Origin of the sequence: Ochrobactrum sp. RH2CCR150 (assembly GCA_014138095.1) — a bacterium.
Classification (GTDB): Bacteria; Pseudomonadota; Alphaproteobacteria; order Rhizobiales; family Rhizobiaceae; genus Brucella; species Brucella gambitense.
On the sequence record JACGXE010000001.1, the window covers coordinates 633682 to 691352 of the forward strand.

The following is a 57671-nucleotide window of genomic DNA, read 5'->3' on the forward strand; positions in this document are numbered from 1 at the left end:
CGCTGCGTGTCGAGCCCTTGAACGCCGTGAAGAGGTTATCGCGCGCCTTTTGCGGCAGGCCAGGCCCCGTATCCTCGACGCCGATGATGGCTGTGGTGCCGATTCGACCGGATGAGAGCGTCAGACGCTTCACAGCAGCATCGCCGCCCGTATCATCCCGCTCCATGGCCTGCACGGAATTGCGGCACAGATTGCTCAGCACGCGGAACAGCTGTTCCGAATCGACGTTCAGTTCGAAGTCATCCGGGATGCGATTGTCGAATTCGATACCGCTCTCGGTTTCCAGATTGAGGCTTTCCTGCACATCCGTGACGACGGCGTGCAGATTGACACGGCGCGGCCTCGGCGGCGCTTCCTGCGAGCGCCCATAGGCGATAACGCTCTCCGAATAGCTGATCGCACGGCTGAGCGTGCGGATGAGCTTGGGCGCGAAGCGCTTCACCATCGGGTCCTTGGCGTCAGACAGATGGTCGGACATCAATTGCGCGGAGGCCAGAATGTTGCGCATGTCATGATTGATCTTCGACACGGCAAGCCCAAGATCGGCAAGATGCTTCTGTTCTTTCAACGTGCGCTGCAAATCGCTCTGGATGTGGGAAATCTGCCGCTGGGCGATGCCCAACTCGTCCTTGCGGTTTTCCGGCACCAGAATGAGCGCGGGATTATCCGGCGTCGTTGCAAAGTCGATCATGTTGCGATGCATGATGCGCACCGGGCGCAGCAGCATTTCATGAATGATGAGATAGATCAGGCTGGCGGCAATCACCGAAATAATGAGCGAGATCACGGCGACATTGCGGGCATAGATCAGCATGGCGCGCCGCATGGGCGCATCGGAGGTGACGATTTCAATCACCCGACCGGGCGTCGTTGTCGGCGAAACCGAACCGTAAATACGCAAGGTTCGGTCGCCGCCGTCGAAAAGCGTGCTGAAAGCGTCCCAGATGGACGCCGCTTCGCTGACATTATCAAGATCGATGACCTGATCGATCTTGCCGGGAATTTCCGACATGGCGAGAAGGCGGGAGGCGCCAGCTTCACGTAGCGCGATTGCCTTGGTGCCGGTGACGAGCAGAACCTTGTCCTGAATGGCGCGTGGAACGTCCATATTCGCGCTGGCTGCCAGCACTTCGCTGACCGCACCGACCGTATCAAGGCGCGACGTCAGCCAGCGCAGGCGCATATTGGCGATGGACGGCACGAAAATCAGCACTTCCGCCACGAGGACGGCGAGCACGATCAGCAGAAGCAGTTTGCTGGAAAGGCGGTTCTGCCAGCGCAGACGCGTGAATTGCGCGGGCGATGTGCGATCGTCCGCGTTTGTATTCTGCGCAGCGGTGTCCATCGGAACGTCGCCCGGATCTATGATCTTTTCAACAACCGCCATAACCTGATTCCAAATAGACGGCGTCTGGGGCTGTTGGCCGATGCAGCGCGTCCGATATGCCCCGAAATGCCCAATATGCCTGTGAGTCTCGAGACTGCAATAAATATAGCTTCCTATATATGGTGGCGGGGCAGATTTCCAACAGACATTATTGTATCGATTGAATTGAGCTCGCGACAGATTGCGAGCAAGCATTACGGAAATTTAATTCGACCTTCTCGGGAGGCGATGCAAAAAAGTAGTATGGGGATGTGTTAGCTATTTCTCCATCGAATCTCTGTCATGGGCAGGCGGTAACCCTCGTGTCGATAGGTTGCCGCATATGGTCAGACATTCGACGTGTCGTGCAAAAAAGTATATTTTTTAAAAGACAGGACCTGTCGGGCAGCGATGGGACGGGTTCTGCCGGAGAGCTGAATGAAATCGTGGAAGCAGATTGTCGTCTGCCTGCTTATTGTTCTGGCCGCTGCGGGCGGCTGGTACGCCTATAAACAGAAGAACGCAGCGTCGGAAAACACCGCCGCAGGCGCCGGTGCGTCCCGCGCTCAGCAATCCGCTGCCAAATCCGGAGCGAGGGCGCCGCTGGTCGTCGTCGAACCGGCAAGCGAAGAAACCATCAATAATCGCTTGACCGCTATCGGGTCCGCGCGTGCGCTCAGCACCGTGTCGATCACGCCTTATTCCAGCGGTTATATGAACAAGCTGTTCGTGAAGGCTGGCGACAGCGTCAAGGCGGGCGATGCGATTGCGGAACTTGATTCCGACACCGAGACGATTGCTGTCGCCAAGGCTGAAACGGCCCTGAAAGATGCCGAGACAACCCGCCAGCGTATCGAACGGCTGCGCGCCACCAACACCGCAACGGGCGTTCAGGCTGTTGAGGCCGAACTGGGCGTCGCCAATGCGCAGCTTGCCTTGAAGGATGCGCAGCTTGCCTTGAGCCGCCGCACGGTGCGCTCGCCGATTTCCGGCGTGGTCGGCATTCTGCCTGTCAATGCTGGCAACTATGTCACCGCCCAGACTTCCATTGCGCGGATCGACGACCGCTCCAAGATGCTGGTCGATATCTGGGTTCCCGAACGTTTTGCCCCGCAGATCAAGGTTGGGCAGCCGCTGACGGCGGAAACGACGGCCTTTGCGGGTGAAACCCACAAGGGCGAAATCAATGCCGTCGACAATATGATCGACGAGGCAAGCCGCACGCTGCATGTGCGGGCCGAGGTCGATAATTCGGAAGATCGCTTGCGCGCCGGCATGTCGTTCTACGTCACGGTGCTTTTCCCCGGCAATCGCTTTCCATCTGTCGATCCGCTGGCGATCCAGTGGGGTGCGGACGGATCTTATATCTGGCGTATCGAGGAAGGTCTGGCGAAGAAGATCGCTGTTCGGGTCGTGCAGCGCAATGCCACCAGCATTCTTCTGGATGGTCCAGTCAAGCAGGGCGACATGATCGTCACGCAAGGGGTACAGACAGTTCGCGATGAAGCGCCGGTTCGCGTGATGGATGCGCAGGGCACGGCCCGCGCCGATCCCGCGGCTGCAAAACCTGTAGCCGGTTAAGGGGGCGCTGGTGAGCAGTCATAAACCATCATCCGCCGATCGCGGCGGCTCGATCGCGCTTTTTATTCGTCGCCCGGTCTTTGCTTTCGTCATCAATGTTCTCATTGTCGTGGCTGGCCTTGCCGCTTTCACGGGCGTCGATATTCGCGAATTGCCGGATGTGGATCGCCCGGTTGTCACGATCAGTACGGATTTCAGCGGTGCGTCCGCCGAAACCATCGACCGCCAGCTGACGCAGGTTCTGGAAAACGCCGTTGCGCGTGTGTCCGGCGTCAAGTCGATTTCCTCGACCTCGTCCTTTGAGCGCAGCCGCGTGACGGTTGAGTTCAACGACGGTGTCGATCTCAATGTTGCGGCAGCCGACATGCGCGATGCGATTTCACGCGTCGCCAACACGGTGCCGGAAGAAGCCGATCCGTCCCGCATCATCAAGGCGGATTCGAACGCCGATCCCGTGATGCGACTGGCCGTGACATCGGACACCATGTCCGTCGACGATATGACCGTGCTGATCGAAGACCAGATTCAGGACGTTCTGTCGGCTGTGCCGGGCGTGGCCGATGTGCAGATCAACGGCGACCGCGCCAAGATTTTCCGCATTGATATCAATCAGGCCCGTCTTGCAAGCTATGGGCTGACGCTGGCCGATGTGGCGACCGCGCTCAATTCCATGGGGCTGGACGCACCAGCGGGTTCACTACGCAGTTCCGATCAGGCCATCGTGGTGCGTGCGACGGCCAATCTGGAAAAGCCCGAAGATTTCGAGAATGTCTACATCAAGGGCCGCACGCAGATTCGTGACGTTGCCACCGTCACGCTCGGACCCGATATCGAAAGTTCGGCTGTGCGTTCCAACGGCAAGATGGCAATCGGTCTGGGCATTGTGCGTCAGGCGCAGTCCAACACGCTCGATATTTCGCAAGGTGTCCGCGCCGCCGTTGCCAATCTGCAGACCACCTTGCCGCCAGGTGTCAACATCGCCGTCACCAGCGATGATGCAAGCTTCATCAATGGCGCTATCCATGAAGTCGAGATTGCGCTGATCGCTTCGGTGATCATCGTTGTGGCGATTATCTTCATGTTCCTGTGGGATATTCGCGCCACGCTCATTCCGGCATTGTCCATGCCGGTGGCACTGATCGGCACCGTTGCGGCGATCTATCTCGCGGGCTTTTCCATCAATATTTTGACATTGCTGGCGCTGGTGCTTGCGACCGGCCTTGTGGTCGATGACGCCATCGTAGTGCTGGAAAATGTTGTGCGACGGCGCAATCAGGGCATGGGCCCGCGCGCTGCGGCCGTGCTCGGCACGCAGGAAGTGTTCTTCGCCGTCATCGCGACCACGCTGACACTGGCTGCCGTGTTCGTGCCGATTTCGTTTTTGCCGGGGCAGGCGGGCGGTCTGTTCCGCGAATTCGGCTTCGTGCTGGCCATCGCCGTTCTGCTGTCATCGGTGGTAGCGCTGACGCTTTGCCCGATGCTGGCCTCGCGCTTTCTGAAAGAAGGCAGCGGCGAGGCGGAAGGCGCACATGGCCCGCTGTTCCTGCGCCGTATCGGCGGCGGACTTGCAGGTTTCTACCGCAAGACCCTTCATGTCTGTCTGGCTGCACCGTGGGTGGTTGTGCTGGTTGCGCTGCTTTTCGGCGGCGCATCGGTTGCCATCTTTGGCACGATCCGTCAGGAACTGACACCGTCGGAAGACCGCGCCGTGGCGGTGCTGCGTATCAACGGGCCGCAGGGCATCAGCGTTGACTTCCTGCAATCGCAGCTCAACAAGATCGAGGAAGCGATCCAGCCATTGCGTGACGATGGCGAGATTATCACGACCTATGCCATTGCCGGCTCCGGCGGCTCCTCCAATAATGGTTTCATGGTGCTGACGCTTGCCCCATGGAAGGAGCGTCACCGCAGCCAGCAGGAGATCATGGCGGATATCACCAAGCGGGTGCAGAACATTACCGCCGTGCGCATCTTCTCGACCCAGCCGAACAGTCTCGGTATTCGCGGTGCTGGTAACGGACTGCAATTCGCCATTGTCGGCAGCGATTACGCCAAGCTTCAGCCTGCCGCGCAGGCCGTCGTCGCGGCGCTGGAAAAAGATCCGCGCTTTGAGCAGCCGCGCCTGTCGGTGGAGCCGACACAGCCACAGCTTTCCGTCGAGATCAACCGTGAGCGGGCCTCCGATCTTGGCATCGACATTACCGGCCTCGCCAATGCCGTGCAGTCGGTGCTGGACGGGCGCAAGATCGGCTCGGTCTATGTGGGCGACCGCAGTTTCGACGTGAAATTCGTCGCGACCACCAACCCGATCAACGACCCGACCGATCTGGAAAACATCTTCATGAAAGCGGCGGACGGGCGCTATGTGCCGATGTCGTCCATCGCGACCGTTGTTGAAAAGGCGGTGCCGCCGCAGCTCGATCGCGAAACGCGCCAGCGTTCGGTGGCTATCACCACCGGCCTGCGCGCTGATTTTGCACTCGGCAATGCCTTCACGGCAGCGCAGGAAATCGCCGCGCCGCTTCTGCCGCCTGGCAGCCATATCATTCCGCTCGCCGAAGCCACCACGCTCAGCGAAACCTCCAGCGGTCTTGCCATGGTGTTCGGCTTTGCCATCATCATCATTCTGCTGGTGCTTGCGGCGCAGTTTGAAAGCTTCGTCAGTGCGCTGATCGTCATGGCGACGGTGCCGCTCGGTCTTGGCTGTGCGGTGGTCGCTATGATGCTGACGGGCACGAGCCTCAATGTCTATAGCCAGATCGGCCTTGTGCTTTTGGTGGGCATTATGGCCAAGAACGGTATTCTGATCGTCGAATTTGCCGATCAGTTGCGCGACAAGGGGCTGAGCGTGCGCGAGGCGGTGGAGGAAGCATCCAATATCCGCCTGCGTCCGGTCTGCATGACGATGATCTGCGCCGTGCTCGGCGGCGTACCGCTGATACTGGCAAGCGGAGCCGGGGCGGAAGCCCGCGTGGCGCTCGGCTGGGTGATCGTCGGCGGTCTTGGCCTTGCAACCATCGCGACGCTGTACGTGACGCCGGTCGCCTATCTGCTGCTCGGACGCTTCACCAAGCCGAAGGTCGAGGAAGAAGCGCGTCTGGAACGCGAGCTTGTTCGGGCCGTGGCTCTGGAAGAAAAGTTCAAGTAAAATCTGGATAGACAAACAAAAACCCGGAAGCGTGCTTCCGGGTTTTTCATATTGAGAGTGCGCTGATTACTTCTTCATCGCGTCGGTGACCTTTGCGGTCCATGCGCCTTCCGGCTTCTTGGTGATGACCGGATCGGACCCGCCGCCAAGCAGCGTTTCAACCGTGCGGTCGGCAGCGGCGACATCAAGTGTGCCGTCCGAACCGTCGATCAGCTTGCCGATTTCCTTGACCATGCGCTCCTGAACTTCCTGCTTCTGCGCACCGGAAGAATCATTGTCGAGAATGATTTCGGCGGCTTCATCCGGATGTTCGGACGCATATTGCCAGCCTTTCATCGAAGCGCGGACAAAGCGTGCCAGCTTTTCGACCATGGCTGGATCATCAAGGCTCTTTTCAAGCACATAGAGACCGTCTTCCAGTGTCGCCACGCCCTGTTCTTCATAAGGGAAGACGACGAGCTGGTCGGCAGGAATACCGGCATCGATCACCTGCCAATATTCATTATAGGTCATGGTCGAGATACAGTCGGCCTGCTTCTGGATCAGCGGGTCCACGTTGAAGCCCTGCTTGAGAACGGTGACGCCATCCTTGCCGCCCGTGGTCGGGATTTTCAGATGGTTCATCCAGGACAGGAACGGATATTCGTTGCCGCCGAACCAGACGCCCAGCGTGCGGCCCTTGAAATCTTCCGGCTTGGTGATGCCGGTTTCCTTGCGGCAGGTCAGCATCATGCCCGACTTCTTGAAAGGCTGGGCGATGTTGACCAGCGGAACGCCCTTTTCGCGGGTGGCGAGCGCCGACGGCATCCAGTCGACCACCACATCCGCACCGCCACCGGCGATCACCTGTGGCGGGGCTACGTCCGGACCGCCCGGCTTGATCTCGACGTCGAGCTTTTCGTCGTCATAGAAACCCTTGTCCTTGGCCACGTAATAGCCCGCGAACTGGCCTTGCGTGACCCATTTGAGCTGCAAGGTCAGCTTGTCTGCGGCCATGGCCGTCGTGCTCATGAGTGCGAGAGCAAGTCCGGCTGTCGCGAGGCCTATGGATAGTGCCTTCTTCATGCTTGGTTCTCCTCTGGTTGACGGTCCCGCCTTATGTTGGCGGATACCGGATCTGCTTACATTTACGCACTTCCTGCAAAAGCACTTCGCGCTTTCGCTGGAAAGGCTTACCCCCGCCTGTAAGAAGGGTGCCAGAATGTCACTTTGCGCTCGATCAGAGCGATCAGCCCGTAGGAAAGCGATCCCGCAAGGGCGGCGACGAAAATTTCAGCCCAGACCATGTCCACATTCATGCGACCGATCTCAGCCGAAATGCGGAAGCCCATGCCGACAATCGGCGTGCCGAAGAATTCCGCCACGATAGCGCCAATCAGCGCGAGCGTGGAATTGATCTTCAGCGCGTTGAAGATGAAGGGCATTGCCGCGGACAGGCGCAGCTTCACCAGCGTCTGCCAGTAATTGGAGCCATAGGTCTCCATCAGGTCGCGTTCCATCGATCCGGTGCTGGCAAGGCCTGCCACCGTATTCACCAGCATGGGAAAGAAGGTCATGATGATGACGACGGCAGCCTTCGACTCCCAGCCGAAACCGAACCACATCACCATGATCGGCGCGACGCCGACGATGGGCAGCGCCGCCGCCAGATTGCCGAGCGGCAACAGGCCCTTGCGCAGGAAGGGGATGCGGTCTGCAATGATGGCTGTGATGAAGCCCAGCCCGCAACCGGCGACATAGCCGATGATGACCGCCTTCATGAAGGTCTGGCGGAAATCCGCCCAGAGGATAGGCACGGAATCGACGATCCGCGCCCAGATGGCGGAAGGTGCCGGCAGCAGCACTTGCGGTATGGCAAACAACCGAACGGCTGCTTCCCATAGCACCAGCATGGCGATGCCGAAGAGGGCAGGGACCGCGATGTCGAGCAGTTTCTGGCCTTGCGGGGTGCGGGCCTTGAGGCTGGAAACCCAGCCCACAATCACCCACGACACCGCAATGATGGCGATCAGGGAGAGGATGCCGGTCATCATGCCGCAGCCCTTTCCGGCTTCGCGCCCATGCGGCTGTTGACGATGCGCGCCACCAGCCCGACCAATGCCACCAAGACGCCAGCCATGACGGCGGCGGCGATGAGTGCCGCCCAGATCTGCACCGTCTGCCCGTAATAAGAGCCGGCGAGCAAACGCGCGCCAAGTCCGGCGACAGCGCCGGTCGGCAATTCGCCGACGATGGCGCCAACGAGGCTGATGGCAACGGCAATCTGCATCGATGTGAAGAGAAACGGCATGGCCGCTGGCCAGCGCAGCTTCCAGAACACCTGCGCGCGTGACGCATTATAAGTGCGCATGAGGTCGAGATGCATGACATCCGGCGACCGCAACCCCTTCACCATGCCAACGGCAACGGGGAAGAAGGACAGATAGGTCGATATGAAGGCTTTCGGCAGCAGGCCCGATATGCCGATGGCGTTCAGCACCACGATGATCATCGGCGCGATGGCGAGGATCGGGATCGTCTGCGAGGTGATGATCCATGGCATCAGGCTCCTGTCGAGCGTGCGCGAATGGACGATGCCGACCGCCAGCGCAATGCCGAGAAGCGAACCGAGCGCGAAGCCGAGCAGCGTCGAGGAAAGCGTGACCCAGCCGTGATAGACGAGGCTGCGCTTGGACGTCGGCTTGACGTCGAAGACGGTCTTCCAGATTTCCTGCGCCACCTGATGTGGTGCTGGCAGAACCGGGCGTTCCTGGCTCATCGTATTGGCGACGAGCGTGGAAAACGAAATCTCGGTCCCGGCGCGCTGGGCTTGATCTCGCTCGAAGGGCGCGTTCAGAAACACCGCGAGCCCATACCAGAGCGCGACGAACACGGCGAGAACCGTCGTCACCGGAATGAATTTGTCGTGCAAGAAGGCTTTCATCTCCGGCCTCCTACAACAACGTCTGGGCCGCGAGCTTTACTCATGAATATGCCCCAGCCGCAGGCCTTCGCGCACGCGATGGGCGATTTTCAGGAAAGCTTCCGATTCACGAATATCCAGCGTCCGGTCCGGGCCAAGATCGCAATCGATGATTTCATGGATGCGGCCCGGACGCGGGCTCATCACGACGATCTTGGTGGAAAGAAATACGGCTTCCGGGATCGAATGGGTGACGAAGATCACGGTCTTGCGGGTCGCAGCCCAGAGTTTCAGAAGCTGTTCATTGAGGTGGTCGCGTACGATTTCATCAAGCGCGCCAAAGGGTTCGTCCATCAGCAACATATCGGGGTCAAACGACAGCGCACGTGCAATGGAAGCGCGCTGCTGCATGCCGCCGGAAAGCTGCCATGGGAACTTTTTGCCAAAGCCGGTCAGATTGACGAGCGCGAGATTCTTCTCGATCCGCTCCTGACGCTCCGCCCGGGAGTAGCCCATGATTTCCAGCGGCAGGCTGATATTGTCCTCGATCGTGCGCCATGGAAACAGGGCGGCTGCCTGGAAGACATAGCCATAGGACCGGTCAAGTCGTGCCTTTTCGGGCGTCTTGCCGTTGACCGTGACCGAGCCGGAGGTCGGCTGTTCGAGATCGGCGACCGCACGCATCAGCGTGGTCTTGCCGCAACCCGAAGGACCGATAAAGGAAACGAACTCGCCGCGCTGGATCGCGAGGTTGATATTGGACAGCGCATGGACCGGTCCGTCATTGGTCTCGAAAACCAATGACAGATCCTTGATGTCGATCACCGTCTGCGCATCACTCAAGCCCCGCTCCGGGGCCATGCTGTCATTCACATTCATGCGCGGTTCCCGAAGCTGAGCTAGAGCCATGTGTCAGACTCCTATCGGCATATGTTCTGCGCTGCGTTCCACCTTACGTGGAGCAACGATTTCCTTCCACTGCGACAATGCCTTGTTCACGGCGCCATTCGGCTCGCGTTCGATGAAGCGACCGTCGCCCGGCTCGGCGATAACCTTGCCCTTGTTGAAGGCAACGCGACCGCGAGAGAGCGTCACGACCGGCAGGCCCTTCAGCTCGAAACCTTCGAACACATTGTAATCGATGGAGGAGTGTTGAGTCTTGGCCGAAACTTTCTTGGTGGCTTCCGGGTCCCATATGACCAGATCGGCATCGGCCCCCGGCAGAACTGCGCCCTTCTGCGGATAGATGTTGAGGATCTTTGCAATGTTGGTCGACGTCACCGCAACAAATTCGTTCGGCGTCAGGCGACCGGTGCGAACTCCGCGCGACCACAAGACCGGAAGGCGTTCTTCAAGGCCGCCGGTGCCGTTCGGTATCTTGACGAAATTGTCGATGCCATAGCGCTTCTGCTCGGTCGTGAAGGCGCAATGGTCGGTCGCGACGCATTGCAGGCTGCCAGCCGCAAGGCCCGCCCACAGGCTGTCCTGATTGACCTTGTCGCGGAAGGGCGGCGACATCACGCGGCGCGCCGCATAATCCCAATCCTTGTTATGATATTCGCTTTCGTCCAGCGTCAGGTGCTGGATCAGCGGCTCGCCGAAGACGCGCATGCCCTTCTGCCGGGCGCGGCGGATCGCTTCATGGCTCTGCTCGCAGGAAACATGCACCACGTATAACGGCACGCCTGCCTGATCGGCGATCATGATGGCGCGGTTGGTGGCCTCACCTTCGACTTCCGGCGGGCGCGAATAGGCATGGGCTTCTGGCCCATTATTGCCTTCGGCCATCAGCTTGGCCTGCAAATGGGCGACGACATCACCGTTTTCGGCATGAACGAGCGGCATTGCGCCCAGTTCCGCGCAGCGCTGGAACGAGGCGAACATCTCATCGTCATTCACCATCAGCGCGCCCTTATAGGCCATGAAATGCTTGAAGGTGTTGATGCCGCGCTTCACCACTTCGGCCATCTCGTTGAAGGTGCGCTCGTTCCAGCCGGTGATGGCCATGTGGAACGAATAATCGGTGCGCGCCTTGCCCGCCTTCTGGAACCATTCCTGAAGTGCGTCGAGCAGATTGCCTTCGGAATCCGGCAGCACGAAATCGACCACCATGGTGGTGCCGCCGGCAAGCGCTGCCGCTGTGCCGGTGTCGAAATCGTCCGACGAATAGGTTCCCATGAAGGGCATTTGCAGATGGGTATGCGGATCGATGCCGCCGGGCATAATATAACAGCCGGTCGCGTCGATAATTTCATCGCCGGTCAGATTGTCACCAACGGCAGCAATCTTCTCGCCTTCGATGAGAACGTCGGCTTTAAAGGTGCGGTCGGCAGTGATGACTGTGCCGCCCTTGATCACTTTACTGGCCACTGTTCGTTCCCCTTTTTGGTTTTGTTGCGAAACAGAAGCCGTATTGGATGGCAGTGAAATCAGCTTACAATTTCAGCAGTCTCCAATACGGCATGCAGAAGCACGTCGGTCCCAGCCGACGCCCAGTCCTTCGAAATTTCCTCATCTTCATTGTGGCTCAACCCGTCGACGCAGGGGCACATGACCATTGCCGTCGGTGCAACGCGATTGACCCAGCAGGCATCGTGGCCAGCACCCGAAACAAGATCACGATGGCTGTAGCCAAGCCGTTCGGCGGCATTGCGGATGGCTTCCACGCAGCCCTTGTCGAAGGTCACAGGATCGAAATGGCCAGCCACTTCGATCTCGATGCCGATGCCCAGTTCCTCGGCAATCTTCGGTGCTTCCTTTTCGAAACGCGCCTTCATGCCGTCGAGCACAGCCTGATTGGGCGAGCGGAAATCGACCGTGAACACGACCGTGCCCGGCAGGACATTGCGCGAATTGGGCGAGACGTCGATATGGCCAACGCCGCCAACGGCATCCGGCTGATGCGCCATGGCGATTTCGTTGACGAGTTGCAGCATCTTGCCGAGGCCGAGGCTGGCATTCTTGCGCATCTTCATCGGGGTGGAGCCGGTATGCGCTTCCTTGCCCGTCAGCGTCACTTGCAGCCACCACAGGCCCTGACCGTGGCTGACAACGCCGATATCCTTGTTTTCAGCTTCGAGGATCGGCCCCTGTTCGATATGCAGCTCGAACATGGCGTGAATTTTCCGCTGGCCGACAGGCTCGTCGCCCTTCCAGCCGATGCGCTCCAGCTCATCGATGAACTTCTTGCCCTTGGCGTCGGTGCGCGCATAGGCCCAGTCCTGATCCAGCACGCCTGCAAACACGCCCGAAGCCAGCATGGCAGGCGCGAAGCGGGTGCCTTCCTCATTGGTCCAGTTGGTGACCACGATCGGGCGCTTGGTGCGGATATTCATGTCGTTCAGCGTGCGCATGACTTCGAGGCCGCCCAACACACCCAAAACGCCGTCATATTTGCCGCCGGTCGGCTGCGTGTCGAGATGGCTGCCCATATAGACAGGGTCGGCATCGGCATCTTCGCCGGGGCGAAGGAAAAACATGTTGCCCATGGTGTCGACGGTCATCGACAGTCCGGCCTTTTCACACCATGACTGGAAAAGCTTGCGACCTTCGCCGTCTTCATCGGTCAGCGTCTGGCGATTATTACCGCCGCGCAGGCCCGGGCCAATTTTGGCCATATCCATCAGGCTGTCCCACAGGCGGTCGCCATTGACTCTGAGATTGCTGGTGAGCACCATGCGCTCGACCTCCTCATTGTATGGATGCGTTGGATACCCCGCCAATTCTGGTTCCGGCTCGTATCCACCCGCTTAAAATGTTCCCGCGACCCGGCTCTTTGGCCACAATATTCTTGCCTGAATTGCAAAAACTTGACTAGTTGGTCAAAATGCAGGCTAGAAGAGCGTTCGAAGACGGTCAAGCGCTTTTGAAAAATTCTACACTGCCGAAAGGTGTCAAATGGCCACAGCCCCTTCCGCACCCCCATCTGCCTCAACCCCCACGCATGCCGATCCGGCTGCGCATGAGAAGACGGAAGGCGCGACGCGCATTCAGGCCATCAATCGCCGACTCATTCTTGATGCGGCGCTGGAAGTGTTTTCAAACTACGGATTTCGCGGTTCGACCATCGACCAGATCGCCGAGAAGGCGGGCATGTCGAAGCCCAATCTCCTCTATTATTTTCCGCGCAAGCAGAACATCTATGTGACCGTTCTGGAAGACACGCTTGCCACCTGGCTTGAGCCCTTCGAGAATATCGATCCGGAAGGCGATCCGCTGGATGAATTGCGCCGCTATATCGCGGTGAAGCTGGAAATTTCGGCCAAAAAGCCCGAAGCCTCGCGGCTCTTCGCCAATGAAATTTTGCACGGTGCGCCAGCCATTTCCGATTTTCTGAAGGGGCATCTGAAACAGCTCGTCGATGAAAAGGCGGCTGTCATTCATCGCTGGATCGCAGAAAAGCGCATCGTGCCCGTCGATCCATACCACCTGATTTTCACGATCTGGGCGGTGACGCAGCATTATTCGGATTTCTCGGTGCAGATTTCCGCAATACTGGAAGACCGCACCCAGAAGCCCGGCTTTTACGACGAAACGGCGGCAGCGGTCAGCGCCATCATCCTTGACGGAATTCGCCCGCGGGACGAACCTGCCGCATCATGAAAACGATTCGCATTTCAGCAGCCATCATCCGCGACGAGGCAGGCCGCTTCCTGCTCGTGCGCAAGCGCGGCAGCACCATCTTCTTCCAGCCCGGCGGCAAGATCGATGCGGGTGAACAACCCGAAATCGCGCTGATTCGCGAGATCGAGGAAGAGCTTGGCATCCATATCGACGCGAGCCAGTTGCGCTACGCGGCGAAGATGTCAGCGCCCGCGGCCAATGAGGTGGACTCAACCGTGGAAGCGGAGCTTTTCCATCTCACACTGAAGGATGGTCAGGTGCCGGTGGCTTCCAGCGAGATCGAAGAACTGCTCTGGAACCCGCCCGGCGACCAGACGCGCCCGGTCGCCCTGCTGTCGCAGAGCATTCAGGCGCGTTTCGCCTAGAGCGGTTCCGGTTAAAACAGAATCGTGGAACCGATCTATCTATTTGTTTTTACGCATTTTCCTACGCATCGAAGCGGGATCAGAAATCAGTCCAGTGAACTGATTTTCCCGCGTAGGCGCTACGCACTTTTGCTGGAAATGCTCTAAACTACTGGGTCTTGCGCGCGTCGACGCGATCGCCATCCTTGTCGAACAGATGCAGATGCTGGGCCGGAAAGCTCACATGCACCGTCCCTTCCGCCCGCAACGCATCGCGGTCGAGCGTGAAGACCTTGAACGGCAGGCCGTGCAGGCTGAGATGCAGGATGATGCCGAAGCCCGTCGGCTCCACGAGATCCACATGCGGTGTCAGCGACCCTTCCTTTTCCAGCGCGACATGTTCCGGACGAATGCCGAGTGTCGCCTTGACGCCATCGGCGAGCGCCATCGGCTGCGGCAGGGCGATCAACGTCCCGTCGGCAAGCTTGAGCCGCGGTCCGCCGTCCTTCTCCAGATAGATAACATCGAGGAAATTCATCGCCGGTGAACCGATGAAACCGGCCACGAACAGATTGGCAGGGTGGTCATAGAGTTCGAGCGGGGAGCCTACCTGCTGCACCACGCCGCCATGCATGGCGACGATGCGGTCGGCGAGCGTCATGGCCTCGATCTGGTCATGGGTGACGTAGATCGAGGTTGCCTTCAATTCGCCATGCAGCTTCTTGATTTCGGCGCGCATCTGCTCACGCAGGCGGGCGTCGAGATTGGAAAGCGGTTCATCGAAGAGAAAGGCCTTGGGCTGGCGCACGATGGCGCGGCCCATGGCAACGCGCTGGCGCTGCCCGCCCGAAAGCGCCTTGGGGCGACGTTCCAGCAGGGGATCGAGCCCGAGTTTGCCAGCCGTCGCCTTGATAGCGCTGGCGATCTTTTCCTTGGGCGTTTTGCGCAGGCGCAGGCTGTAGCTCATATTGTCGGCCACGCTCATATGTGGATAGAGCGCATAGGACTGGAACACCATCGCGATGTCGCGATCCTTCGGCGCAAGATCGTTGACGCGTTTGCCGCCAATCTGCACCTGCCCTGACGATATGTCCTCAAGTCCCGCGATCATGCGCAGCAGGGTTGACTTTCCGCAGCCGGACGGACCGACCAGAACGATAAATTCACCGTCCTTGATTTCAAGGTCGACGCCGTGAAGAACGGCCAGATCGCCGTAGCTCTTGCGGACAGACTGAATGTCGATGGAAGCCATGGGAAAGGGTCCTTTCAGCCTTTGACCGCGCCGGCGGTCAAGCCCTGCACGAGATAGCGTTGGATGAGGAAGAAGAAGATACATGCCGGGATGAGCGCGAGAACGCCCGCCGCCATCATCTGTCCGAAATCGGCGGAGAATTTCGACACGAAGGTCAGGAGGCCGACGGGGAAAGTTGCTGCGTCATTGCCGGAAATAAGCATCAGCGCGAAGAGCAGTTCGCTCCATGCGGCGGTGAACACAAAGCCCAGCGTGGCGGCGATGCCCGGCAAGGTCAGGGGCAGGATGATCTGGCGGAACGCCATGAACTGCGTCGCGCCGTCTATCTTTGCCGCTTCTTCGAGGTCTTTCGGAATGCCGTCGAAGAAGGACTGCATCAGGAAGGTCGCGAAGGGCACGTTGAACGCCGAATAGACGATGATCAGTCCGAACAGGCTGTTGGTGAGGCCAAGCGGCGCCATGATCTTGTAGATCGGCGCAATCAGCATCACCAGCGGGAACATCTGGGTCAGAAGCATCAGCGCAACGATCCAGTATTTGCCCTTGAAGGTGAAGCGCGACAGCGCATAACCGGCCAGCGACGCGAGAAGCGTGACGATCACGGCAGTTGCGCCGGAGACGATCAGGCTGTTGCGGAAGAACAGCGGAAAGGCGCTGTGCGACAGCACATGGCTGAAATGCTCGAACGTGGTGTGCGACGGCCATAACCGCACACCTTCGCTATAGAGCAGGTCATTGGGTGTAACCGAGACTTTCAGGAGCCAGAACAGCGGGAACAGCGCGAACAGAATATAGAGGAGGATCGCGCCGCGATGCGCTCCGGTGAGGAGAAGTTTGCGAGCGGTCATGATCTCAGTCCTTGTTCAGCAATGTCTGGCGCAGGAGCACGATCAGCATCGAATAGACCAGCAGCAGAAGAAGCAGCACCAGCGCAATGGCGGAAGCGTAGCCGAAGTCGAGCCGCTTGAAGGCCTGTGTGAAGATATAACTTGCCACGATCTGCGTGCGGTCGGCGGGACCACCGCCGGTCATGACGACGATGAGGTCGGCGCTGTTGGCGATCCACACGGTGCGCAGCAAAATGGTGATGGCCATGGTCGGCGCGAGATAGGGTAGTGTGATCGAAAGAAAGCGCTGGAGCGGGCCCGCGCCGTCTATGGATGCAGCTTCGTAAAGATCGCGCGGGATAGCCTGGAGCGCCGCCAGCATGGTTATGGCGAAGAAGGGAATGCCCCACCAGACGCCTGCGGTGATGATGCCCCACATGGCAAGATTGGGATCGGACAGGATGTTGTTCGGTGCATCCAGAAGGCCCAGCGCATAGAGCCAGTGCGGCAGCGGCCCGATAACCGGATTGAACAGCCAGGCCCAGTTCAGGCCGGAGAGAAAGGTCGGTACGGCCCAGGGCAGGAAGACGAGGGCCTGTGCGATGCCACGTCCGGCAAAGGGCTTGTCCAGCAGCAATGCGAGAATGAGCCCGAAGACGAATTGCAGGAACACCGAGCCGCCGGTCCACCAGAGGGTATTTTTCAAGGCGCGATAGAAGTTCTGGTCGGTTGCAAGCGTGCTGAAATGCTCAAGTCCGACAAAACCGCCCGAAAATGGCTTCAGCAACTGGATATCGCGAAAGGCATAGGAAATGCCGAGCACCAGCGGAACCAGCATGATCGCGCCGATCAGGATCAGCGCAGGCGCGCTGTAGAGATAGGGCTCGGATGCATGGGCAAAACGTTGCAGGAGGCTGCGCCGATCCTGCTGGGGGATAGTGGTGTTCATCACTCGCTTTCCCGATCAATCGTGGGAACCGCATTCATACGGCTGCAATTGCAAATGGAACGGGCGCGGTGCTTCTGGCGATCAGGCAGACCGCGCCCGTAGGGATGTTACTTCTTGTTGGCGAGGAACTTCTGCTGCGCCTTGGTCAGATATTCCGCCCATTGGTCGGCCAGCTGATCCGGCGTAATTTCGCCCAACAGCGCCTGCTGCGAGGTGGTGATGACGAGCGAATCCTTGAAGTAAGCGAATTCTTCCAGATAGGTCGGCATCACGGTCGGAACCACATTCGCGTCGGCAAGCTCATCGAACCAGCCCTTGAACTGCGGTGTCTTGTAGAACGGATCGTCCTGCGCAGATTTCAGCACCGGCAGGGTGCCGACGCGCTTGTTCCATTCAATATTGCCTTCCGGGCCTTCCAGCGTGGAGATCAGCTTCCAGGCAAGATCCTTGTTCTTGCTGGCGCTCATCATCGACCAGCCTGCGAAGCCGATGGTCGGGAAGGTCTTGCCGTCCGGACCTTTTGGCATGATGGTGACGCCGAAATCTTCCGGCTTCATGCGTTCTGCAACGGCGATAAGCGCATCCGGGTCCTGATTGAGAAAGGCGCAGGTGCCGCTATAGAAACCGGCGACGGTTTCGTTGAAGCCCCAATTGACGCTATCCTTCGGTGCGAGGCCGTTCTTGTAGAGATCGACCACCCAGGCAATGCCCTTTTTCCAGCTGTCGCTGTTCATGGTCGAAGTGCCGTCTTCATTGAAGAACTTGTTGGAGCCGGCCATGGATGCGCCAAAGATCACCCAGCTGTTGAGGCCGCCCGCTCCGCCGCGCAGGCAGTAGCCCGATTTGCCGGGCAGGGCGGCAACCTTCTTCGAAGCCTCGACAAATTCGTCCATGGTCTTCGGCGGTTCGGAAACACCGGCTTCCGACAGCAGCTTCTTGTTGTAGAACATGGCGTTCAGATAGAAGCCGTAAGGCAGCATATAGGCCGTGTTCTGGACGCTGCGGCCCAGTTCCAGCGCGCGCTCCGTCAGGTCTGGCGTGGTCTGCCATTCCTTCAGATAAGGCTCCAGACTTTCCAGCATGCCGTTATTGGCATAGAGCGACACCCAGGTATCCGGCATTTCCATCACGTCGGGAATTTCGCCCGACGACACCATGGTCGCGAATTTCTGGAAGGATTCACCCCATGGCAGCGAGATGATCTCCACCTTGGTGCCGGGATTGGCCGCTTCGAACTTGGCGACGATGGATTTCAGCGTTTCCGTGCGTTCCGGGCTGGTGATGACTTCCACCAGCTTCAGGGTCGTATCGGCCATGGCGGTGCCGCTCATCAGCATGGCGGCAAATGCAGTTGCGATCAGTCTTTTCATGTCGTTCCCCTTTGTTTCCTCACGACTGTTGAAAGGTCTTCGTTTTTTTATGCAGTGGCGGCGGCAATCGCCGTTTCGAGGTCTCTCCACAGGGCCCCGGTTCCTTCCAGTCCGACATGCAGGCGGACGGAGAGCGGATCGATGCCGAATGTATGCGCGGAGTTCGGTTGCGCCCTTTGTTGCAGCACCACTTCGCCCGGCACGATCAGGCTTTCATGGCCGCCCCAGCTCACGCCGAGTTTGAACAGCTCCAGCTTGTCGCAGAGCGTGCGGACATTGACGTGTTCGCGAAAGATCACCGAGAACAGGCCGGACGTGCCGTTCAGCCCGGTCGGCAGACGGTTGGCGAGCGCCGGATGGCAGACGGTTTCCACCGCGTCGAGCGCTTGCAGACGCTTGGCGATTTCGAGCGCCGACGCCTCGTGCGCCTTCATGCGGGTTGGCAATGTGCGCATGCCGCGCACCAGTAGCCAGGCATCGAACGGCGACAGCTTGCCGCCGAGATAGGGATAGGTTTCGGCGCGGACCATATCGACCAGCACTTTCGAGCCGGTCACGACACCGGCGACGACATCGCTGTGACCGCCGAGATATTTCGATGCCGAATGCACCACGAGATCGACACCGAGCGACAGCGGACGCTGGAAGATTGGCGTGGCCCAGCTGTTGTCGATGATAGTGATGACGCCAAAGCGCTTGGCGATGGCGGCCAGCGCGCCGACATCATGCGCTTCCATGACCCAGCTTGTCGGGCTTTCCATGTAGAAAAGCTTGGCGCCCGGCATTGCGCGGGCGACGGCTTCCTCGTCACGCCCGTCGACATACTCAACCTCGATGCGCATGCGCTTCAGGATCGTGCCGAACAGGCGGAAAGCATCGGGATAGACATGGCGTACCGCAACGATGCGGTCGCCGGGCTGCACGAATGCCAGCACGCTTGCCGAAATCGCCGCCATGCCGCTTGCAAAGCCCAGCGCGTCTTCACCGCCTTCCAGCTTGGCCAGCATGTCTTCAAAGGCGCGCACGGTCGGGTTGAGGCCGCGCGTATAGATCGGGCGCACTTTCTCGCCGCGATAGGAAGCGACCATGTCGTCATAGCTTGGGAAGGTGAAGAGCGACGTCTGCACGATGGGCGGAACCACGGCGTCAAAAGCGTTGCTTTCATCATGGGCAACCGTCAGCGCGGCGAAATCCAGCGGGTCCATCCCGTCAGTCATTTGGACATTTCCTTGATATCTTCCTCGACGATGTCGAGAATCTTGAGCGTTTCCAGCCGCGCAGTCTCAGGGTCCTGAGCCACGATGGCGTTGAAGAGCGTGCGGTGGAACGGAAAGGTCCGCCGCGCGAAATCGGATCGGTCGAACGGCTCATCCCAGAAGCGGAAGAACGCATCGCGCATCTGTTCGAGCAATTGCCGGAAAATCGGGTTCTGGGTGGCGTCGTAAATGGCAAGGTGGAAGGCAAGGTCTTCCGGCCCGGACGTTCCCTTGGCGAGATGCACGCGTTCCATCTCGTTGAGCTTTTCCTCGATGATGACGAGGTCTTCGGCCGTGCGCTTGCGGGCTGCCACCATGCTGGCTTCCGTTTCGATGCCGCGGCGCACTTCCAGCGTCTGCAACAGGCCGTCGCGAAGTTGCGCGGGATCGAAGGAAAGCGGCATATGGATGGTCGCCGCAGATACTGGTTTCAGAAGATAGGTGCCGCTGCCCTTGCGGGTTTCAATGACGCCCAGCGCCTGAAAATGCCGGATCGCCTCGCGGATCGTCGAGCGTCCTACGGCTAGCGCGGTCATGAGTTCGCGTTCGGCGGGAAGGCGATCACCCGCCTGCACATTCGCCGCCTGAATATAGGTGGCCAACGCTTCAGTGACCTGCCGCGCACGATCTATCGGCGGAAGCGGCGACAGCTGAAACTTGCTGTCCTGCATTACGCGGTTCCCAACCGGATTGTCATTCGGCAGCTCTCCCATTGTTGTGTCCGAGTGCCTGATCCAAAAGTCGCCATGCCGGTCTGCAAATGGCAATTTGAGATTTGCATTCGCATAATCTGATCCGAAAAGTCTGCAACTCTTCGGGATTATGCGAGGCTTCCGGTGCTCACGTACCCAAATGTACGCTCCGCTCCGGTTCTCGAAATCACCATTTTCGTCGCGGCCTGCCGCCTTTTTGCTTCAGACACTAAGAGGCGACCAAAGACCCGCCTCGAAGCACCAATTCCACGTTGACAGCAGAGCATTTGGCGCCCTTGCCGGATCTTGGAAGTGTCGTCAGACCCGTTCCCTTTTGGTTTATAATTGGTCTGACATCTTAGTAATATGAGAGAAAGTTGGAACCTGTCAAGCGCCCTCTATTCGTGTGTGAATGCGTTTTTCGCATGTGCATGTTTCCGATTGCGTTGAGGCGTGCTTCCTCGCTATTTGTTTCACGCGCATTTCGTCGGAGGGGTGTTTCGCCCGGTTCGAGATGTGCACTATCAGTTCTGCGAATGGGAGAACGCCGCCGGTCATGCGCGGTGTGAGGAAGTGAGGATTTCATGGGATTCAAGGCCACCGAACGGCGGGTGCTGGGCCGCACCGGCCTGTCAGTCACGGCGCTTGGTCTGGGGACTGCGCCGCTGGGCGGGCTTTACGAGCCAGTCTCGCGTGCAGATGCGACAGCGCTGTTGCAAGCAGGTTGGGATAGCGGCATCCGCTACTTCGATACCGCGCCGATGTATGGTTACACCCGCAGCGAGCATCTTCTGGGTGACATGCTTCGGGAAACGAGCGAGCCTTTCGTCATTTCCACCAAGGTTGGCCGCCTGATGACCACCGAGCGCGCCGGGCGCAAACTGCCGCCAGCGCCGCCAAAGAACGAATTCGATTCCGGCTGGTGCAACGGGCTGAAGTTTCAGGAAGTCTTCGACTACAGCTATGACGGCATCATGCGCAGTTTCGACGACAGCCAGCAGCGGCTCGGCTATCCCGATATCGATCTTCTCTATGTCCACGATATCGGTCGCGTCACTCATGCCGATCTGCACGAGCACCATTGGGGCGCGCTGACCAAGGGCGGCGGCTTTCGCGCACTGACCGAACTGCGCGATGCGGGCAACATCAAGGGCTTCGGCCTGGGCGTCAATGAATGGCAGGCCATTCGCGATGCGCTGGACGAAGCCGACCTTGATTGCTCGCTTCTGGCCGGACGTTATTCGCTGCTGGATCAGGATGCAGAAAAGGAATTTCTGCCGCTGGTGCAAAAGCGCGGCATGGCGCTGGTCGTGGCCGGTGTGTTCAACTCGGGCATTCTGGCTTCGCCGCGCGGCGGACAGCAGAAGTTCAACTATGCCGATGCGCCTGCCGAAATCATCGCCCGCACCGAACGGCTGCACGATATTTGCGATGGTTTTAACGTGCCTTTGGCCGCTGCCGCCGTCCAGTTCCCGATGATGCATCCGGCGGTTAGCTGCATTCTCGTCGGCGCTCGCACGCCGGACCAGATCCGCGCCAATGTGACATGGTTCGAACAGGCTATTCCGGATGAACTCTGGAAAACCTTGCGCGCCGAAGGGCTGATCGTCTGATCTCTTCACAGGCTAAATGAAAAGCGCCGGGTCTTGCCCGGCGCTTTCTCATTGTAAATGGCTGTTTCTTCCGCATGATCTTGTCCGAAAAGTCGAACAACTTTTCGGGATCATGCTTTACTCCGCCGCTTCCGTCACAGCCATCGGATTGTTGGGATGTGTCGTCCAGTTGGCGTAATCCGGTGCGATCTGCGCCTTGGTGCGTGGATCGACGCCGCCGATCTGCTCCATGGTGATGCAGTCCTCGACCGGGCAGACATTGACGCAGAGATTGCAGCCGACGCATTCCTCATCGATCACCTCGAAATGGCGCGCGCCATTGACGAGATTGGTGATCGCCTGATGCGAAGTGTCCTCGCAGGCAATGTGACAGCGACCGCACTTGATGCAGAGGTCCTGATCAATGCGCGCCTTGGTGACATAGTTCAGGTTCAGATACTGCCAGTCTGAAACCTGCGGCACGGCCATGCCGCGGAAATCGTCGAGCGTTTCATAGCCCTTTGAATCCATCCAGTCCGACAGGCCGTCGATCATTTCTTCCACGACCTTGAACCCGTAGGTCATGGCCGCCGTGCAGACTTGCACCGTGCCGCAACCAAGCGCGATGAACTCTGCCGCATCGCGCCATGTCGTGATGCCGCCAATGCCTGAAATCGGCAGGCCGTGGGTTTCGGGATCGCGGGCGATTTCCGCCACCATGTTGAGCGCGATGGGCTTCACCGCCGGGCCGCAATAGCCGCCATGGCTGCCGCGACCGTCAATCGACGGCACCGGCGACATGCGGTCGAGATCGACCGAGACGATGGAGTTGATCGTGTTGATCAGCGATACGGCATCCGTTCCCGCTGCATGAGCGCCGCGGGCTGGCTTGCGAATGTCGGTGATGTTGGGCGTCAGCTTGGTGATCACCGGCATGCGGCTATATTGCTTGCACCATTTGACGACCATGGCGACATATTCCGGCACCTGACCGACAGCCGCACCCATGCCGCGTTCGCTCATGCCATGCGGGCAGCCGAAGTTCAGCTCGATGCCGTCCGCGCCGGTTTCCTCGACCAGAGGCAGGATCGCCTTCCAGGCTTCCTCCTCGCAAGGCACCATGATCGAGGCGATCAGCGCGCGGTCCGGCCAGCGCATCTTCACCTCTTTCATCTCGCGCAGATTGACCTCCAGCGGGCGGTCGGTGATCAGCTCGATATTGTTGAGGCCGAGAAGCCGCCGGTCTGCACCATGGATCGCGCCATAGCGCGGGCCGTTGACATTGACCACCGGCGGGCCTTCCGACCCCAGTGTCTTCCACACGACGCCGCCCCAGCCCGCCTTGAAGGCGCGCTCGACATTATAGGCCTTGTCGGTCGGCGGGGCCGAAGCCAGCCAGAAAGGATTGGGGGATTTGATGCCGAGAAAATTCGTTGAAAGATCAGCCATGTCTTGAACCTCCTCAGCCTTGCTCGTTGCCAAGCTGGGTCGTTGCCCATTGATCGGACGGGACGCTTCTGTCCCGCGGGGATGCAGCCGTGTGATGCGCGCCGCCGGAAAGCACGGCTTCTGCGAAACCTTCCACTGGCTGCGGACGCCGCGTCAGCGCCGCATGGATCGATTCGGCGGCTACCTTGCCCGCCTCGACCGATGCGACCGTCAGGTCCTGACCGCCTGCAACGCAATCGCCGCCTGCCCAGATACCTTCAACCGAGGTACGGCCTTCCGCATCCGCGCTGATCCGGCCCTTGGCCATGCCGATACCGGAGCCGCGCAGCGGTTCTGGATCGAATGTCTGGCCGATGGCCTTGAACACCTGATCGGCTTCAAGCGTCAGATATTCGCCCATGCCGACCAATTTGCCGTCCTGATTGCCGGTATATTCAAAGGTCACGGCATGGACGGTGCCGTCGCCGCTGCGGTCCAGCGCATGGGGTTGCAGCCAGTGCCGGATCGCGACGCCGTGGATCTGCGCCAGTTCCTGTTCGTAAGCGCTGGCATTCATGCTTTCCTGACCGCGCCGATAGACGACGGTGACATTTTCCGCGCCAAGCTTCTTGGTCTGGATTGCGACATCGATTGCCGTCATGCCGCCGCCGATGACGACCACATTGCGACCGACGGGGAGGGTGGAGAGGTCCTTGGCCTGACGCAGATTGGCGATGTAATCGACCGCGTCGAGAACATTGGGCGCATCTTCGCCGGCAAGGCCAAGATCGTTCACGCCCGGCAGGCCCATGCCGAGGAATACCGCATCATGGCCCGCCTTCAGCGCTTCGATGGTGATATCCTGGCCGAGCGTCTGGTTGTATTCGACGGTGATGCCGCCGATTTCCAGCACGAATTCCAGTTCGCGCTGGGCGAAATTATTGACGGTCTTGTAGGCCGCAATGCCGTATTCGTTGAGGCCGCCGCCCTTGGGGCGCGCTTCGAACACAGTGACCTGATGGCCTTTCATGGCCAGACGGTGCGCAGCGGAAAGACCGGCAGGACCGGCGCCGACCACGGCGATATGCTTGCCGGTTTCCGGTCCGCGCTTGAAGGGCTGCTTGCCTTCGGCCATCAGAACGTCGGTGGCGTAACGCTGCAGATTGCCGATCTTGACCGGCTTGCCCTCAGCCGTTTCGCGCACGCAGACTTCTTCGCACAGCGTTTCGGTGGGGCAGACGCGGGCGCACATGCCGCCGAGAATGTTTTCGCTCAGGATGGTTTTGGCCGCGCCAACCGGATTGCCGGCATTGATCTGCCGGATGAACAGCGGAATGTCGATGCCGGTCGGGCAGGCATTCATGCACGGCGCGTCATAGCAGAAATAGCAGCGGTCGGATTCGACAATGGCTTCGTGCCGCGTCAGCGGCGGATGCAGATCGTCAAACACATGCACATATTCACCGGCGGCGAGACGCCCGCCATGAATGTCAGGCGTGTGGCCCGCTTCTGCATCAATGGATGAACTGCCTGCGGATCCCCTCGTGGAAGGATTCATGGATCGCATCTCCCATTTTTATCTACAGTATTGGCCCAAAAATCGGGATCGATCTTTGGAAATCACGATGCGTAGAAATGCTTCAGAGCGACCTTTGTGCGTCCCTGTGGACGCCTCGGTGCTCTATGCGACATGCGGGTTCCCTTTGCGCAATGCCGCTCATGTCCGGGCTGCAATCTTGCTGTTGCCTGCTCCGGTTAAGGGTAGGATGACAGATTTTTTCGGAAGGTCAAATTTTTTATCATCTGGTCAATTTATGATTCCAGACGTCAAGAAATAGGCGGTGCGAGGCACCGCTTTTCAAGGCCGACAGATGGATTGAAATTATGCGGTTTTTGCCGCTTTTCCGGATGCGGCTTCGGCAATACTGGCGAAGAACCGGTCTGCCACCTTGCGCGCGACCGAGCCGAGCAGCCGGGTGCCGAGCTGGGCAATCTTGCCGCCCGCATCACCGCGTATGGCATAGGACAGGATAGTTTCGTCGCCATCTTCGGTCAGCGTCACGTCGGTCACGCCGTGCGCAAAACCGGCAATCGAACCCTCACCATGGCCGGAAATCGTATAGGAGGCGGGCGGGTTCATGTTGGACAGTTCCAGCATGCCGTGGAACCGGACTTTGACAATGCCAAGATTGACCTTGAGCGCAGCACGGATTTCAGTTGGCGAGAGACGTTCAATGTCTTCGCAGCCGGGGATGCAGTCTCTCAGCGTCTCAATGTCGTTCAGGGCATCCCACACCGCCTGTCTTGGCGCTGCTATGCGTTCTTCACCGGTCAGGTCCATGCTTTCTCCAGACGCATCCTGCTATCAATGTAATTTGATTGATAAGATGTATATGGCAATCTATCCAAATAGGAAGTTCGGTTATTTAATCGCCGTATTCTTTCTGAATATGCCCTAGTATCCGCGATTAAATCGATTTGATTCGGGAGTAGCATCATGGCAAGAGACGCGACGAAGCTTGAAGCAACGGTCGCTAAGCTGAAAAAGCATTGGACGGAGAACGCCCCGCACGACATGCGCGCGGCATTTCAATCCGATCCGGGCCGGTTCGAGCGTTATTCGCTCTCGCTGGATGATCTCTTGTTCGACTGGTCGAAATGCCGGGTCAACGACGAGACCATTGCGCTGCTGAAGGAACTGGCGCAGGCCGCCGATGTGGAAGGCCGCCGCGCCGCCATGTTCGCAGGCGAGCATATCAACAACACCGAAGACCGCGCCGTGCTGCATGTGGCCCTGCGCGACACCTCGTCGAAAGAAGTGCTCGTCGACGGCCACAATGTGCTGCCGGATGTGAAGCAGGTTCTGGATCGCATGGCGGCTTTTGCTGACGGCATCCGTTCGGGCGCGCTGAAGGGCGCGACGGGCAAGAAGATCACCGACATCGTCAATATCGGCATTGGCGGTTCCGATCTTGGTCCGGTCATGGCCACGCTGGCGCTGGCGCCTTATCACGATGGTCCGCGTGCTCATTTCGTTTCCAACATCGATGGCGCGCACATCGCCGACACGCTGGCCCCGCTTGATCCGGCGACGACGCTGATCATCATCGCCTCGAAGACCTTCACGACCGTCGAAACCATGACCAATGCGCAGACGGCGCGCAAATGGATCGCCGATGCGCTGGGCGAAGCTGCCGTGGGGGCGCATTTCGCCGCCGTGTCGACGGCGCTCGACAAGGTTGCGGCCTTCGGCATTGCCGAAGAGCGCGTGTTCGGTTTCTGGGACTGGGTGGGCGGTCGCTATTCGGTATGGTCTGCTATTGGCCTGCCGGTGATGATCGCCGTCGGCCCCGATAATTTCCGCAAGTTCCTAGCCGGTGCCCACGCCATGGACGTGCATTTCCGCGATGCGCCGATGGAGAAGAATCTGCCAATGTGGCTCGGCCTGATCGGCTATTGGCACCGGGCGATCTGCGGCTATGGCAGCCGGGCGATCATCCCTTACGACCAGCGTCTGTCGCGTCTCGCCGCCTATTTCCAGCAGCTTGACATGGAATCGAACGGCAAGAGCGTGACTGTGGACGGCAAGCCGGTTTCCGGCCCGACAGGTCCGGTTGTGTGGGGCGAGCCTGGCACCAACGGCCAGCACGCTTTCTTCCAGCTTCTGCATCAGGGCACAGATACGATTCCGCTGGAATTCATCGTGGCGGCTAAGGGCCATGAACCAGCGCTCGACAATCAGCACGAAATGCTGTTGGCCAACTGCCTTGCGCAGTCGGAAGCGCTGATGAAGGGTCGCACGCTGGACGAAGCCCGCGCCCAGTTGCAGGCGAAGAAAATGCCGGAAGCCGATGTCGAACGCATTGCGCCGCATCGTGTATTCTCCGGCAACCGCCCGTCGCTGACGCTGGTGCACGATATGCTCACCCCATATGCGCTCGGTCGCCTCGTCGCGCTTTATGAACATCGCGTGTTCGTTGAAGCGCAGATTTTCGGCATCAATGCGTTCGACCAGTGGGGCGTGGAACTGGGCAAGGAACTTGCGACCGAATTGCTGCCGGTGGTTTCCGGCAAGGAATCGGCTGGTGGTCGCGACGCGTCGACGCAAGGTCTTGTCGCGCATCTGCACACACGACGCAAAGCTTGACGCCATAATCCTGCGTAATAGAAATGATGTGGAGCCGGGTTCGTACCAGACCCGGCTCCATTCGTATAAAATGAAATGGGATGAGAAATGAAGACTGAGATCATCAAATTTGCGGGCGACGTGCCGGGCAATGCTATCGAACTGCGCGTGCTGCATTTTGCGGGCAAGGACGGCGATGCGCCGACCGCTTATCTGCAATCCTCGCTGCACGGTTCGGAACTGCCGGGTCAGGCTGCGCTTCATTTCCTTATCCCGATGCTCAAAAAGGCTGGCGAAGAAGGCCGCATTCTGGGCAACATCACCGTGGTGCCGCAGGCCAATCCGATTGGCTCGAACCAGTGGCAGACCTATCAGCATCAGGGCCGTTTCGAGATGTTCTCGGCGGTGAACTTCAATCGTGCATTCCCGCTTCTGCCCGATTTCGACACGTCGGAACTGCCCGGTCCTGACGCGCCGGAAGCACTGGCGAAGCGCCTCAAGGCGACGCTTTTGAAGCTCGCTCTGCCGAACGACATCGTGCTTGATCTGCATTGCGACGACGAGAGCGAAAACTATGTCTATATCGCGGATGATTTCGTGGAAGACATGAAGGATCTGGCCGTCGCGCTCAATTCCACGGCAATCCTTGCCTGGGACACCACGGCGGATGCCGCCTTCGAGGAAGCCTGCGCACATCCCGTTCTGCAACTGCCGAAAGACAAGCGCAACATGAAGCGCCGCGCAGTGACCACGGTGGAATTCCGCGGCCTGACCGATGTTTATGCCGATATGGGCAAGGGCGACGGGGAAGGTCTCTATAAGTTCCTCGTGCATCGCGGCGTCATTCGCGACGAGAGCGTCAAGCTCGATCTCGACTATAAGGGCCTCATCTCGCCGCTCTCGAATGTTGAAATGGTCCGTGCGCCGCAAGGCGGCATGGTGTTCTTCCATGTCGAGCCGGGCGATGTGGTGGAAGCAGGCGCAAAACTCGTCACGATCGTCACCGTTCCCGGCGAGCCGGAACACGATATCGTCATGACCGCACCGCAGGCCGGTCGCATCCTGACGCGCCGCTCACTGCGCTATGTGCGCCGGGGTGATGATCTTCTGAAACTGCTCGGCGCGAAGCCGTCTTCTGTCAAGAAGCGTGCAGGCGCACTCGAAGCATGAGTGCGACGCCCTTTGCCGATCGCCTGAAAGACATCCGTGCCGTTCTTTTCGATAAGGACGGCACGCTGATCGATTTCGACCGCACATGGTTTTCGGTGTCGTGGACACTGGCGCAGCGTTCTGCAAAGGGCGATGAACCGCATGCGCGCTCCCTGCTCGATGCCGGCGGCTATGACTGGGCGGCAAAGCGCTTTCGCGCCAATTCGGTGATCGCGGCGGGCACGGTAGAAGACATCGTTTCGCTCTGGCATCCGGAACTGGACAAGGCGGATTTGCGCAGCCTGATCGGTGAATATGACCGTTATGCAGTCGAGGAGGGCGCGCGTTCGGCGGTCGCCATCGAAGGTCTGCGTGAAACGCTGGAAGCACTGCGCGCCATGGGCTATCGGCTCGGCATTGCGACGAATGATTCCGAGGCGGGCGCTCATGCGACCGCCAAGGCGCTCGGCATCGAGGGCTTCTTCGACGTTATCATCGGCTATGACACGGCGGCACGGCCAAAACCCTATCCCGATCCATTGCTGCATTTCGCGGAGAAACTAGGGCTTGAGCCGCGTGAAATAGCGATGGTGGGGGATAATCTGCATGATCTCGAAACCGCCCATGCTGCGGATGCGGGGCTTGCGGTCGGCGTCCTGTCAGGCAACAGCCCGCGTGAAGCGCTGGAACCGCATGCGGATGTGGTGCTGGATTCCATCGCAGGTCTGCCGGAACTGCTGAAAGCCATAACGTAAAGCTTTCCGTTTTCTGATCGTCCGTTCAGAAGAATTCATCGCAGTGACCCTTGCGGAAGTGGGGTCCTGCGGTAGCATGGCCGGGTTAGAACCTCATCCGAGCGTAAGCCCATGATCCTGATCGGCCAGTATGATTCTCCCTTTGTGCGGCGTGTCGCAATCGCCATGCGCCTTTACGGCCTGCCGTTTGAGCATTGGCCGTGGTCCACATTTGGCGACCGCGACCGGCTGGCTGAATATAACCCGCTCAGCCGGGTGCCGACCCTGCTGCTTGATGACGGCGAAGTGCTGATCGAAAGTGCGGCGATACTTGATTATCTCGATGAGATTGCCGAGGCCAGAAAGCCGCTGATTGCCGGTCACGGTTTAGAACGGCGTCAGGCGCTGAAGGTTTGCGCGCTGGCGACCGGGCTTGCCGACAAGGCGGTAAGCCTTCTCTATGAGGGCCTTTTGCGCAGCGAACAGTCGCCGGTCTGGGTGGAGCGGTGCGAAATGCAGATCGGTCGCGTGCTGGATGGTCTGGAAAGTGATCTGGCCTTGCGCGGCTCGCCATTCTGGTTCGGCAACGATATCGGTCATGCGGATATAGCGGTTGCCTGCGCACTGCGGTTTGTTGGTGAGGCCCATGGGCGTCTGTTTGATGCGGCGAAATATCCGGCGCTGGCAGGTCTGGCCGGGCGCTGCGAGGCTCTCGCACCCTTTCAGGAAATCGTGCAGCCGCTTGCCCCGCCATCGGCCTGATCGAAAGAGAAAAGCCGGGGCGAGAACCCCGGCTGTTGATTTTGGCGATCAGTCGCGCAATTCGCGGCGCAGGATTTTACCCACATTGCTCTTTGGCAGGCTTTCGCGGAATTCGATTTCGCGCGGGCGCTTGTAATTGGTCAGCCGCTCGGCGCAGAAGGCCTTGATGTCATCGGCTGTCAGATTGGCATCGCGGCGCACCACATAGAGCTTCACCACTTCGCCGGAATGTTCGTTGGGAACGCCGATGGCGGCCGATTCCACAATGCCCGGATGTTCCGCCGCGACTTCCTCGATCTCGTTCGGATAGACGTTGAAACCGGAGACGAGGATCATATCCTTCTTCCGGTCGACGATCTTCGTATAGCCGCGCTCGTCCATGAAACCCATGTCACCGGTGCGGAAATAGCCGTCCGGCATGATGGCGCGCGATGTTTCGTCGGGCCTGTTCCAGTAGCCTTTCATAACCTGCGGGCCGCGCACACAGATTTCACCGACTTCGCCGAGCGGCAGATCATTGCCGTCATCATCGCGGATGGTGATGTCAGTCGAGGGCATCGGCAGGCCGATCGTGCCGCTGAACTCGGTTGCGTCCAGCGCATTGGCGCTTGCGACCGGCGAGGTCTCCGAAAGGCCATAGCCTTCGGTGATCAGGCAGCCGGTCATTTCCTGCCAGCGTTCGGCCACCGGGCGCTGCACGGCCATGCCGCCGCCGAGCGTCAGGATCAATGGCTTGAAATCCAGCGTTTTGAAATCCGGATTGTTCATCAGGCCGTTGAACAGCGTGTTGAGGCCGGGGAAGATGTGGAACGGATATTTCTTCAGTTCCTTCACAAAGCCCGGAATGTCGCGCGGATTGGGGATCAGGATATTGCGCGCGCCAAGCTTCATGCCCAGCATCGCATTCACCGTGAGCGCGAAGATGTGATAGAGCGGCAGCGCGCAGACATAATTCAGCGCTTTCGGCTTGCCCTTGATGCGGAAGGCCACTTCCGTCCACACGCCCATCTGCTCGACATTGGCAAGGATGTTGCTGTGGGTGAGCATCGCTCCCTTGGAAATGCCGGTCGTGCCGCCAGTATATTGCAGGAAGGCGAGGTCAGATCCTTCGACGGGAACCGGATTGAAGGGCTTCGACTTGCCCTGCGCCAGAGCATCCTTGAAGCTGATATGGCCAGGAAGGTTCCAGGCCGGAACCATTTTCTTGACCTTGCGCACCACCAGATTGACGATGTGGCCCTTGAGGCCCAGCATATCGCCCATGGACGCCACGATGATGGTCGACAGCTTGACCGAGGGCAGGGTCTTTTCAACGGTCGCGGCAAAATTCTCCAGCACGATCAGCGCCTTTGCGCCGGAATCGTTAAGCTGATGTTCCAGTTCGCGCGGCGTATAAAGCGGATTGACATTCACCACGACAAAACCGGCGCGCAGCACGGCGGCAATCGCAATGGGATACTGCAGCACGTTCGGCATCATAATGGCGACGCGGTCGCCCTTGACCAGCCCGCGCGATTGCAGGAAGGCCGCGAGCGCCCACGCATTGTCGTCAAGCGCCTTGTAGGTCAGGTCCTTGCCCATGCAGGTGAAGGCAGGATTGGCGGGAAACTGGCGGCAGGCGGTGCTGATCATGTCGCCGATGGACATCGAGCGGTTGAGATCAATCTCGGCGGGAACACCAGCCGGATAGGATTGCAGCCAATACCGGTTCGGCTGTCCGGGTGCAGGATTAACCTGCTCCGTCGTGACGGCTTCGGTTGCGGATGCGCTTTGCCCTGTCGCTTTTTTTGCCATCTTTTCTCCCCGGATTGCTCCGTCCGTTGCACCTGGCGGAAACGTTTGCGCCAATCTCCCAAGCTTACCCGTCCTCTCGGGCCGCTTCCTCAAGAATAATGTGGTCGAGTTTCCACATCTTCGCAAGGCTTACATTGACGTAAACGTAAAATATTGATGTGTCGAGTCTTCCTGAAACACTTTAGTGCCGGCTGGATTATAATGGACCGTCTGTATCAAAAATGCAGTCGGTCGTGACCAAAACGGCGAGATTGAGAGCCAAAGACGCAGTGTTTTCCGCTCCCAGCCGGTCTCAACCGGTTCTGCGCAACGACTGAATATGCGTCCTGACGGCCTTGCTGCCGCCGGTCACCAGATCGAAATTCTTTTCGCTGCGCAGCCATTCATTCAGCAACCCACTGACAATGGCGAGCAAGATCGGGGCTGCCGTACTGGCAGTCCATTCCGGAGAAAGTTCGCCGCGACGCTCCGCAACATCCAGAAGCCCGGTAAACAGCGACAAGACATTGTCGCGGGCTTCCTTGATGCGCTCCACAACCGGGGCCATTTCGCCCACATATTCGCAGCGCTGGTTGATGATAGTGAAAATGACCTGCTGGCGCTCATTCGTCACGAAGAGTTCCAGCGCGGAAACAATAGACTGTTCGAGCACATGCAGCGGGTTGGGGTGATCAACGCTCGCCGCCTGGAGCATGATCTCTTCTTGTGGAAACCGGGCCTGACCGATGATGGCCTGAAAGATGTCGAGCTTGTCATGAAAGTGGAAATAGATTGCGCCACGGGTCACGCCCGCATGGGATGCTATTTCCATGAGCGATGACTGATTAACTCCGCGTTCCAGAAACATCTGTTCAGCGGCTATCAGTATGGCTTCCCGCGTTTCGGCGGCTTCCGCTTTGGTTCGACGCATATGAGCCCTGATCTATTGAAAAAGACTGGATTTCCTTGCTTTTTTGGCGATGCCGTGGATAAATCATTCGTGATCTACCTTTGAGCTTATTGACTATAGCATCCCAAATCGTGTTTACAAACAGATATGTATGTTTAATTGGCCGCACCTTATGGGCATCACCGGGGCGACAGCAAGGGCAACACCCATCATGACCATCCATCGTTCTATCCGGCTTTTTGCGGCGGGAGCCGCTTTTCTTGTTTTTGCAGGGCAGCCTGTTTTTGCACAGGCACCGGCAGGCGCGCCGCCTGCGCAGGTTGCAGTCGTGATGATCAGGCCGCACGACGTGCCCGTTACCTATGAATATGCAGCGCGCATCAGCGCCTATCGCAATGTGCAGGTCCGCGCCCGTGTTGGCGGCATTCTCCTGCATCGTAATTTCGTCGAAGGCACCGAAGTCAAGGCTGGCGAAGTGCTGTTTGAAATCGACCCGGCCCCCTATCAGGCCGAGCTTGAAAAAGCGCAGGCTCAGGTTGCTCAGGCGCAGGCGCAGTATCAGCAGTCCATCCGCGACGCCGAACGCGCCGAACAGCTGGTCCAGCAGAAGGTGCAGAGCGCCGCAGTCCGCGATTCCGCATTTGCGACCCGCGATCTGAACAAGGCCGCAGTTGCCGCGGCGCAGGCGCAGCTGCGTACCGCTGAACTCAATCTCAGCTATACCAAGGTGACCGCGCCGATCAGCGGCATCACCAGCCAGGAGCAGGTGTCCGAGGGCAGCCTTATCGGCACCGATGCGACGTCCAGCCTTCTGACCTCGATCACGCAGCTTGATCCGGTCTATGTGAACTTCTCGTTCACCGATACGGAAGCCGCCGAAATCCAGAAACTCCGCGCCGAACGCGGTGCAACCGGTGAGGATGCCGACCGTCTCAAGATCAAGATCCTGTTCGGTGACGGTCAGGCCTATGATCATGAAGGCACGATCGACTTCACCTCGTCCTCGCTCGATACCGAAACCGGAACGCTCGGCGCGCGCGCCGTGGTCCAGAACCCGGATCGCCGTCTGATCCCGGGTCAGTTCGTGCGTGCCGTCATCCTCGGCATCCAGGTGAAAAACGCCGTAACAATCCCGAAGGCCGCCTTGATGCAGGGCCCGCAGCTGCAATTCGTCTATGTCGTGAACAAGGACGATGTCGTGGAAGTGCGCCCGGTCACGGTCGCCCGCGAGCTTACCGATGAATGGCTGATCTCCGACGGCCTCAAGGAAGGTGACCGCGTTGTGACGGAAGGCGTCATCAAGGCGCATCCGGGCGCCAAGGTGCAACCTGTCGACGCTGCTGCGGCTGGCAACAAGGAAGCATCGTCGGCTGAAGCTGGCAAGGAACAGGCGGCAGGCAACAAATGAATAAGTTTTTCGTAGACCGCCCCGTTTTTGCGGCGGTCATATCCATTGTGCTTGTGCTTGCGGGGCTTATCTGCATCCGCATTCTGCCGATTGCGCAGTATCCGGAGCTGACGCCGCCGCAGGTGGTGGTCACCGCGACCTATCCGGGTGCAAGCGCGGAAACGGTGACGCAAACCGTCGCCGCTCCGCTTGAGCAGCAGATCAACGGCGTCGAGAACATGCTCTATATGCAGTCCTCGAGCCTTGGCAGCGGCACCATGCAGCTGACCGTGACCTTTGCACTGGGCACCGACCCGGATCAGGCCACGATCAACGTGAACAACCGCGTTCAGCGCGCGACCTCTTCGCTTCCACAGGAAGTGCAGCGTCTCGGCGTGACCGTGGACAAGCGTTCGACAACCATTCTGGGCATGGTCGCCATGTTCGCCGAGAATGGCCGTTATGATCGCACCTATGTCGGTAACTATGCGCTTTTGAACGTCATCGACGATCTGAAGCGTCTGTCGGGCGTGGGCGACGTGCAGCTGCTCGGCAATATCGATTATTCGATGCGTATCTGGCTGCGTCCGGACAAGCTGGCCCAGTATAATCTGACGCCATCTGATGTTCAGACCGCCATTCAGGAACAGAACGCCCAGTTTGCAGCGGGTCGCTTTGGCGATCAGCCCGATCCGCAGGCAGGTCCGTTCACCTATACGGCCACGACGCAAGGCCGTCTGCCGGATACAAAGGCGTTTGAAAACATCATTCTGCGTTCCAGCCCCAATGCGGCGACGCTGCGTCTGAAAGACGTGGCGCGCGTTGAGCTGGGCACGGAAAGCTATCTGGTCGACAGTAATCTCAATGGAACGCCCGCCGTTCCGATTGCGGTCTATCTGCAGCCGGGCGCAAACGCGCTCAACACGATGGAACTCATCCAGAATCGTATGGATGAGCTGAAAACAAGCTTCCCGGCGGGCATCAACTATTCGATCCCGTTCGACACGACCAAGTTCATCAAGGTCTCGGTCGAGGAAGTGATCCACACCTTCATCGAGGCTATCATCCTCGTTGTCCTGGTGGTGTTCATCTTCCTGCAGAACTGGCGCGCAACGCTCATTCCCGTTATCGCGGTGCCGATCTCCATCATCGGTACATTTGCGGGCATGTATGTGCTGGGCTTCTCGATCAACCTTCTGACATTGTTCGGTCTGGTGCTCGCCATCGGTATCGTCGTGGACGACGCCATCGTGGTGTTGGAAAACGTCGAACGTATCATGACGACCGAGAAACTTTCACCGCGCAAGGCCGCGATCAAGGCCATGGGCGAAGTGACGGGGCCGGTTGTCGCGATTGTTCTCGTGCTCTGCGCCGTGTTCATTCCGGTCGCCTTCATGGGCGGTCTCGTCGGCGAAATGTACAAGCAGTTCGCCGTTACCATCGCGATTTCGGTCGTGCTGTCCGGTACGGTGGCGCTGACGCTGACACCAGCACTCTGCGCGCTGATCCTGAAGCCGGGACATCATGAACCGATCCTGCCGTTCCGCATTTTCAACCGGTTTTTCGATCGGGTGACGGAAGGCTATACGGCTGGTGTTCGCTTCTTCCTGAAGCGTGTGGCCATCGGCTTGCTGATCTTTGCCGGCCTTTTGGGCAGCACCTATTTTCTGTTCCAGAAGGTTCCAAGCTCCCTTCTGCCGGATGAAGATCAGGGCTTCCTGTTCAGTGTCGCCATCCTGCCTCCGGCGGCTTCGCTGGAACGCACGACGGCTGTGCTCAATCAGGCGAGCGAGAATATTCGCAAGCATCCGGCCGTGGAAAACGTGTTTGCCGTGTCTGGCTATGACCTCCTGTCGGGCGGTCTGAAGACCAGTGCAGGCACCATGTTCATCATGCTCAAGGACTGGAAGGAACGCACGACGCCGGATCTCGACGCGCGCAACCTGCCGGGCGCCATCATGGGCATGAATGCGGGGATCAAGGACGGCCTTGTGCTGGCCTTCAATCCGCCGCCGATCCTCGGCCTCAGCACGACCGGCGGTTTCGAACTTTATGTTCAGGACCGCACGGGTGGTGGCGTGGAATCGCTGACCAATGCGACGAAGCTGCTCACCGATGCAGCAGCCAAGCGGCCCGAGCTTGCAGGCGTACGCACGACATTCGATCCGAATGTTCCGCAGTACGACATCCAGCTTGACCGCGAAAAGGCCAAGGCGATGGGCGTGCCGATCAACTCGGTGTTCACCGCCATGCAGGCCACCTTCGGCAGTGTCTATGTCAACGACTTCACGCTGTTCGGTCGTAACTATCAGGTCAACCTGCAGTCCGAGGCGGAGTTCCGCCGCGATCCGAGCGATCTGAAACATGTGTTCGTGCGCGCCGATTCCGGCAGCATGATCCCGCTCAGTGCACTTGTAACCGTCAAGCGCATCGTCGGTCCCGACCAGCTTGAGCGTTTCAACGCGTTCAATGCTGCGAAGGTCACCGGCAATCCGGCTCCGGGCTACACGTCAGGCGACGCCATCAAGGCGATGCAGGAAGTGGCTGCGGAAGTGCTGCCGCAGGGTTTCCAGATCGCGTGGACGGGGTCCGCCTATCAGGAAGTCACGACCAGCGGCACCGGCTCGCAGGCCATGATCTTCGGTCTGTTGATGGTGTTCCTCATTCTGGCTGCCCAGTATGAGCGCTGGAGCCTGCCGCTGGCAGTTATCACGGCGGTGCCTTTCGCGATCTTCGGTGCGCTTCTGGCAACCCATCTGCGCGGGCTGACCAATGACGTGTATTTCCAGATCGGTCTGGTGACACTCATCGGTCTTGCGGCGAAGAACGCGATTCTGATCGTGGAATTTGCCGTGCTGGAACGCGAAACGGGCAAATCCGCCTTCGATGCGGCCCTATCTGCGGCACGTCTGCGCTTCCGCCCGATTGTGATGACCTCGCTGGCCTTCATTCTCGGCGTGGTGCCGCTGGCAATCAGCTCGGGCGCAGGCTCGGCCAGCCGTCACTCCATCGGTACCGGCGTTATCGGCGGTATGCTCGTGGCAACCTTCGTTGCAACGCTCTTCATCCCGATGTTCTACAGCATCATCGCGCGTAAAGCGCCGAAGAAGCCGGAGGATGACGAGGATGATGTGCCGAATGGCTCGGGTGGCGGCCTCTGACCGCCACGCTGACAGCCCAAAAAGCAAAAGCCCCGCTTATCCGGCGGGGCTTTTCGTTTGCTGAAAATCTTGTTTCACGAACATCCTCACCGGAATGTTCTCACTGGCTCACAGATCGCACCCTCACAGCAGGTGCCGGTCTCCTCAAACCGGGATTCTTGCCGGATACCAATCAGTGCAGCAGCGAGCCGATGCTTTGGAATAGTGCCCAGCCGAGAAATGCAGCTGGTACGGACAGTGCCGCCAGCATGATCCCCAGAAAGACATACGCCGCTTCATTCGGCGAGCGTTTGGTTTGTTCCGGAGCTTTGTGCCATTGTGCAGGAACGCCATCAAACATCGTATAAATCCTCCTTCTCCCCATACCAGATTAGGGATCGAGGGCTTATTTCTTCAAGTCAAAATAAATCGATGTATTTTAACTTATGTTTGTGGTAAAAGCGGCGCGTAACTGCTTGATATTGGCCGCTTTATCGGCCTGAGTAGCACCACAATCCTCTAAAAGTGCTTGATAGTAAACATTTTTACTTTAATACTGTAAGTATTGTTATATCCGAAGTTTCAAAACTTTCTGAAATTCGAAATCGATTCACGAGCAATCTGCGTCAAAATGGCACGCATGCCCGAGCGCCGGTTTGGCGCTGTCGAGAGTGCGCATAAGCCAGCGGTGGAGCGGCGGGCATTCCGCTTGAGTCGCATCATCCGGATTGAAGCGGATTTCAGTAAAAGCTGGTCGGGAAATAGCGCAGATATAGCTCGGTCAGGACGCCCTTTTGCTGCAAGGCTTGCAGGGCATTGTTGATTGCGCTGGCAATAGCGGCGTCGTCACGGGAGACGGCAATGCTGAGGCCGGGTCCGAGATATTGCGGCGCAAGATAGGGGCCATCGGTCAAGGAGCAGCAATTGCCGCTTTCAGCATCGTTGAGCCAGAAGGACAGCGCCATACCGTCATCGAACACGCTATCAAGCTTGCCGACTTTGAGGTCGGCAAGCATGGCTGCCCGATCGGGATAGGGCTTTGCCTGCGCTTGTGGGAAATAGCTCTTGAGAAGCTGTTCATGCGCCGTGCCGGCAATGACACCAACCGATTTGCCGCGTGTGGCGAACGAAGCAGGTTGCGCAAAGATCTTGCTGTTCTGCGTCGCGAAGCGCGCAGGCAGCCGCATATAGCTGCGCGAAAAGACGAAATCCTTCCGCCGTTCTTCGGTGGGCTGCCAGCCGCCGATAATCGCTTCGGCATCGCCTTTCAGTACACGATCTTCCAGCTCATTCCACGGCGCAGCTTCGATCTGGCAAATATCCTCGATGCCGAGCTGGCGGCAGAGCGCCTTGGCCAGATCGACATTATAGCCGGAGAGCTGCCCCTGATTATTGAGCATGTTGAAGGGCGGAAAATCCACCGTGGTGATGAACCGCAGTCGCGTCAGCTTTTGCAGCGATGGCAAAGGCAGGCGTTCCTTCTGGTTGAAAAAATCCGGGGCGGACGGAGCCGTCTGCGCGAAAGCAGTCGGGCTTGCAGCCAGCAGGCCCGCCAAAATCACCAAGCTTGAAAAACAACGTTTCATTGGCAGGCTTCCTATCATGCGCGGCATAATTTCGCGTTAACGCGCAACTTGCAAGGGTTGCATGTTGCTCGGCCTACAAAATACATGTTGCTTTTTTGTAATACTATTTTACTTTCATTCTTACAATAATAAGTGAATTGAAGCAGAGTAATATGTAAATATATTCTATAATTAGGATATAATAAAACAAAAACTACTGATCTATATTTATCGAGTATCATTTGTCCAGCGTCGGGGGGCGTTATGAACAGCGGATCGAGTGGCTTCGATCTGGAGATATGCGGTGCCATATCTGCCAGATTGCAGCGTCGTGGCATTGCGCGTTGCTTGCTCCTCGGGGCTTATGGCGAAGCGGTGCGCAATGGGACCACATTTTGCACGGAGCTTGTCCAGCAGCCGGGCGTCAGCGAAACCGCTGTTTTCGAAGCGATTGCGGATTTGCTGGGTCTTGATTTTACACAGGAGCTGCTGCCATCGCGCGTGTTCATTTCCGATGAATACGCCTTCCACAATCTCACCGATATCGCGCAGGTCACGACCATCGGGCAGGACGGTACGACATATCTTTATATTGCGCCAACAGAGCATCGGATCAGGAGCCTGCTTAAGCATGTGCGTGCGAATCCATCGCTGCGCAAACGCATCCGCATCTGCACGCCCACGCTTTTGCGGCAGATATTGCGTCGGCGTTATCGCGCGCAGCTGATTGATCGAGCCCGGCAGATGACACCGCAATCCCTTTCAGCTGCACGTGTCCTTCATAGCTGGCAGGCCTTTGGCATCGCGATGGCGCTTTATCTGCTAATCGCCGCCATCATCAACTGGCCTTTGCAGACATTTCTGGCGATGCATGTCCTGATGACATTGTTCTTTTTTGGCTGCGTTTTGATCCGGCTGTTTGCCGTGACGACCGGCGGGCGTCTGCGTTTCGTGGAAATCTCGCCGCTGATGAAACGGGATTTGCCTGTCTATTCCGTGCTTGTGCCGCTCTATCGGGAAAAGGAAGTGATCGGCCAGCTGGTTGCCGCCCTAAACGGGATCAATTGGCCGCCTAGCAAGCTGGAGATCAAGCTCGTCTGCGAGGAAGATGATTTCGAGACACGCGATGCGATTGAACGCCAGCATCTGCCTGCCAATTTCGAGGTCATTCCCGTGCCGCCAGGTGGCCCGCGCACCAAGCCGAATGCGCTGAACTATGCTTTGCAATTTGTGCGCGGCGAGATTGTCGCGGTGTTCGACGCCGAGGATCGCCCGCATCCCGACCAGTTGCGCGAGGCGTGGCAGGCTTTCCTGCGCAATGGCGGACAGCTTGCCTGCGTTCAGGCGCCGCTGATCATCGGCAATTTCCGACACAATCTTCTGACCCGTATGTTTGCCTTCGAATATTCGGCGCTGTTTCGTGGGCTTCTGCCATGGCTGGCCGAGCAGGGGCTGGTCATTCCGCTTGGCGGCACGTCCAATCATTTTCGCCGGTCATGTCTGGAAGAAGTCGGCGGCTGGGATGCTTTCAACGTAACCGAAGATGCCGATCTCGGCATTCGTCTGGCGCGTTATGGATATAGCATCGGCACCATCAGTCGCGGCACAGTCGAGGACGCGCCGGAGGATTACGATGTCTGGCGCAAGCAGCGCACGCGCTGGATCAAGGGCTGGATACAGACTTGGCTGGTGCATGCCCGCGACCCTTATACGGCGCTGCGCCAGCTTGGCGGGTGGCGCTTTGCCATCAACCAGATCTATACGCTCGGCATCATCAGCTCAGCGCTGCTGCATCCGATCATGCTGGTGACGCTGGCCGTTCTGATGGTCAAACTGGTCATGCAGCCGCTGACGCCAAGCAGCCTCTCGCTGCTGCTGCTGGATGTGGTGAATATTCTGCTGGCCTATCTCAGCTTCTATCTGCTCGGCGCAAAAACCATGGAGCCGACAGAGCGCGGCGGTTATGCCTATCTGCCCGGAATACCGGTCTACTGGCTGTTGATTTCGCTCTCGGCCTGGCGGGCTTTGTGGCAGCTGGTGCGCAAGCCACATCTCTGGGAGAAAACCCCGCACAGGCCGAGTATTTTTTATTTGGGTGTGGACGACTGCGTGATGAATGCCGAACCGCGACCGATAATGGACTGATCTTCCGGGCCGATGGCGTCGAGATCACGGCCGTCATAAGGCAAGGTCAGAAGGATGCGTCGGATGGCGGCCAGTCGGGCGCGCCGCTTGTCGTTGGAACGCACGATGGTCCATGGCGCATAGCCGCTGTCGGTACGCTCAAGCATGGTGTGGAGCGCTGCGGAATAATCATCCCAGCGCGAAATACCGGCCACGTCCATCGGCGAGAATTTCCAGCTCTTGAGCGCGCTGTGGCGGCGCTCATGGAAGCGCTTCAGCTGCATTTCCTGGCCGATATCGAGCCAGAACTTGAACAGGTGAATGCCGTCCGTCACGATCATGCGCTCGAAATCCGGCGTTTCCGTCAGGAAGATTTCCAGCTGTGCGGGCGTGCAGAAACCCATCACCGCTTCAACGCCAGCCCGGTTATACCAGGAACGGTCGAAGGTGACGAATTCGCCCGCCGTCGGGAAGTGGGCGACGTAGCGCTGGAAATACCACTGGCCGCTTTCGGTCGGCGTCGGCTTCGGCAGGGCCACATTGCGCGCAGTACGCGGGTTCATGAATTCGCGGATCGTAAAGATCGTACCGCCCTTGCCAGCCGCATCGCGCCCTTCAAAAACGCTGATGACGCGCCCGCCGGTCGATTGCAGCCAGTATTGCAGCTTGACGAGCTCAATCTGCAGGCGTTCGAGGGTCGCCTCATATTCATCGCTCTTCATCCTGGACGAATAGGGATAGCCGCCCGATTGCAGAGCCTGATCGTCGATCCAGTTGGGAAGCTTGGGATCGTTGATATCGAACTTGCGGGTTTCGCCATCGAGCTTCAGCTTGATGGGCTTATCGGCGGCTGGGGTATCGCTTTTTTTGTCGTTCTTTTTGTTAGCTGTCTTCGAACTGTCACCCACGGCAATTCCCTTTCGTTTATATCAATCCATGATATGGGCATATGAGAAGCTACGTAAAGACGCCGACGCTGATTTCGACTGAGGCATAAAGGTTTGTCGTCACGCGTGTTCGGGTCGGGGAAAACGGTTTTCCGGCTTTGGCAACAGGTTCAGCGAAGGCATCAGGGCCTGGAGCAATTCCAGCAAAAGTGCGAAGCAGTTTTGTGTGGGGTAGCGCGTAAAAACAAATAGATAGAGCGGTTCACCGATTCCGTTTTAACCGGAACCGCTCTAGTCCAAGGGATAGACAATGAGTGAAGACAACCGCCGTGCCGATGATGCCGAGACCGCCCCGGAGACGCGCGCTCCGGAAGCGTCGATCTTTGCTCCGCTGGGGCGGGTGAAAGGCGTTCTCGTTGTCAGCATGGTTCTGGCGGTTTGCGTCATGGCTCTGGAACTGCCGTTCTGGTTCCGGGCGGCGCTACTGGCGCTGGTGGTGCTGGGGGCGGTCTGGGTTGCCAATGAAGTCGGCAGTGGTGAGCCCGACGCAGATCCGGTCAAGGATGAAGACCAAAGCGAAATGGCCGGTGTTTCCGGCGAGCGGCTGGCCGATCTCCTCACTGATCCGATGATCGTCTTCGACCATGGCGGCACGGTGCTGTTCGCCAATGCGGCCGCGCTGGAGGCTTTCCAGTCACTCGAAGGCGGAACCGCGCTTTATCTGCGTTTTCGCGCACCGGAAATGCATGCGCTCATTCAAGGCGTTATTGCCGATGGCGAACCGCGCAGCATCGAATATTTCGAGCGCGTGCCGATCGACCGCTGGTACAAGGCCATGGTCAAGGCGCTGCCAGATGCGGAAGGGCGGCCTGAGCTGTTCGTGCTTATCTTCCGCGATCAGAGCGAAACCCGACGTATCGACCGCATGCGGTCCGACTTCATCGCCAATGCCAGCCATGAATTGCGCACGCCGCTTGCCTCGTTGCGCGGTTTCATCGAAACCTTGCAGGGGCCAGCGCGGAACGACGTCGCGGCGCGTGACCGCTTTCTCGAAATCATGCAGAAGCAGGCCGAACGCATGTCACGCCTGATTGACGATTTGCTGTCACTTTCCCGGTTGGAAATGCGGGCGCATCTGGCGGTCAATGAAAGCGTGGACCTGACGTCTATTCTCAACCATGTCGCAGACACGCTGAACCCGCTGGCCGCCAATCTGGATGTGGTGATCGAGCGCAATCTGCCCGATCATCCGCTGCTGGTGACCGGCGCCCGTGACGAGCTGATACAGGTCTTCCAGAACCTTGTCGAAAATGCCTGCAAATACGGGCAGGCGGGCAAGAAGGTCATCGTCAAGCTCGAGGCGGATGAAACCGGCAGTGCGCCCGAAGTCGTGGTTTCCGTACAGGATTTTGGGCCGGGTATCTCGACTGAGCATCTGCCGCGCCTCACCGAGCGGTTCTATCGCATCGATGTGGAAACCAGCCGCGCTCAAAAGGGCACCGGGCTGGGGCTTGCCATCGTGAAGCATATTCTGGCCCGTCATCGCGGACGTCTGGTTGTGCGCTCGCAGCTGGGCGAAGGCTCAACCTTCATGGTGCGCCTGCCAAAGCGTGCGGGCTGAATTCAACGCGACAGGCGGCGCAGAAGCTCCCATTTGAGCGGACGAAGCCGCTTGTAAAGGCGGGTGGTGCGCAGGCCGTCGATGGTCCGCTGATAGGCGAGCGCGAGCTTGCCGCGCGGGGTGTGGGCAACCACATAATCGCGCATCGGGATTTCGATGTTGGCGAAATCGTTCTTCCAGGGCTCGTTGCCGAAGCCGAGGTCAAAGCAATCGTAGTCATCGGCCTTCAAGGCTTCGACCAGGCGCAACATCAGCACTTTGCCGGGCGAATATTTGTTCCAGATGCCGTCTTCGAAGGTAGTGATCATTGCGCAATAATGCCGTTTGCGTGTGACGCTCCACATGGTGGCGACGACCGCGTTATCCATCGTCAGAACGGAAAAGTGCAGGGCATTCACGGCAGCCAGAGGTTCGGTCACCATTTCGAAGAAACGACGCTTTTCGGGATGGGTCTCGAAACCGGGCACTTTGGTGTCTTCAAAACGCTTCTGCTTTTGTTGCAGCATGGTTTCGAGAAAGGTTGCCCGTTCCTGCGCGTCGCGCGTGACCAGAAAGCGATAGCGCCCGGCGCGGCGCAGCGCCTTGCCGCGCTTGGCAATGGTGCTGTAGCCGCGGATCGACTGTTCGATCTCCGGCATGGGGCGGTCAAGCGTGACCCAATGCGTGCCCGCCGAACAATCGCGATTGGACAGGCCCCAGAAAGGATTGGCCCGGCCTTCGACTTCCTGCGGCATCTTTTCAAACGCCACCATGTCGAAGGGCGGCAGGGCTGCAAAAATCTGCTTCAGCAGGGCTTCGGCGCCTGCTACATCCCAATGTGGCGTGTCTTCAAAAAGGATCGGCGCGTTGTAATCGGAAACACCGTCATCCACGAAAGACAGAATGCGTGCACCATAGCGCTGCATGATGCAAAACGGGACGAACAGGACGGGTCGCTGGTTCTGGTCGCGGACTTCAATCAGGCAAAGCTGAGCTTTATGCGCTTCGCCATAGCTTGCTTCCCAGGCGCGTAGAAAGGTTCTGGACTGGAAGACATAAAGCGCGCAACCGCTGCTGTCGTCGGCGTCGGGCCAATCCCTGGATAAGTCGTCGACGCGACCATGCACTTTGATTTGGAAATTGGCACTCGACATCAGCAGCCTTGAAATATCTGTTTGTTTGCCGGTTCATAAGCTGATCGCACAATATGAACTGACGAATCGACATCGTCATAACGGGGTTTAGTTTATTTGAAACTAAACAGAACTATGAAATGCTGGAAATCATCGTGGAAGTTTAACCTCTTCAAGCGATGACTGTCGATAATCAACCGGGAGCGGACAAGACGGTAATGTCAGTTTCGATTATCATCAAGACTTTGAATGAAGAACAGCGCATCGCCGCTGCGATTGAGAGCGCTCTTGCAGCTTTGCCTGACGGTCAGGTCGAAGTCATCGTCTCCGATAGCGGCTCGACGGACCGTACGGTGGAGATTGCCAGCGCCTATCCTGTGCGGGTGGTGCAGATCGAAGCGCCCGCACGGGCAAGCTGCGGTCTTGGCCCGCAACTGGGCTTTCAATATTCCACGCAGCCTTTCATCTGCCTGATCGACGGCGACATGATCATCGAGCCGGATTTTATTCCCGCCGCCCTGCAATATATGGCCGACCACTCGGAAACCGGCGGCGTGACCGGGCATGTGGTGGACCAGATACTGGAAAGCCTCGAATTTCAGCGTCGTGCACGCAGGCAGACACCGGAAAAGCAGGCCGGTAATATCGACCGGATGAATGGCGGCGGTCTCTATCGCCGTGCCGCCATCGAGCAGGCGGGCTATTTCTCCGACCGCAATCTGCATGGTCATGAAGAGTTCGATGCGGGCGTGCGCCTGCGCACCCATGGCTGGAAACTCTATCGTCTAGACCGGCCTTTCGTGCAGCATTTCGGCTATTCGATGAATGCCTACAAGCTTTTGACGCGCCGCTGGAAAAGCAAATATCTGCGCGGCACGGGCGAGGTGCTGCGCGCGGCTGTTGGCCAGCCGCACTGGCAAAATGTTATAAAGGAATTACCGGAACTGCGCCTCTGGGGCGTGGTTTACATTTGGTGGCTGGTGGTGATCGCAGCACTTTTGCTGGGCTTTGTCACGCCTTGGGCAGTTGTCGCAGCGCTTGTCTTCGCGCTGTTGCCTTTCGTGCTGATGTCGCTCCGCGAACGCAGCGTTTCGCTCGGCGTCTATGCGGTTGTGGCATGGATTTTCCATGCGGCTGCCATGCCGCTCGGCTTCTTCCAGCCGCGCCGAAAGCCGCAGGACTGGATCGAAAGCCGGGTCTTGAATGATATCCCGAAAGAGACCCCGAAAGGGGCCTCATGAGAAAGTCGCTCGCCGCTCTTCTCATCTGTGTTGCCGGTCTTGGCGCCTTTGCGTTCTGGCCGGAAACGACTGTTGCGGAAGAGTGGATGCCGGTCAAGGAAACCCGGCTGGAAATGACGCCGGGCAGTCCGCTCGACTTCTCGTCCTTTCTGCCCAATCCTGCGATCGATGAGCAAGGCCGCATCGTGGCCAATGCCGCCGGGCGTCTCGTTCGGGAGACAAAACCGGACCAGCCTGTGAGGCTGTTCTGCGCGTCGCTTTCCTGGCGATTGCCGTCGGCAGGCAAGATCGATCACGCTTTCATCGATCGCTATGTGCAGCAGCTGCGCCTGCATGGCTACAATATTGCACGACTGCATTTTCTCGATACCGATCTGATGTTCTATCGGGATGGAGACTTCAACTTCGACCCCGAAGCTCTGGATCGCATTCGCTATCTGATGGCCGCGTTGAAACGCGAAGGCATTTACTGGACCATCGACGGACTGACGGCGGAAAGCGGTGCGCTTGGCGGCAAGGATATCAACCGCTGGGGACCGGAAGGCAATCTGAAGCGCCGCATCTATGTGGACGACACAGCCTTCGAACACTGGCTGCGGTTTCAAAAAGAAGTCTATGCGACGGTCAATCCCTATACGGGACTGGCCCCGTTGCAGGACCCGGCGCTGGCGCTGATCATTCCGTTCAATGAGAATGGTATCGAATTCACCAGTTTCCTGCATGGCAAGCAACCAGGCGGCCCTTTCTGGCCGGGTTTTGCTCCAGCGTTCAACGCGTTTTTGAAAAACCGTTATACCAACACGGCTGCACTTTCGCGTGCCTGGGGCGGTCTTGCCGCAGAGGAGAACCTCGAAGCGGGAACAGTGCAACTGCCGCAGAGCCGTTCAGGCGGCGGTGCGCGGCTGCATGATTTTCAGGCTTTCGTTGTCGAGCGGGAGCAGGCGCTGGCTGCACGGCTTGAGGCCGCTTATCGAACGCTTGGCTATCAGGGGCTGATCGCACCCTACAACAACTGGTTTACGGTCCAGACCGCGCTGTCGCGTATGCCGCAACAGGCGGTCAGCGCCAATACCTATCATGACTGGACCGGGTCCATGGAACCCGGAACGACGATGAAGCAGAACAGCTCCATCGCCGATGCCGCCTCCTATGTGAGCGAGCTGGCCGCTGGCCGCTGGATCGGTCGCCCTTTCTTCGTTACCGAATACGAACATCTGTTCTGGAACCGCTATCGTTATGAAGCTGGGCTGGTTTTCCCGGCCTATGCTGCCTTGCAGGGCTGGGACGGTATCTGCCGCCACGGGCAGGGGCCGATCACGCTTGCCTTCGATGAGGCGGAGCCGCTTCGCCAGCGCATCGTGCCCTATACATTCGCGGTCGATCCGGTGGCGCGTGCGGGCGAAACGCTGGCCTCGCTTCTGTTCCGGCGCGGCGATGTCAAAACGGCGTCCTTCGCTGTCCCCTTCATGATGCAGGGTGAAGCCAGTCTTGGCGATTCGCTTGAAACACGTGAACCCGAAAGGCTGAAAAATCTGGCGCTGGTCGGCGGTATCGGCCTGTTCGCCTCGGGTCTGCACTGGCCGGAAAACACGGCCAAAGGCATCGAGATCAATTATCGCAATGTTGCGCTCGACAATGTTCTGGGCCGTTTGAAACAGACCGGCCTGCTGCCGGAGGACAATGCGACCGATCCCTATCGCGGCATCTTTGCCAGCGCGACCGGTGAAATCCTGCTGGAACGGGACCACACTCGTATGCGGGTCGTGACGCCCCGGACCGAGGCACTGGCCTTCGCCGATCTGAAGGACAGTTTGACGCTTGGGCAGCTGACCGTCGGTCATGCCGAAGAGCGCGGCCTTGTTTCCGTGTCGGCACTCGACGAACAGCCCCTGGCAAGCAGCGAGAAGATGCTGGTGATTTTCGCGACTGATGCCCGCAATACCGGCATGCGCTTTCGCGACGATGCGCAAAGGGTGATCGAGGATTGGGGGCGTCTGCCGGTGACCTTGCTGCGCAACCGCGTCGATATCCGGCTTGCTGGCGCTGCATCGGGTTGGAAATTGTCCGCCATCGGTCTCGACGGCAAGCTTCATGCGCCGGTCGCCACCGGCGAGGGGCCGGTGGAATTTCGCTTGGACAACGGCGCAGGCGTTGACGGGCCGACGACCTTTTTCCTGCTGGAGCGTCAGTTCAGCCGGTAGCGCACAATCTCACTGGAAGTCGGTCACCAGCCTGCTCCAGCTTTCGCCTGCAAGCCCGCCGATGAAAATGTCATTGTGATCCAGCGCATTCACGACGCCGGGATTTGCTGTCACCACGCAAACATTGGCCTTCAGACGGAAGAACATGACCGATTGCTGCGAAAGTGCGCCGAGAAAACGCGGATCGGCACGGCCCTGCGCCGCGATATGGCCCGCCTCCTGTAAATGCGACAGCATGACTTCGACAACGGCCTGCTCGCGGGTTTTGAGTGCCAGAACGCTGAGCACTTCGGCTATCCCGTTCGCCCGGGCGTAATAGCAGAAGAAACCGACCGGCTCGTCGCCTTTGCCGGAAACTGCGCAGAAGCGAAGCTCGCCGGCCGCACGGTTATCCCTGGCGAGGTTCAGCACCCATTGCAGGTCCTGTTCCGTCCAGGCGGGATAGGCGTCATAGGTGGGCAGCAACTGGCGGATCAGGCCGATAGCTTCGCCTTGATCGATCTCGCGCACCGCCAGTTTGCCATTGGTGGAGTTGCGCAATTTGGGTATCGGAACCAGCGCATCCAAAAGCTTGCCGACTTTTGCGGCGGGCCAGCCACGCAAAGCTGCACGGCGCTCGGCGACGAACTGGGCCACATAGCTCGCGCCGCGGAAAATCCGTGTCCATGCCAGACCATGCGTGTCGAGCGTGATGCCGCCAACCGCGCTGAAATGGCGCGTGCTGACAGGTGCTGCACTATCGCTGAATGAGAAATCGTTAGGACGCGAGCGCAAGGTGAGCGTGAGTTCAGCCGCACCGCGCGGCGAGCCGCCGGGCCGCATCATATAGGCGCAGAGCAGTCTGCCCATGACGATTTTGCCATCGACATGATAGGGGATCGGCAAGACGCAAAGAGTGCTGTCGATCTCGCCCTTGCTGTCCTCATGCACGATGCTGCACAGATCGGCATCGTAATAAGGGTTTTCGAAGAAAACATGCCGAAAATACTGGTCGAAACTCTCGCTGTGGGAGGTCGATTTGGGACGAAAGACCTGGGTAAACAGCGCGCGCACAGCTGGTATGTCATCGACACGCATCGGGCGCACCCGTTGTGTCTTTGTCTCCGCGACAGATATGCTCCCCACTTTAACCTGCCCCTCTGCCCGGACGGACCGGGCTTAGACTTGAACCTCTTTCCTTGCAGCTGCTTCGCGGCTTCTTTTGACGAGGTAGAAGACGCAGCACCACGAAGCCAACACGATACATATTTCAATAAAGTAAATTGCGGTGAAAGTGCCGGTGATTGGCGCATACCATGTGGCCGCAGCCAGCAGCGGCGCACCCAGAATATTGCCGACATTCAGCACCGCAGTACGATAGGTGTGTTGGCTGGCCGCACCGAGCAAATCCACCGCAATCGACCAGAGTGCAACGAAGATCGTGATCCAGCACAGCGTGCGGCAGAAGGCGATCAGCGTCGTGTATTCCTTGCCGAATAAGAGTGGAAGATAGGGCGCAGCGATGAAGACGACCAGTGAGGTCATCGTTCCAATCAACAGAGAGGCTCCCAACAGGCGCAGCGTGATAGGCAAGGCATGATGAATGCCATTGGCGCTGGCTTGCGACAGGCGCGGATAGACGAGGCGGTTCATCGCATCAATGGTCAGCATGCTGCTGTCGACGATACGGCGCGTCACGCCATAGCTGCCGACAATGCTGGGTGCGACGAGCGCACCGAGAATGAGCAGATCGGCATTCTGGCGAACGGCGCGGAAGATAAATTGTGAGGCGAACATGATGCCGAGGCGGATTTCTTCCCGCACGATGCGATATTGCGGCGCGCCGAGCCTGCGCAGAAATAACGCATAGATGACGAGCACCAGCACATGGCAGCCGAACTGCCAGTAGGCCCATTGTACGACCGTTGAGACATCGAACACGAAGCATGCAATCACTGCCGCCAGAGTGCGCGCTACGGCAAAGCCGACCACCGAGAGATTGGCGGCAACGAAGTCGGTATGGGCGATATAAATCTGTTCGACGAGAAGGATGGCGCGGACAAGCACGATATTGGTGACGAGCAGAAAGAACATGCCGAGATAATTGCTGGCGAATTCCGGAACGGATTCAAGCCAGAATGGCAAAACGATCATGCCGAGGATTACCAGCACGATGCCGCTCGTCACAATGAGGATGATATTGTGGCCGAGCATGGCGGGATAGATGTCGGGATTCTGCGCCACGCGCCGCACGAGACATTCAGCGCCGCCAAGCCCGCAAATGTAGTTTGCGATGGCCGTGATCGCCATGACGGTCACGAAAAGCCCGAACTCGTGCGATCCCAGATAGCGTGCCAGAATGGCAAAAGTCAGCAGCTGCGCGACATTGGCGGCAAACAGACTGCCGCTCGATGCGGCATAGGACAACAATGTGGGCCAGTAGCGTTTTAACATTTCATACTGCGAACTTAAGAGAGTAATTTGAACGGCATTATCTGTCTGCGCTAACTTTGCATGTGGGTCCGACCCGGCATGGGTTTACCACAAGGGCCTTTTCCCTCTCCCGACCTACTCTATGTTTTCTGTCAGATGTAGCCTTGAAATATGAACCCTAACTGAACAGGTCATGTATTTTCCAGTCTTATCGCGCATCGCAACCCAATAGTTGTGATTAACCATTTTTTTTAATCTTCTCATATAAAAAGCAAAAAGACGGTTTCTCCCGCGATCAGGGTAACCATAGGCCAAGGCAACCATAGGATTGATCGATGTACACCTTGCGTGACCTTGCTTCAAAGGCTCAGCTACCGCGTGATGAAGGACGCGGCGCAGAGACGCTCGAGCAATGGAACCAGGCTTTGGCGCAGAACCATGCGCCGTCCTATCCGCGGCCTGCATCTGTGTCAGCCCCTGTTTCAGGGCCAATTCCCGATGAGGCAATCACCGACAGGCCGTCTGCTCCGCATCTGGACGAACCCGAAGCGAAATCTTCTGGCGGCGGGCTTATGTTGCCGGAAATCGACCTCTGGGCGGCACTTGAATGGGTTCGCGCGCGCTGGATATGGATTGTCATCCTCGCCGTAGCCGGTGCGCTGACAGGCCTTGCCTATGGCATGACGGCCAAGCCGCGCTATACGGCCTATACGGATATGCTGGTGCCGCCATCCGGCTTGCAGCTGCTGCCCAATGATATTTATGCCCAGAGCCTTCAGGCCGACAGCCAGATTCTCGACATTGAAAGCAAGATGAAAATGCTCGTGTCGGGCAATGTGCTGCGCCGTGTCGTGCAAAACCTCAATTTACAGAACGATGCCGAATTCGTGCCGCCGCCAGCCAGTTTCGATCTGCGCGCGCTGCTGGGTCTGGGCAAGCCGAAGGACCCATCGGATGATACGCTGACGGCGGTGCGCGCATTGTCGCAGCGCATTGTCGTGACCCGTCCCGAACGATCCTATCTCGTGACGATCGGCGTCTGGACCGATAATCCGGAAAAGTCGGTGAAGGTTGCCGACGCGCTGGCGCAATCCTTTCAGGAGGAAGTTGCCGAAGCTGATGCAGACGGCGCAGGCCGTGCTGCCGCCGCGTTGTCGGAACGCCTGACCTCCTTGCAGAAAGCCGCAACGGACGCCGAAGAAAAAGTCGCCGCTTTCCGCCGCGCGCATGGCCTCCAGACAACCGGTGGCGAGCTGGTCAGCGCGCAATCCATGGCGCAGATCAACACCAAACTGCTCGATGCCCGATCGCGCCAGACGGATGCCAGCACCCGCTATAGCGAACTGACCCGCGATACGGGCAGCCCGGTCGGTCCGGCAAGCACGCTGCAATCGCCGACCATGACCAATCTGCGCAGCCAGTATGCGACACTGAAGCAGCGCTATGATGCGCTAACCATGACCTACGGTCCGCGCTATCCTGAACTCATCAACACGCAGCGCCAGATCGCCGGGCTGGAGCAGCAGATCGCCGCCGAACGTTCGCGTATTCTGCAATCGGCAAAGGTCGATCTGGATCAGGCCAATGCGGTCGTCGATGCGCTGAATGCGCAGGCCACGACGGCGCGCTCGGCTGTGGCGCTCGACAATGATGCGCAGGTGCAGCTGTCCGATCTCGAACGCGACATGGCCGCCAAGGTTTCGATCTACAACACATTCCTGACGCGCTCGACCGAAACGCATCAGCGCCAGCAGCTCGATGCCACCAATATCCGCGTGATCTCCACGGCAATCCCGCCCATCAGCCGCAGCTGGCCGCCGCGCACCGTGTTGCTCGGCGCTGGCGGTGGTTTCGTCGGCATGGGTCTCGGTGTGGCGCTCGCGCTTGCTCTGGGTTACCTTGGCGCATGGCGGAGAAATCGGGAGAGCCGTGTCTGATCTCGCTTCACATCGGCGTGTCGCGGCCCGTGCACCAATCAAGGCACAGGCCCATGATCTGACGTCGGTGTCGTCATCTTTCGGCGCTGCTCTCTTTCTCATCATGATCTTGTTTCTGTGGGTCGGGATCAGTCCTTACCCCGGAACCAGTGCCGAGATCGGTGCAAGCGCTTCGGCGGGCCAGTCGAACCTGCTGAACCAGCTGATGACGCTGACGATTTCCGTGGCCTTTCTTGCCTGTGGCCTGAGCAGTCCTTTGCGAAAGACCATCCTTCAGCCGCGCGTGCTGCTGGTAACCCTGTTTATCTGGATGTTTGTGACGGCCATTCTCTCGGCCCATCCCAGCATTGCAAGCCGCAAGGTGGTGCTGTCCATCCTGACCGCGCTCAACGCCAGCATATTCCTGCTGTTGCCACGCTCTGAAAACCAGATGGCGCGCCTGTTGCTGATCGGCTCGTTCATCACGCTCGGCTTTGCCTATTTCGGCGTCATCTTCCTGCCGAGCAGGGCAATCCATCAGGGCACCGACGTGCTGGAACCGATGCTGGCAGGTGCGTGGCGTGGACATTTTCCGCACAAGAACGCGGCAGCGGCAGCACTGGTGCTGCTCAGTTTCTTCGGGCTTTATGGCTGGCAGAAAGGCTATCGCAAGGCTGGCGGGCTGGTCGTGGTGCTGTGTGTTTTCTTCCTGCTGCATACGGGCGGCAAGACATCGACAGCCATGCTTCCCTTCATCGCCATCATGTCTCTCATCTTCATGCATTGGCGCTGGACACGCATTCCCATCGCCATTGGCGGGGTGGCTGCGTTCAATTTTGTGGCCGTGGGTGCTGCGGTTTCCGACCCCATCCGTCAGCTCATCACAAGCCTTGGTATTGACGCGACATTTACCAACCGCGCCGATATTTGGCGCATAGCCTTTTCAGCAGTCGCTAAAAAGCCGATATTTGGTTACGGGCTGGACTCGTTCTGGAAAACACCGGAAATGGTCTATGCCGGAGGAGGCGGGGCGACATGGGCAGTCGCAGCTTTCAACGCGCATAATGCCTATCTGGATATGATGATCAATGCGGGTGTGTTTGGCCTGATCCTTATGCTGATCTGGCTGATGATCCTGCCGCTACGTTATATCAGGGCAGCCGAAGCGACGGGGAACGATCCTGCATTGACGCTTCTGTTCAGCCGTTTGTGGTTATACGGCCTCTATGCATCCTGCATGGAAAGCACGTTTTTCCAGAATGGCAGCTCTGTTTGGTTTTGTTTGATGATTGCCATTTTCGGCATGCGTCTTCAGGCGAAGGCGCGACTTGTGAGTTAAGCTTTTTGGGGCAAAGGCTTGGTAAAAACAATGGAACAGGACAGATTGGGCTGGGCAAGGGCACGTTTGGACCGGCTGAACAACAGATTGCACGACGCGCTGAGCCGTAGCTTTCCGCTGCGGCCTTTTTCGCTTCCGAAGGACCGGCGGATCATCAGCTTCACATTCGACGATGTTCCCGATACCGCCGAAAGCGTAGGCGCGAAGATACTGGAACAATACGGCTTTCACGGCACGTTTTATATTGCCGGTGGTCTGGTTGGTTCCGTTGAGGCGCATCGCCAGCTGATTACGGAAGAGGGCCTCCACCGGCTTGCGCAAGCCGGGCACGACATTGGCTGCCACACTTTCGCGCACTGGAATGTGCCCTCGGTCGGCACGCGAGATCTTGTTGCGGATCTTGATCGCAACCACGCTTATCTGGGCGAGATCGAACCGGATCGGGTCGGACGGCGCAACTTCGCCTATCCCTATTGCGCGTCGTCGGTGCTATCGCGCGGCCTGTTTTCCGACCGTTTCGCGACCTGCCGCAGCGGCGGTGAGCGCATCAATCGCGATGCGGTCGATCTGGCCTTTCTGGAAGCCGTCGAGATACGGCAGCCGGAGCACCATGCGGAACAACTGACCCGTTGGATAGACGATCTCGTTGCAAGTCCGGGCTGGTTGATCTTTTACACGCATGATATCAGCGATAGGCCGACCCCGTTCGGTTGCACGCCGGAAACCTTTGAAAAGCTGGTTTCCCATGCGGCGCAGAGTGGCGTTGAAGTTCTGTCGATACGTGATGCGCTGGCTCATATCGGAGCAGATGGAGGTGCTCCCTGATGAAAGCAGCCGATCCGGATCACCGCTTGCTGGCGATCAATAATTATTTTTACCGGCGCGGCGGGGCTGAGGCGGTTTTCCTCGACCATATCAAGCTCTTTTCCGAGATTGGCTGGGAGACGGCTCCCTTTGCCATGCAGCATCCGGACAATTTCGCCTCCGACTGGTCATCCTATTTCGTGTCGGAAATCGAATATGGGCGCGAGAGCGGCCTGCTCACGAAGGTCGCGCAGGCAGGCAAGATCATCTATTCATGGGAAGCGCGCGACCGCATCAAGGCGCTGATCGAGCGTTTTCGGCCAAGCGTTGCCCATGCCCATAACGTCTATCATCACCTGTCGCCCTCGATCTTTCCGGTGCTGAAGGCGGCGGGCGTTCCGACGGTGATGACCGCGCATGATCTGAAGCTCGCATGTCCGGCCTACAAGATGCTGTCGCATAACCAGATCTGCGAGCGTTGCAAGGGCGGGCGCATCTACAATGTCGCGCTTCACAAATGCATCAAGGATTCGACGGCGCTGAGCGGGCTGGTTTTCGTGGAAACCGCCATCCATCGTACGCTCGGCCTTTATCGCAATACGCTCGACCGCATTGTGGTGCCGAGCCGGTTCTATATTTCGAAGCTGATCGAATGGGGCTGGCCTGAGGAAAAGCTGGTCTATATCCCGAATTTTGCGCAGACCGATAATCTCGAACCCTTTGAGCACGAAGGCGATTATTTCGCCTATGTCGGACGTCTCGCCCCTGAAAAGGGCATCGGCACGCTGATCCGCGCGGCGGCAATTTCCGGGCAGAAGCTGATTGTGGCCGGCACAGGGCCGGAGGAGCAATCCTTGCGCGCGCTGGCGGCTGAAACCGGCGGCGATGTCACTTTTGCGGGCTATGTCTCGGGCGAGCGGCTGCACCGGCTCATCGGCGAGGCCAAGGCGCTGATCCTGCCATCCGAATGGTATGAAAACGCGCCGATCAGCATTCTGGAGGCCTATGCGCTCGGTGTGCCGGTCATCGGTGCGGACATTGGCGGCATTCCCGAAATGATCGTGCCCGGTGAAACCGGCATGGTGGCCAGAACCGGCGATGCCGAAGATCTCGCCCGCGTCATGAGTGAAGCCGCCGGTCTGACGCCACAGGCCCGGCGCAAGATGGGTCGTCTGGGTCGCACCTGGGCAGGTCAGGAATTCTCGCCGGAGGCATACCGGAACCGGACACTGGAACTTTACGCGGAACTGGGAGCGCTTTGATGGGACAAGGGGCTAAAAGGCGACGCGTCATGATGCTCGGCCTGCGCGGTATACCCAATGTGCAGGGCGGCGTGGAGCGGCATGTCGAAGAACTGGCCCGTCTTTACATTGCCAAGGGTTGGGATGTGGAGGTGGTGGGCCGCAGCCCCTATCTCGACCGGAAGCAGCCCTATGTCTGGGAAGGCGTCAAGGTCACGCCGATCTGGGCGCCGACGTCGATGAAGTTCGAAGCCATCGTGCATACGTTCCTCGGTGTGCTGCGTGCCGGTTTCACGCGCCCCGATATCTTGCATATTCACGCCATCGGTCCCGCACTGGTGACGCCGCTTGCGCGCCTGCTCGGTTTGCGGACGGTCGTGACTCATCACGGATTCGACTACAACCGCCAGAAATGGGGGCGGTTAGCGCGCACGACATTGAAGCTTGGCGAAAAATGGGGAATGCGCTTTGCCAGCGCCCGCATCGCCGTCTCCAACGACATCGCGAAAACGGTTGAGCAACGCTATAACGTTCCCGTCACCTTCATCCCGAATGGCGTTACCCTGCGCGAGCCGAGCCGCGATCCGAGCTGGCTGGAAAAGCATGGGCTTGCCCCCAGCCGCTATATTGCGCTGGTCGCCCGCATCGTGCCGGAAAAGCGCCAGCTCGATCTGATCGAGGCTTTCGCCAAGCTCTCCGATCCGTCGCTGAAACTGGCTCTGATCGGCTCGGCTGAATATACCGCCGACTATGCCGGTGAGGTTCGCGCCCGCGCCGAGGCTGTGCCGGGCGTGGTGCTGACCGGCGCATTGCGGGGCGAGGAATTATCCGCGCTTTTCAGTCAGGCGGGGCTTTTCGTGCTGCCATCAAGCCACGAAGGCATGCCCATCGCGCTTCTGGAGGCCATGGGCTACGGCCTCAATGTGCTGGCAAGCGACATCACCGCCAATGTGGAAGTTGGGTTGCCCGACGACGACTATTTCCCGCTCGGCGATATCGAGGCATTGAAAAACGCGCTCCGCCGCAAGACCGACAACCCGCTGACGGCTGAACAGTCACAGCAACTCATCGACTGGATCGCCCGCGACTACAGCTGGGACGGCATCGCGGACCGCACGCTGAAGGTCTATGAGGAGGGGAATAAGTGAGTAGGGGAGTAGGGCAGTAGGGCAGTATGTGATCCGAATAGGATTGCAGGCAAAGAAAAAGGGAGCTGTCGACGATATCGTCAGACATACTCCCTTATTCCCTTACTCACCTATTCCCTTAGATCAGCGTGCCCGGCGTCGTTCTGCCGTCGGCTGGAAAGCCATACGGGAGTGGTACTTGCAATAAGGGCTGGATTCGCAGGATTCACTGCCGCAGAAGTGGAAATCCTCGTTTAGCGGATCGCCAATCGGCCACTTGCAGGTGCGTTCGCTGAGCTGCAACAGGGTGAGGCGGCGCGAAATCGGCACCACCACATCCGAAGCCGGCTTGATGACGGTCTCGGTCACCACTTCAGCAGCATATTCCATCTGCAGCGCCGTTGCGCCGACCGTCTTGGTAACGGTTGCCGTGCGCATCGTCGTCGTATGGGTGGTATGCGTGCTGCCGCCCGTATGCTGCGTCACAGGACGCGGCGCTGCTGCAACCGTATTCACTTTCTTGCTGCGTGGAGCAGCGGTCGTCGTCTTGCCACGACCCGAAAGCTTCAGACGGTGTACCTTGCCGATCACTGCATTGCGGCTGACACCGCCAAGCTGTGCAGCGATCTGGCTTGCGCTCAAGCCTTCGCTCCACAGTTTCTTCAGTAGTTCAACGCGTTCGTCTGTCCAGTTCATCGCCCTGGGCTCCAATCAATTTCGTTATCCGGAATCCACCAGTGTTCCCGGATTGCTCCAGGCGCAAACACCAT

Annotated in this window: 44 protein-coding genes and 1 pseudogene (1 of these 45 running past the window's edge); 20 read left to right on the forward strand and 25 right to left on the reverse strand. The window is 58.7% G+C overall.

Annotation, left to right across the window (positions count from 1 at the left end; all coding sequences use genetic code 11):
* Positions 1–1387, reverse strand: partial view of a HAMP domain-containing sensor histidine kinase gene (locus FHW03_RS02885; RefSeq protein ID WP_182519261.1) — the 5' portion only. Its footprint begins 167 nt before the window's first position; the window shows 1387 of its 1554 coding nt (coding positions 1–1387); the start codon lies at positions 1385–1387; its stop codon lies off the left edge, out of view.
* Between the two features lie 573 nt (positions 1388–1960).
* Between FHW03_RS02885 and FHW03_RS02890 the strand changes: the two are divergent.
* Both FHW03_RS02890 and FHW03_RS02895 read left to right on the forward strand, forming a co-directional pair.
* Positions 1961–2947 (forward strand): annotated as a pseudogene (locus FHW03_RS02890) (efflux RND transporter periplasmic adaptor subunit); the annotation flags it as partial.
* A 10-nt stretch (positions 2948–2957) separates the two neighbouring features.
* Positions 2958–6095, forward strand: a complete 3138-nt coding sequence (locus tag FHW03_RS02895) for an efflux RND transporter permease subunit (protein WP_182519263.1) — start codon at positions 2958–2960, stop codon at positions 6093–6095.
* 66 nt (positions 6096–6161) lie between these two features.
* On the opposite strand, the gene FHW03_RS02900 is transcribed toward FHW03_RS02895, so the two are convergent.
* The 6 genes from FHW03_RS02900 to FHW03_RS02925 all read right to left on the reverse strand — a co-directional run bounded on the left by FHW03_RS02900 (position 6162) and on the right by FHW03_RS02925 (position 12674).
* Entirely contained in the window at positions 6162–7160 is a 999-nt protein-coding gene (locus tag FHW03_RS02900; protein ID WP_182519264.1) for an ABC transporter substrate-binding protein, read from the reverse strand.
* A gap of 107 nt (positions 7161–7267) precedes the next feature.
* Entirely contained in the window at positions 7268–8128 is an 861-nt protein-coding gene (locus FHW03_RS02905) for an ABC transporter permease (protein ID WP_182519265.1), read from the reverse strand.
* On the reverse strand, positions 8125–9018 hold the full coding sequence (locus tag FHW03_RS02910) for an ABC transporter permease (RefSeq protein ID WP_182519266.1): 894 nt from the start codon (positions 9016–9018) through the stop codon (positions 8125–8127). Before FHW03_RS02910 ends, FHW03_RS02905 begins: the two co-directional genes overlap by 4 nt.
* Positions 9019–9054: 36 nt before the next feature.
* Positions 9055–9906, reverse strand: a complete 852-nt coding sequence (locus FHW03_RS02915; protein ID WP_377513958.1) for an ABC transporter ATP-binding protein — start codon at positions 9904–9906, stop codon at positions 9055–9057.
* Positions 9907–9909: 3 nt separating this feature from the next.
* Entirely contained in the window at positions 9910–11367 is a 1458-nt protein-coding gene (gene hydA, locus FHW03_RS02920) for a dihydropyrimidinase (RefSeq protein ID WP_182519267.1), read from the reverse strand.
* Positions 11368–11426: 59 nt separating this feature from the next.
* Positions 11427–12674, reverse strand: coding sequence for a Zn-dependent hydrolase (locus FHW03_RS02925; RefSeq protein WP_182519268.1), 1248 nt, complete (start codon positions 12672–12674; stop codon positions 11427–11429).
* A 220-nt stretch (positions 12675–12894) separates the two neighbouring features.
* On the opposite strand from FHW03_RS02925, the gene FHW03_RS02930 reads away from it, so the two are divergent.
* Together FHW03_RS02930 and FHW03_RS02935 are read left to right on the forward strand one after the other, a co-directional pair.
* The gene (locus FHW03_RS02930) at positions 12895–13599 is read left to right on the forward strand and encodes a TetR family transcriptional regulator C-terminal domain-containing protein (protein WP_182519269.1); all 705 of its coding nucleotides are present in this window, start codon (positions 12895–12897) and stop codon (positions 13597–13599) included.
* Positions 13596–13985 carry an NUDIX domain-containing protein gene (locus FHW03_RS02935; RefSeq protein ID WP_182519270.1) on the forward strand — a complete coding sequence of 130 codons (390 nt, stop codon included), beginning with the start codon at positions 13596–13598 and terminating at the stop codon, positions 13983–13985. The genes FHW03_RS02930 and FHW03_RS02935 overlap by 4 nt, the downstream gene beginning before the upstream one ends.
* 148 nt (positions 13986–14133) lie before the next feature.
* Here the strand turns inward: FHW03_RS02935 and FHW03_RS02940 are convergent, their stop codons facing one another.
* From FHW03_RS02940 to FHW03_RS02965, 6 genes are all read right to left on the reverse strand, one after another.
* Positions 14134–15216, reverse strand: a complete 1083-nt coding sequence (locus FHW03_RS02940) for a sn-glycerol-3-phosphate ABC transporter ATP-binding protein UgpC (RefSeq protein WP_182519271.1) — start codon at positions 15214–15216, stop codon at positions 14134–14136.
* Between the two features lie 14 nt (positions 15217–15230).
* Positions 15231–16064 (reverse strand): carbohydrate ABC transporter permease, encoded by an 834-nt coding sequence (locus tag FHW03_RS02945; RefSeq protein WP_182519272.1) that lies wholly within the window; start codon positions 16062–16064, stop codon positions 15231–15233.
* A gap of 4 nt (positions 16065–16068) precedes the next feature.
* The gene (locus FHW03_RS02950; protein ID WP_182519273.1) at positions 16069–16992 is read right to left on the reverse strand and encodes a carbohydrate ABC transporter permease; all 924 of its coding nucleotides are present in this window, start codon (positions 16990–16992) and stop codon (positions 16069–16071) included.
* Between the two features lie 107 nt (positions 16993–17099).
* Positions 17100–18362 carry a sugar ABC transporter substrate-binding protein gene (locus FHW03_RS02955; RefSeq protein WP_182519274.1) on the reverse strand — a complete coding sequence of 421 codons (1263 nt, stop codon included), beginning with the start codon at positions 18360–18362 and terminating at the stop codon, positions 17100–17102.
* A 47-nt stretch (positions 18363–18409) separates the two neighbouring features.
* Positions 18410–19579, reverse strand: a complete 1170-nt coding sequence (locus FHW03_RS02960; protein ID WP_182519275.1) for a PLP-dependent transferase — start codon at positions 19577–19579, stop codon at positions 18410–18412.
* The gene (locus tag FHW03_RS02965; protein WP_182519276.1) at positions 19576–20289 is read right to left on the reverse strand and encodes a FadR/GntR family transcriptional regulator; all 714 of its coding nucleotides are present in this window, start codon (positions 20287–20289) and stop codon (positions 19576–19578) included. The genes FHW03_RS02960 and FHW03_RS02965 overlap by 4 nt, the downstream gene beginning before the upstream one ends.
* Positions 20290–20894: 605 nt before the next feature.
* On the opposite strand from FHW03_RS02965, the gene FHW03_RS02970 reads away from it, so the two are divergent.
* Positions 20895–21923 carry an aldo/keto reductase gene (locus FHW03_RS02970; RefSeq protein ID WP_182519277.1) on the forward strand — a complete coding sequence of 343 codons (1029 nt, stop codon included), beginning with the start codon at positions 20895–20897 and terminating at the stop codon, positions 21921–21923.
* Positions 21924–22040: 117 nt separating this feature from the next.
* Here the strand turns inward: FHW03_RS02970 and preA are convergent, their stop codons facing one another.
* The 3 genes from preA to FHW03_RS02985 all read right to left on the reverse strand — a co-directional run bounded on the left by preA (position 22041) and on the right by FHW03_RS02985 (position 25671).
* The gene (gene preA / locus FHW03_RS02975; RefSeq protein WP_182519278.1) at positions 22041–23351 is read right to left on the reverse strand and encodes an NAD-dependent dihydropyrimidine dehydrogenase subunit PreA; all 1311 of its coding nucleotides are present in this window, start codon (positions 23349–23351) and stop codon (positions 22041–22043) included.
* A 13-nt stretch (positions 23352–23364) separates the two neighbouring features.
* The gene (locus FHW03_RS02980) at positions 23365–24888 is read right to left on the reverse strand and encodes an NAD(P)-dependent oxidoreductase (RefSeq protein ID WP_377513965.1); all 1524 of its coding nucleotides are present in this window, start codon (positions 24886–24888) and stop codon (positions 23365–23367) included.
* A 324-nt stretch (positions 24889–25212) separates the two neighbouring features.
* Complete coding sequence (locus FHW03_RS02985) at positions 25213–25671, reverse strand: carbon monoxide dehydrogenase subunit G (protein WP_182519280.1); 459 nt, start codon at positions 25669–25671, stop codon at positions 25213–25215.
* Positions 25672–25827: 156 nt separating this feature from the next.
* Here FHW03_RS02985 and pgi point away from each other — a divergent pair, with 156 nt between their 5' ends.
* The 4 genes from pgi (at position 25828) to FHW03_RS03005 (ending at position 30101) form a co-directional block, all read left to right on the forward strand.
* Entirely contained in the window at positions 25828–27477 is a 1650-nt protein-coding gene (gene pgi / locus FHW03_RS02990) for a glucose-6-phosphate isomerase (RefSeq protein ID WP_182519281.1), read from the forward strand.
* Positions 27478–27564: 87 nt separating this feature from the next.
* Complete coding sequence (locus tag FHW03_RS02995) at positions 27565–28626, forward strand: succinylglutamate desuccinylase/aspartoacylase family protein (protein ID WP_182519282.1); 1062 nt, start codon at positions 27565–27567, stop codon at positions 28624–28626.
* Positions 28623–29360 (forward strand): HAD family hydrolase, encoded by a 738-nt coding sequence (locus FHW03_RS03000; protein ID WP_182519283.1) that lies wholly within the window; start codon positions 28623–28625, stop codon positions 29358–29360. Before FHW03_RS02995 ends, FHW03_RS03000 begins: the two co-directional genes overlap by 4 nt.
* A gap of 111 nt (positions 29361–29471) precedes the next feature.
* Positions 29472–30101 carry a glutathione S-transferase family protein gene (locus FHW03_RS03005; protein WP_182519284.1) on the forward strand — a complete coding sequence of 210 codons (630 nt, stop codon included), beginning with the start codon at positions 29472–29474 and terminating at the stop codon, positions 30099–30101.
* Positions 30102–30149: 48 nt separating this feature from the next.
* Here the strand turns inward: FHW03_RS03005 and FHW03_RS03010 are convergent, their stop codons facing one another.
* Positions 30150–31895: a long-chain fatty acid--CoA ligase gene (locus FHW03_RS03010; protein ID WP_182519285.1), complete on the reverse strand. Its 1746-nt coding sequence runs from the start codon at positions 31893–31895 to the stop codon at positions 30150–30152.
* Positions 31896–32187: 292 nt separating this feature from the next.
* Entirely contained in the window at positions 32188–32805 is a 618-nt protein-coding gene (locus FHW03_RS03015; protein WP_182519286.1) for a TetR family transcriptional regulator, read from the reverse strand.
* A gap of 190 nt (positions 32806–32995) precedes the next feature.
* Between FHW03_RS03015 and FHW03_RS03020 the strand changes: the two genes are divergently transcribed.
* Positions 32996–34192, forward strand: coding sequence for an efflux RND transporter periplasmic adaptor subunit (locus tag FHW03_RS03020; protein ID WP_182519287.1), 1197 nt, complete (start codon positions 32996–32998; stop codon positions 34190–34192).
* Positions 34189–37332, forward strand: coding sequence for an efflux RND transporter permease subunit (locus FHW03_RS03025; RefSeq protein WP_182519288.1), 3144 nt, complete (start codon positions 34189–34191; stop codon positions 37330–37332). The genes FHW03_RS03020 and FHW03_RS03025 overlap by 4 nt, the downstream gene beginning before the upstream one ends.
* A gap of 172 nt (positions 37333–37504) precedes the next feature.
* Here FHW03_RS03025 and FHW03_RS03030 read toward each other — a convergent pair whose 3' ends face one another.
* Entirely contained in the window at positions 37505–37672 is a 168-nt protein-coding gene (locus FHW03_RS03030; RefSeq protein ID WP_171058783.1) for a hypothetical protein, read from the reverse strand.
* A 379-nt stretch (positions 37673–38051) separates the two neighbouring features.
* The gene (locus FHW03_RS03035; protein ID WP_182519289.1) at positions 38052–38897 is read right to left on the reverse strand and encodes a transporter substrate-binding domain-containing protein; all 846 of its coding nucleotides are present in this window, start codon (positions 38895–38897) and stop codon (positions 38052–38054) included.
* 243 nt (positions 38898–39140) lie between these two features.
* Between FHW03_RS03035 and FHW03_RS03040 the strand changes: the two genes are divergently transcribed.
* A complete protein-coding gene (locus tag FHW03_RS03040; RefSeq protein ID WP_182519290.1) occupies positions 39141–41021 on the forward strand; it encodes a glycosyltransferase in 1881 nt (626 codons plus the stop codon).
* Here the strand turns inward: FHW03_RS03040 and ppk2 are convergent.
* On the reverse strand, positions 40964–41908 hold the full coding sequence (gene ppk2, locus FHW03_RS03045) for a polyphosphate kinase 2 (protein WP_182519291.1): 945 nt from the start codon (positions 41906–41908) through the stop codon (positions 40964–40966). The two genes, FHW03_RS03040 and ppk2, sit on opposite strands and share 58 nt — an antisense overlap.
* A 289-nt stretch (positions 41909–42197) precedes the next feature.
* Here ppk2 and FHW03_RS03050 point away from each other — a divergent pair, with 289 nt between their 5' ends.
* Positions 42198–43508, forward strand: coding sequence for an ATP-binding protein (locus FHW03_RS03050; RefSeq protein ID WP_182519292.1), 1311 nt, complete (start codon positions 42198–42200; stop codon positions 43506–43508).
* 2 nt (positions 43509–43510) lie between these two features.
* Here the strand turns inward: FHW03_RS03050 and FHW03_RS03055 are convergent, their stop codons facing one another.
* Entirely contained in the window at positions 43511–44641 is a 1131-nt protein-coding gene (locus FHW03_RS03055) for a GNAT family N-acetyltransferase (RefSeq protein WP_182519293.1), read from the reverse strand.
* Between the two features lie 197 nt (positions 44642–44838).
* On the opposite strand from FHW03_RS03055, the gene FHW03_RS03060 reads away from it, so the two are divergent.
* Together FHW03_RS03060 and FHW03_RS03065 are read left to right on the forward strand one after the other, a co-directional pair.
* A complete protein-coding gene (locus FHW03_RS03060) occupies positions 44839–45861 on the forward strand; it encodes a glycosyltransferase family 2 protein (protein WP_182519294.1) in 1023 nt (340 codons plus the stop codon).
* On the forward strand, positions 45858–48062 hold the full coding sequence (locus FHW03_RS03065; RefSeq protein ID WP_182519295.1) for a glycoside hydrolase: 2205 nt from the start codon (positions 45858–45860) through the stop codon (positions 48060–48062). The genes FHW03_RS03060 and FHW03_RS03065 overlap by 4 nt, the downstream gene beginning before the upstream one ends.
* Positions 48063–48071: 9 nt before the next feature.
* Here FHW03_RS03065 and FHW03_RS03070 read toward each other — a convergent pair whose 3' ends face one another.
* On the reverse strand, positions 48072–49139 hold the full coding sequence (locus FHW03_RS03070; RefSeq protein WP_182519296.1) for a hypothetical protein: 1068 nt from the start codon (positions 49137–49139) through the stop codon (positions 48072–48074).
* Positions 49140–49220: 81 nt separating this feature from the next.
* Entirely contained in the window at positions 49221–50495 is a 1275-nt protein-coding gene (locus tag FHW03_RS03075) for a lipopolysaccharide biosynthesis protein (RefSeq protein ID WP_182519297.1), read from the reverse strand.
* 314 nt (positions 50496–50809) lie between these two features.
* On the opposite strand from FHW03_RS03075, the gene FHW03_RS03080 reads away from it, so the two are divergent.
* From FHW03_RS03080 to FHW03_RS03100, 5 genes are read left to right on the forward strand one after another with little or no spacing between them, the layout of a single operon-like run.
* Positions 50810–52411, forward strand: coding sequence for a GumC family protein (locus FHW03_RS03080; RefSeq protein WP_377513974.1), 1602 nt, complete (start codon positions 50810–50812; stop codon positions 52409–52411).
* Entirely contained in the window at positions 52404–53729 is a 1326-nt protein-coding gene (locus tag FHW03_RS03085) for an O-antigen ligase family protein (RefSeq protein ID WP_377513976.1), read from the forward strand. Before FHW03_RS03080 ends, FHW03_RS03085 begins: the two co-directional genes overlap by 8 nt.
* Before the next feature lie 30 nt (positions 53730–53759).
* Positions 53760–54554: a polysaccharide deacetylase family protein gene (locus FHW03_RS03090; protein WP_182519298.1), complete on the forward strand. Its 795-nt coding sequence runs from the start codon at positions 53760–53762 to the stop codon at positions 54552–54554.
* Positions 54554–55795 carry a glycosyltransferase family 4 protein gene (locus tag FHW03_RS03095; RefSeq protein ID WP_182519299.1) on the forward strand — a complete coding sequence of 414 codons (1242 nt, stop codon included), beginning with the start codon at positions 54554–54556 and terminating at the stop codon, positions 55793–55795. Before FHW03_RS03090 ends, FHW03_RS03095 begins: the two co-directional genes overlap by 1 nt.
* 32 nt (positions 55796–55827) lie before the next feature.
* Positions 55828–56922 carry a glycosyltransferase family 4 protein gene (locus tag FHW03_RS03100; protein ID WP_377514052.1) on the forward strand — a complete coding sequence of 365 codons (1095 nt, stop codon included), beginning with the start codon at positions 55828–55830 and terminating at the stop codon, positions 56920–56922.
* A 123-nt stretch (positions 56923–57045) separates the two neighbouring features.
* Here the strand turns inward: FHW03_RS03100 and FHW03_RS03105 are convergent, their stop codons facing one another.
* Positions 57046–57597 (reverse strand): GcrA family cell cycle regulator, encoded by a 552-nt coding sequence (locus tag FHW03_RS03105; protein WP_078337909.1) that lies wholly within the window; start codon positions 57595–57597, stop codon positions 57046–57048.
* Positions 57598–57671: the final 74 nt, after the last annotated feature.

What these genes read in the sequence shown, in the direction of transcription:
- FHW03_RS02970 (WP_182519277.1), top strand. Translation starts at nt 20,895, where the DNA reads ATGGGATTCAAGGCCACCGAACGGCGGGTGCTGGGCCGCACCGGCCTG.
- FHW03_RS02935 (WP_182519270.1), top strand. Translation starts at nt 13,596, where the DNA reads ATGAAAACGATTCGCATTTCAGCAGCCATCATCCGCGACGAGGCAGGC.
- FHW03_RS03060 (WP_182519294.1), top strand. Translation starts at nt 44,839, where the DNA reads ATGTCAGTTTCGATTATCATCAAGACTTTGAATGAAGAACAGCGCATC.
- preA (WP_182519278.1), bottom strand. Translation starts at nt 23,351, where the DNA reads ATGGCTGATCTTTCAACGAATTTTCTCGGCATCAAATCCCCCAATCCT.
- FHW03_RS03055 (WP_182519293.1), bottom strand. Translation starts at nt 44,641, where the DNA reads ATGTCGAGTGCCAATTTCCAAATCAAAGTGCATGGTCGCGTCGACGAC.
- FHW03_RS02910 (WP_182519266.1), bottom strand. Translation starts at nt 9,018, where the DNA reads ATGAAAGCCTTCTTGCACGACAAATTCATTCCGGTGACGACGGTTCTC.
- FHW03_RS03050 (WP_182519292.1), top strand. Translation starts at nt 42,198, where the DNA reads ATGAGTGAAGACAACCGCCGTGCCGATGATGCCGAGACCGCCCCGGAG.
- FHW03_RS03080 (WP_377513974.1), top strand. Translation starts at nt 50,810, where the DNA reads ATGTACACCTTGCGTGACCTTGCTTCAAAGGCTCAGCTACCGCGTGAT.
- FHW03_RS03020 (WP_182519287.1), top strand. Translation starts at nt 32,996, where the DNA reads ATGACCATCCATCGTTCTATCCGGCTTTTTGCGGCGGGAGCCGCTTTT.
- FHW03_RS03090 (WP_182519298.1), top strand. Translation starts at nt 53,760, where the DNA reads ATGGAACAGGACAGATTGGGCTGGGCAAGGGCACGTTTGGACCGGCTG.
- FHW03_RS02985 (WP_182519280.1), bottom strand. Translation starts at nt 25,671, where the DNA reads ATGGACCTGACCGGTGAAGAACGCATAGCAGCGCCAAGACAGGCGGTG.
- FHW03_RS03065 (WP_182519295.1), top strand. Translation starts at nt 45,858, where the DNA reads ATGAGAAAGTCGCTCGCCGCTCTTCTCATCTGTGTTGCCGGTCTTGGC.
- FHW03_RS03105 (WP_078337909.1), bottom strand. Translation starts at nt 57,597, where the DNA reads ATGAACTGGACAGACGAACGCGTTGAACTACTGAAGAAACTGTGGAGC.
- FHW03_RS02905 (WP_182519265.1), bottom strand. Translation starts at nt 8,128, where the DNA reads ATGATGACCGGCATCCTCTCCCTGATCGCCATCATTGCGGTGTCGTGG.
- FHW03_RS02930 (WP_182519269.1), top strand. Translation starts at nt 12,895, where the DNA reads ATGGCCACAGCCCCTTCCGCACCCCCATCTGCCTCAACCCCCACGCAT.
- FHW03_RS02980 (WP_377513965.1), bottom strand. Translation starts at nt 24,888, where the DNA reads ATGAATCCTTCCACGAGGGGATCCGCAGGCAGTTCATCCATTGATGCA.
- FHW03_RS02950 (WP_182519273.1), bottom strand. Translation starts at nt 16,992, where the DNA reads ATGAACACCACTATCCCCCAGCAGGATCGGCGCAGCCTCCTGCAACGT.
- FHW03_RS02995 (WP_182519282.1), top strand. Translation starts at nt 27,565, where the DNA reads ATGAAGACTGAGATCATCAAATTTGCGGGCGACGTGCCGGGCAATGCT.
- FHW03_RS03075 (WP_182519297.1), bottom strand. Translation starts at nt 50,495, where the DNA reads ATGTTAAAACGCTACTGGCCCACATTGTTGTCCTATGCCGCATCGAGC.
- FHW03_RS03000 (WP_182519283.1), top strand. Translation starts at nt 28,623, where the DNA reads ATGAGTGCGACGCCCTTTGCCGATCGCCTGAAAGACATCCGTGCCGTT.
- FHW03_RS03015 (WP_182519286.1), bottom strand. Translation starts at nt 32,805, where the DNA reads ATGCGTCGAACCAAAGCGGAAGCCGCCGAAACGCGGGAAGCCATACTG.
- FHW03_RS03095 (WP_182519299.1), top strand. Translation starts at nt 54,554, where the DNA reads ATGAAAGCAGCCGATCCGGATCACCGCTTGCTGGCGATCAATAATTAT.
- FHW03_RS03040 (WP_182519290.1), top strand. Translation starts at nt 39,141, where the DNA reads ATGAACAGCGGATCGAGTGGCTTCGATCTGGAGATATGCGGTGCCATA.
- FHW03_RS03035 (WP_182519289.1), bottom strand. Translation starts at nt 38,897, where the DNA reads ATGAAACGTTGTTTTTCAAGCTTGGTGATTTTGGCGGGCCTGCTGGCT.
- FHW03_RS03030 (WP_171058783.1), bottom strand. Translation starts at nt 37,672, where the DNA reads ATGTTTGATGGCGTTCCTGCACAATGGCACAAAGCTCCGGAACAAACC.
- FHW03_RS03025 (WP_182519288.1), top strand. Translation starts at nt 34,189, where the DNA reads ATGAATAAGTTTTTCGTAGACCGCCCCGTTTTTGCGGCGGTCATATCC.
- FHW03_RS02955 (WP_182519274.1), bottom strand. Translation starts at nt 18,362, where the DNA reads ATGAAAAGACTGATCGCAACTGCATTTGCCGCCATGCTGATGAGCGGC.
- FHW03_RS02965 (WP_182519276.1), bottom strand. Translation starts at nt 20,289, where the DNA reads ATGCAGGACAGCAAGTTTCAGCTGTCGCCGCTTCCGCCGATAGATCGT.
- FHW03_RS02960 (WP_182519275.1), bottom strand. Translation starts at nt 19,579, where the DNA reads ATGACTGACGGGATGGACCCGCTGGATTTCGCCGCGCTGACGGTTGCC.
- FHW03_RS03070 (WP_182519296.1), bottom strand. Translation starts at nt 49,139, where the DNA reads ATGCGTGTCGATGACATACCAGCTGTGCGCGCGCTGTTTACCCAGGTC.
- FHW03_RS02940 (WP_182519271.1), bottom strand. Translation starts at nt 15,216, where the DNA reads ATGGCTTCCATCGACATTCAGTCTGTCCGCAAGAGCTACGGCGATCTG.
- FHW03_RS03010 (WP_182519285.1), bottom strand. Translation starts at nt 31,895, where the DNA reads ATGGCAAAAAAAGCGACAGGGCAAAGCGCATCCGCAACCGAAGCCGTC.
- pgi (WP_182519281.1), top strand. Translation starts at nt 25,828, where the DNA reads ATGGCAAGAGACGCGACGAAGCTTGAAGCAACGGTCGCTAAGCTGAAA.
- FHW03_RS02925 (WP_182519268.1), bottom strand. Translation starts at nt 12,674, where the DNA reads ATGGTGCTCACCAGCAATCTCAGAGTCAATGGCGACCGCCTGTGGGAC.
- FHW03_RS03100 (WP_377514052.1), top strand. Translation starts at nt 55,828, where the DNA reads ATGCTCGGCCTGCGCGGTATACCCAATGTGCAGGGCGGCGTGGAGCGG.
- FHW03_RS02945 (WP_182519272.1), bottom strand. Translation starts at nt 16,064, where the DNA reads ATGACCGCTCGCAAACTTCTCCTCACCGGAGCGCATCGCGGCGCGATC.
- FHW03_RS02900 (WP_182519264.1), bottom strand. Translation starts at nt 7,160, where the DNA reads ATGAAGAAGGCACTATCCATAGGCCTCGCGACAGCCGGACTTGCTCTC.
- FHW03_RS02915 (WP_377513958.1), bottom strand. Translation starts at nt 9,906, where the DNA reads ATGGCTCTAGCTCAGCTTCGGGAACCGCGCATGAATGTGAATGACAGC.
- FHW03_RS03005 (WP_182519284.1), top strand. Translation starts at nt 29,472, where the DNA reads ATGATCCTGATCGGCCAGTATGATTCTCCCTTTGTGCGGCGTGTCGCA.